The following is a 54,571-nucleotide window of genomic DNA, read 5'->3' as shown; positions in this document are numbered from 1 at the left end:
TTTTTTACGTTTTAGACGGTTTAAGAAATTTTTGTAAAATCTTTTTTAAATTTAAAGTAAATTTTAGGTTTCTCCAATATACTTGGTCTTGGAAAAAGGAGTTGCACCTGCAAAACAGCAGGTAAGGAGGCGAAGGACATGGGAACACCCACGACGTTTAAACGAAAGGAAGTAAAATATCTTCTTACGTATCAACAAAGAGCCATGCTGGAGGATTTAATGGAGACGCATATGTCCCCTGACAGCTTTGGAAAATCTACGATTATGAATATTTACTATGATACGGATAATAAGGAATTAATCCGTCATTCTATGGAAAAACCAGTTTACAAGGAAAAACTGAGAGTGCGCAGTTATGGTACAGCCACGCCGGAATCTACAGTTTTTGTGGAGCTGAAGAAAAAATACAAAGGGATTGTTTATAAAAGAAGGGTATCTATGAGCCAGCAGGATGCAAAGCTTTGGCTGGAGCAGAATGAATTGCCGCCAAAGGATACGCAAATTATTCGGGAAATTGATTATTTTACCCATACTCATCCATTAAAGCCATCGGTAATGCTTTCTTACCAAAGAGAGGCGTTTTTTGGGAAAGAGGATTCTGAATTTAGAATGACCTTTGATGACGCCATTTTATGGCGTGATTATGATATTTGTCTATGCAAGGGTGCCTATGGAAAGGGGCTTTTACCCAATGGAATGCAGCTTTTGGAAGTGAAAGCAGCAATGGGAATGCCTATGTGGCTAACAAGATTTTTTAGTGAAAATAATATTTTTAAGACCAGCTATTCAAAATATGGGAATGCATATACTGCTATGATCCAAAAAGAGCTGGAAGGAAGGAGCAGGTACAGTGCCTAATTTTATAACAAGTAATGTTTTAAGTTCAACATCTACAGAGACAGGAATTACAATACTGCCTTTTATCCTTTGTATTGCCACAGCGTTGGTGATCGGGTTTTTGCTTTCTCTGACATATAAAAAACAAAGTAAAAGTTCACCGGGATTTTTGGTTACTCTGGCTATTTTACCGGCGGTAGTTGGAATGGTAATTCTTATGGTAAATGGAAATATTGGTGCGGGCGTTGCGGTTGCGGGGGCTTTTAGTTTGGTTCGATTCCGTTCTGTCCCTGGAACGGCAAAGGAAATATGTGCAATTTTTATTGCCATGGCAGCAGGGCTTGCCGTTGGTATGGGATATTTGGTTTTGGCAGTTTTATTTACAGTTATTCTTAGTATAGCAGAAATGCTTTATGATACAAATAAGATGAAGCGCTTTTATGGAAATGCCCAAGAACGTCAGCTTCGTATCACTATTCCTGAAGACATGGATTATACTGATGTTTTTGATGATATTTTTGAAAAGTGCTTTAAAACTTTTGAACTTACAGAAGTGAAAACTACAAATATGGGCAGCTTATTTAAATTAACCTACCACGTAACTTTAAAGGAGGCAATTGCTGAAAAGAAAATGATGGATGAAATTCGTTGTCGAAACGGAAATCTGGAAATCAGTTTATCCAGACCATTAAATCGTAATGAATTATAATGAGGAGGTATGGTATGAAAGGGAAGAAGAGAACTGCTTTGGCTATAGTTACAATGGCTTGCTTACTTTGCAGCTGTAGTCAGGCCACAGCAAAGGGTGAAACAACGGATACAACAACAGCTACGGATACAACTTCACAAATTACTGCCCTAGATCCTACGGATTTATTCAGCGATAGGGATAAAAAGGCAACCTATGATGAAAGTGAGGCTGTTTCCATTCAGTTAAGTTCTACGAAAGCAACCAGTTCCAATAGCAGTAAAGTTAGTATCAGCGGTTCAACGGTAACCATTCAGGATGAAGGTGTTTATGTATTAAGCGGCAAGCTTACCGATGGGCAGATTATCATTGATGCAGAGGATACGGATAAAGTGCAGCTTGTTTTAAAGGGTGTAACCATCAACTGCGATACAAGTGCAGCCATTTATGTACGTCAGGCTGATAAAGTATTCGTAACATTGGCTGATAATACAACAAATACCCTTTCCAATAAAAATGAATTTGTTGCCATTGATGATAACAATATTGATGGTGTTATTTTTGCCAAGGATGATATTACATTCAACGGCGGTGGTACATTAACTATAAATGCAGCATATGGCAGCGGCGTTGTTGCCAAGGATGATCTTGTAGTAACAGATGGTACATATAAGGTAACTGCGGCAGAGCATGGCTTTGATGCAAAAGACAGTATTTGTATTGCAGATGGTACTTTCCGGGTAAATGCAGGAAAGAATGGTTTCCATAGTGAAAATAGCGATGATACAACAAAGGGCTTTGTATACATCGGTGACGGTACTTATACCATAACAGCCCAAGGCGATGGCTTTGATGCCGCGGCTATATTGCAAGTGGATGACGGTACATTCCAAATCAAAACAGGTGATGGAAGTGATGCTACACTTACAGAAGAGGATGCAAGTGCAAAGGGCATTAAAGCCGGCGGCAACTTACTGCTTACAAAGGGTACCTTTACGTTAGACTGTGCAGACGATGCATTTCATAGTAATTTGAATTTGACAGTCAAGGACGGTACCTATACCATTGCCACAGGAGATGATGGTTTTCACGCCGATGCAGCGGCTGTAATTGAAGATGGTACAATTAATATTACAAAATGCTATGAAGGTATCGAAGGAGAAACGGTCCTTGTTTCTTCAGGAACTGTGAATATTGTTTCTTCCGATGATGGTATTAATGCGGCAGAAAGTGGCGAAGATACAGATGATGCCGGAATGGATGGACAGCAAAATCCAATGGCAGACGGCGAAAGACCTGCCTTTGATGGCGAAAATACACCGCCAACTGATGAGGAAAGACCTGCATTTGATTCCACAAGTACCCCACCAGAAAAACCATCTGCTGATGTAACCACCAGTGCAACCACAACAGGCACAGCATCACAAGGCAATGATGGCGAGATGCCGGCAGGTCATATGGGTAATGGCGGTGGTTTCGGCGCAAATGAAAACTGTAATATTACCATTAGCGGTGGAACATTAACCCTTGATACAAAAGGTGACAGTATTGATTCTAACGGCAGTATCAATATTACCGGTGGAGTAATCTATATTACAGGGCCTGAAAACAATGGAAACTCTTGTGTAGACAGCGATGGCGATGCGATCATTACCGGTGGAACATTAGTTGCCTGTGGTTCCAGCAGTATGTTCCATGGTTTTAGTACAGATTCTACACAGGGCTGGGCACTGATTAATTTGACAGAAGCACAGAGCGGCAATGTTACACTGAAGAATGAAAGTACAACAATTCTCAGCTATACACCAACAAGGGAATACACGGCGGTTTTGGTTTCCGGTGATAAATTAAAGGATGGTTCTTCTTATACCTTAACCATGGGTGACGAAACACAAACCTTTACGATGGATGGATTAAGCTATACCTATGGCACAGCAAGCGATGATAATATGGGTGGCAGAGGACAAATGAATGGAACCAGACCAGATAGGACAATGACACAAAACAGTACAGAAACAACGACACAAACCTCTTAATGAAGAAAAATTGAATTTCCTTCCCCTTGGTACAGCAGTGCTTTGTAGGCTGCCATGGATTATGAGCCAAGGTGGAGGGGGATTTCATTAATCTTAGGTGAAAAAATATTTTATAAAACACAAAATAGAAAAAATTTCCAATAAACGTTAGAAAAATTTAAGCTATATTTAAGTTTTGCATGTTATTATGAAAAAGGAAAGTATTTGACCCCTATTCAATATTTTACTCTTATTCAAAATATTGATTGAAAAAAGACCTATTGCTAAGGCAATTAGGTCTTTTTTTAAAAAACAAATCACAATTGCATCAAATATGTTACAATATATAAAAGAATTATTTTATTAACTGGAGGTGAGAAACCATGCGAATTTTATTGGCTGAGGATGAAAAAGAGCTTTCCAATGCTTTGGTTACCATATTGCAAAGAAATGGCTTCTCAGTGGATGCCGTTTATAATGGTGGGGATGCTTTAGACTATTTAGAAGCAGATAATTATGATGGCGTAATTTTGGATATTATGATGCCTAAGGTGGATGGGCTGACCGTATTAAAAAAACTTCGGGAGAAAAAAAATACCATTCCAGTATTAATGTTGACAGCCAAGTCTGAGGTGGATGATCGGGTTTTAGGTTTGGATAGCGGAGCCAATGATTATTTAACAAAGCCCTTTGCAATGAAAGAGCTTATCGCCAGAATTCGTGCTATGACCAGGAAAACAGAAGTTGGCGGGGATAATCTTTTGGTGTTTGGCAATATCACACTGGATCGGAATACATTTATCCTTTCTACGGAAACAGCACAGCTTCGTTTAATGGGCAAAGAATTTCAGATGATGGAGCTCATGATGATTAATCCTAATCAATTGATTTCCGCCGAACGATTTTTGGAGCGTATCTGGGGCTATGATACCCAGGCGGAGCTTAGTGTGGTTTGGGTTTATATTTCATATCTACGCCGCCGTTTAACCAAGGTAGGGGCAAACGTGCAGATAAAGTCCGCCAGAAATTTGGGATATACACTGGAGGTAAAGACATGAGCGAAAAGTTAAGGCTTCGTTTTATAATAATCGCATCTTTAAGTGTCTTTATTGTCCTTTTCTCCTTTCTTGTGTGTATCAATGTTTGGAATTACAACAATATGACAGATAATGCGGACAAGACATTATTTGCCATTTCAGAGAATAACGGTGTTTTTCCCAAGATACATAAGGACAAGCCCAAAAATCAGCCAGTACCACAAAGTGAGCCTATAGCAGAGAATCAATCGGCTACTGATAACCAGTCTGGACCGTTAAACTCAGGGGACTTTTCTCCCGAGGACCCTTTTTCAACTCGATATTTTTCTGTAACGTTAAATGCAGAAGGTTTGCAAGACGCAGTAAATCTAAATAACATTGCAGCCGTTACCATAGAAGAAGCAGCGGAAATGACGAATTCTGTGATGGATAAAGGGAAAAACAAAGGTTTTTTGGGTTCCTATCGCTATCGTATTACAAAAACAGACAGTGGCACCATGATTGTTTTTTTGGACTGTACCAAGGATTTATTTTTTATGAATAATTTTTTGCTAAACAGTATTTATGTAGGCGGGGCAGGTTTTTTTGCGGTTTGTCTTCTGATTGTTATCTTTTCAAAAACTGCTGTACGCCCAATGGCGGAGAGCTATGAAAAGCAAAAAACTTTTATTACCAATGCGGGCCATGAATTGAAAACACCTCTCTCTATTATTGATGCAAATACCGAGGTCATTGAAATGGAAAATGGAGAAAGCCAGTGGACCCAAAGCATAAAGCATCAGGTAGAACGGCTCACCCGTTTGACCAATCAATTGACTACCCTTGCAAAAATGGAGGAAGGGCAGGAACAAATTTCTATGAGAAACCTGAATCTCTCAGATATTATTACAGAGGTTTGTGACGAAATGGAGGCATTTGCCCAAGGGAAAGGAAAGACCATTCAAGCTGCAATATCTCCCAATGTGTCAATAAATGGGAATGAGGATCAGTTACGTCAATTGATTTATATCCTTTTGGATAATGCGGTGAAGCATTCAAAAGAGGGTTCACCTATTGAGGTGTCATTAAGTAGTAGTGGGAAGTTAACTTTAAGGAATAAGGCTTATTTAGAGAGCACAGGAAATATGAATATTCTGCTGGAGCGGTTTTACCGTACCGATGCTTCCAGAAGTAGGCAGACGGGAGGATATGGCTTAGGTCTTTCCATTGCAAATGCGATTGTAGAACAACACAAAGGAAAGATCTCTATTGTGGCTTTAAATGAGGATACCTTGGAAATAACCGTTACACTGCGATAAATTAAAAAAGCCCCTTTGGTTGTGATTCACAACATAAGGGTGCTTTTTTATTTCCTAAAAAACTTTGAAGTTTCGTCATGGCATATCCAACTACGGAATATCATTTGGGAAAAACATATGATTTTTCAATTTTGAGGGATGTTTATTGGGTTCCCAAAGCTTTGAAATCTATGCCATCCTCCCGCATATTTTCCAATAATTGTGCATGAAAGAAGCAGCAACCATAACAGGGATAAAGAAGCATATGGCTATCCATGATTAAAATAAGGCTATCCTCCGTAACAGAAGAGGGGTTAGCTTTTGTGGGTATGGGGGCAAAGGTGCCTTTTTGTAGGTTGGATATTGCTCCGTTGATTAAGCACACAGCCTTTTTTTGTTCTTTCCAAAAAAAATCTCCCTTTTTCAGAGTAAGAAATTCTCCGCAAAAGCAATCCATCATGGTTTGCAGTCCTTGAGGAGATATCTTTCGAAAAACGGGGAGTGCTTGTAATAATTCTAAATGCGTATTCATCTTTTGTACCTCCGTATAGATATGGGTGGATTTTAGCATGAACCAAAGTTTGCGTCAAGCAAGGAATCCTTGACAATTATTAAACAACATCATAAAATCAAATCAAGTCAGTGTTTCGCTAAAAAGGAGGAGTTATATGATTCCCAATAAAATAGAGGGGCTACCCTTTTTTTCAAATCTTACAAAGGAAGAAAAAGATTTACTGCAAAACAATATAAAAATTCTGGAATTTCAAGAGGGTGATTTGATTTATTCCCCTGCAAAAGGATCTTTGGGAATGGTTCAGGTATTAAAGGGGGCAGTACGGGCTTATTTAATTTCCGAAGAGGGAAAAAAAGCTACCATTTTTCGCCTGCATGAGGGCGAATTTTGTATGTTAACCATGTCCTGCGCCATGTCACAGATTACCTTTGATGTAGAGGTGGAGGCTTGTGAGGATTGTCGTTTGTTGCTTTTACCCACAGAATTATTTTCCAGTGTGGAGCAGGAAAATATTTATGTGAAAAATTTTTCGCTGGAATTAATGATGGAGCGGATGTCATCTTTAGTGGAAGCGGTACAACAAATGATGTTTTTGAATTTGGAGCAGCGCTTGGCATCCTATCTTTTGGATGAAAGCAGTCAGCGCAAAAATGATACCTTATATTTAACGCAAGAACAGATTGCGGAGAATATTGGCAGTGCCAGGGAGGCAGTCAGCCGTACCTTAAAGCGGATGAAGGAGAAGAAACTGATTTCCGTAGGCCGTGGCTGCATTCACTTGTTGGATAAAAAAGAGCTCTATGCATTGCTTTAAAAAAGGCACCATTGATGTCAATGATACCCAAGAAAGAGTAAAAATTATTCTTTATATTTTGCCTTACATACAAGCTGTGTCATGGTACCCATGGGGCAATAGACACACCAGGTACGGGGACGGAATAATACCATGGTGACCAGTCCCAGCAAAGTTGAAGTAAGCATAAGGCTGTAAAAGCCAAAAGCAAATTGTTTGACCCAGTGGGCCACAGGTGCCGAAGAAGAAGCAAAGTGCCAAGGCAGGGAAAAACTCCAAAGCAGGGTAACAACTTCTTTTAGACTATTTGTGCCTGCAAAAACCAAATAGGTGGAAAATGTCATATTAAAAAACATGGTCAAAAAGAAGGCTAAAAAGCCATAACGAAACCATTTACTGGAAATCCATTTCGGAATGGGTAAGTTTTTTGAGAACTTCTTTCCTAAAAGGGTAAGAAGCTGTCCTCTGCCGCAATAACGGTTGCAATAGCCTTTTTTTCCACCCGTCAAGGACATCACCAAAGGGATTAAAAAACATAATAGCCCAAGCCAAGCAAATAATATATTAAAAAATCCTAGGATAATATAAAGTGTAGAGACAATCCAGAGGTAGTCGTACCAATTTTTTTTCTTAGCCAATGGAATCAACCTCCTTTATAGAAATAATATCAGCGGGACAGGCTTTCTTGCATAGACCGCAGCCAATACAACGGTCTTGATCCACCTTGGCATATATGCCATTATAGATTTCAATGGCATTTTTAGGGCAAGCTGTTTCACAGCACCCGCAGGATACACAGGCGTTTCTTGATAATGTTGCAATTTTTTTCATTTCAGACCCCCTCATCCATATAGAGCGCTTTTTTCGGACAAACCCGAGCGCATTTTCCGCATCCGATGCAAAGATCTTCATGAATTTTCGGCGCAGAAAATTTATTTTCCTGGGTTAAGGCACCTACAGGGCAAACCCATACGGAGGGACAGCGATGGTTTTGGGGACATTTATTTAAATTTATTTTTACTAATTTTTTCATTGTGTTCATCCTTTCGAATTTTAGAGAAAGTTTTATAATTTTATGGTATGATGATAGCATAAGACTTTTGCTATGTTCCGTAACTTTGTTACGCAATGCAAATAAGGACAGGAGGATTTATCATGAACGAAGAAAACAAGGAATTAACACTGGTGGAACAGGCGGAGCAAAACAGCAGCAATTATTTTCGCCAAGGTTTGAATTGTACGGAATGTATTATGTGTACTTTTTTAGATATTTACAATAAAGACATGCCCAAAGAATGTATGGCGCTGGCAACGGGCTTTGGTTCTGGCATGGGAGAAACAAAAAATACCTGTGGTGCAATTACAGGTGCGGTTATGGCATTGAGCAGTGCCATTGGCAGAAAAGACCCTTTTGCAAAAGAAACAGTCAGAGAAAGAATTTTCGAGTTAAAAGGGGTTTATTCCCTGGTAGGGGAAATGATTCAAGAAATTGAGGATCACTATGGAACCTTAATTTGCAAAGAACTTTCCTCTCCCTTGGGTGAGTTTGAAGGAAAGGCAAGAAAGAAAAACTGCATGGAAATTATTGGGTATTGCGGTGGTTTGGCCATGAAATATGCCTTAAAGGCAGAAGAAATGGCAAAGGAAAACGATGCAGTAGCAAAGGAAAACTAAAAAAAGGTGGTTTAACAATGAAAAAGAGTATCTTGGCAGCGGTAGCGGGCACTTTGCTGTTTGCAACGGTGGCATTTGCTTATCCGCCCATACAAGTATATGTAGATGGTCAGGCAGTTTCCTTTGATCAGGCGCCTGTTATTGTAAACGATCGTACGCTGGTGCCCATGCGGGCAATTTTTCAAGCCTTGGGCAGTGAGGTTTCTTGGTCTGAACCCACAAAAACCATTACTTCAACAAAAGATGGAGATACCCTTGTATTAACCATTGGAGAAACGGGCCTTTATAAAAACGGACAGCTTATTTATACCATGCCTGTGCCTGCCTGTATCATGAGCGACAGAACAATGGTACCTATCCGCGCCATTGCGGAGGCTTTTGATGCTGAGGTGGATTGGGATCCTGTTGGTTATGTAATTACCATTTTTTCTCCGGAAGAGGGAGAAGAGAATGGCTATGAAACTACGGTAGAGGCGGAAGATGGTACCACAGTGTTATCTTTCAAAATGGATTTTCCAAGAAGCAGCAGTAATGCCGCAGATAAAATCCAGAAAATACTGGAGGATGAAGCCAAAGAATCTGCAAAGGATTTTATAGATGATTACGGCGAAAAAGCCAAAAAAGAGTATGAACAGAAAAAAGACGGGGGTAATTCCTTTACACCTTATTCTTATATTGGTTCCTATGAAATGACAAGGGATAACAGCGAGATGGTGTCCTTTTATGGGACAAGTACACAAGATATCGGGAAAAGTGATAATATAAAAAATTGTTTTTCTCACACTTTTAATGCCAGAAGCGGGGCGGAAATAGAACTTTTTAACTTGATTGCAGATAGCGAAGAAGAGATGCAAGAATTTTGGAACACTTCTTTTGGCACACTCATTGATGAAAAGCCAGAAAGTTTTTATGCAGATGCAAAAAAACGCTTAGAGAAATGTATGGATGAAGTTGGATATTATTTAACGGAGGATGGGATTGGGTTCTATTTACCGCCGGAGACCATTGCACCCAATGAAACGGGAGTTGTTTCGTTTACTATGAAATTTGAGCTATAAGGGGATACCCCTTAAGTATAGACCGCTGATGAAATGAAATCAGTGGTCTATTTTTATGAAAAATATGAATATAAAAGGTTTTATTTGCCTTATAACATGTAAAAAACCCGCCTGTATTTGGCGGGTTTGTCATTGTCTTGGACAGGATATAATCCTGTCCTATTTAAGGGGAAGAAGTAGAAAGAATGTTATTGTATGGGGGAAAATAACATTCTCGATAGTCATTATTACCTTTTTTGGAAAGAAGTATACAAAAATAAAAAAATAAAGGACAAATAATAATTATTATTATTTAGGAAAAACTATTGATTTATTTTTGAACGTATGCTATACTCAAAAAAAATAAAGAATAAGGATAACAATTTTGGTTATAATCAGAAATAGGAGGAATGTAAAATGTTGCAGATTAAATCGGATAAATTTCAAAAAGAAGTAATTGAGAGCGGTGTACCTGTTTTGGTTGATTTTTCAGCTACTTGGTGTGGACCTTGTAAAATGATGGGCCCTGTTTTGGAACAGCTTTCCGCTGAGTATGAAGGAAAGGCAAAAGTATTTAAAGTTGATATTGATGAATCCATGGATTTAGCACAGAAATATCAAATTATGAGTGTACCGAATATGTTAATTTTCAAGGATGGAAAGCCTGTGGATGCTGTGATTGGTGTAACTCCTCCTACAGTTCTGAAGCAGAAGCTTGATAAAATCATTGGATAAACGCCAGCAATATATCTCCTCATAGGTATTTGTTTTTGAACACCCCGGGAAAATTTACCCGGGGTGTTTTGTATTTATAAGAATACAAAATGGTAGAAAAAAAAAGACTAAAGTAGTATATAGTATACACAAACAAGAATAAAAATAAAATTTTGTATGTATTTAAATACATTTTAGTATAAAACATTGGTGTTTTTGTCAGTAGAAAAATATTTTTGTATAAAAATATATACAATTCAGAGGAAATATGCAAAAAAATGATGCATTGACACTTATACAATAAAATGGTATCGTTTCTCTATTCCATTTTAAGAAAAATAAAGTGAGGTAATTTCCTATGAATTGTGTTGCGTTTTATACAACTCAATATGGTTTTGTGTTGATTATTAGCGCTATCCTCCTGGTCCTCCTAGTGATTATTTTGGACATTGAGAAGAATAGTGCTGATTGTCATGTGATAAGTACCTCTGAAATATAAGAAACAAGAGAGAATTAGGCTCTTAGTTAGAAGAGGAAAAGGACTTATGGCGATCGCCGTAAGTCCTTTTGTTTTTTAAAAATGGATGATTTATTACAAACAAACTGATGAAAACAGTGAAAGAGGAGATGGTTATGATGGATTTTGTAATGGCACTTAGCCCCTTAGTATTGATTTTAGTAGGAATCATTGTCTTAAAAAAGCCTGCGATGAAGGTCGCACCTATTGGGTTATTGTATATTATTATTTTGGCTTTTACATATTTTAGCCCCGGAGATGTAGTCTTTAAGGATACCGTTACCATGATAGACGGCTTATTATGGAAAGGCATTAAAGAAGGTTCAAAAATCGTTATGTTGGTTTTTTCTTCTTTCCTGCTGTTAAATCTGATGCAAAGATCAGGGGCTATGAAGCAAGTACAAAATACATTGGCCGGTGTCACCGATGACCGTAGAGCCCAGTTGATTATTGTTGGGCTTATGGTACCTATTTTTTTGGAGGGCGCTGCGGGTGCAGGTTCTCCGGCTGCCATAGCGGCTCCGTTTTTGGTGGGATTGGGATTTGATCCCATTGTTGCCATAGTGGTTGCTCTTTTGGGAGATGCAACGCCTTGTTCTTGGGGCGGTGCGGGGCTTACTACCATTACAGGCGGCCAATATTTGGTTGACCAAGGCGTAAGTACGGCGGCTTTAAATTCAGCTATGGTCGGCAGAATTCATATGTTTGGTGTGTTTGTAATTCCATTTTTGATTGTAATGATTGCTTTTGGTAGAAAAGGGTTTAAGGGAATTGTTCCTTATTTGCTGTTTTCGGGAATCAGTACAGGTTTGATTATGTTTGCACTTTCAAACTTTGTAGGGCCTGAAATCACCAGCCTTGGCACGGGGTTATTGTCCATTGTGTGTTCCATTATTTTTTTGAAAGCGGTAAAAATCAAAACACCTGAAGAATTTAGATATAAAAGTGATAGTAAATTAACCGAGAAAGAATCAGAAGGTCGTCGTTTTTCTTCTTTCCATGCATTATCACCCTATTTGGTGTTGGTTATTGCCCTTCCCGTTGTTCGTTATACAGTACCTTTTTCTATCCTGATTACCTTTGGATATATTGTTTGGGTAGACGTCGTTGTTTTTCTCTGTGCTTGCATAGGATGTGTTATTTTGGGTGTTAGTCTGGAAGGTTTCCTGGATACCATGGGGCAAACGTTAAAGCGTGTTATTCCTGTTTTGGTTACCATGGGTTCTTTATTGACGGTTTCCTATATTATGCAGAATAGTCAGACGGGTATGATTCAAATTATTGCTTCCACCATTGCAGATACTGCCGGACAATTTTATCCTGCGGCTGCGGTTGCCATTGGTGCAGCGGGTTCTTTTATTACCGGAACAGGCCTTGGCTCAAATATTATGTTTGCACCAATGCATTTGAATGCTACAAATATGTTGGGTCTGAACCCCATTACTGTTTTTGCAGGGCAGAATGCGGGGGCATCCTTAGGGAACTTAATTTGCCCCAACAATGTTGTTGCGGCGTGTGCAACCGTTGGTGTCATTGGCAAAGAAGGCGAGGTATTAAAACGTACCTTGGCGGCATTTGCGGTAATATTGACGATTTATATGGTACTAAGTATGGTTTATACCCATATGATTTTCTCAGGTTTTGGCTTATAATGATTTCTATGGAATAGCATTAAATATAATTTCTTACTAGGAGGTTTTTTAAATGAAGACAAGAAGTGTTGGTATTATCGGCGTTGGTCATGTTGGTGCACATTGTGCCTATAGCTTAGCGGTACAGGGCATTGTTGATGAATTGGTTTTAGTAGATACAAATGAACAAAAAGCAATCAGTGAGTGTCAGGATTTAAGAGATAGTGTGGCATATTTGCCCCATAGAGTAGAAGTTCGTACAGGCGGCTATGCAGATGTAAAGGATTGCGACATAGTTGTAATTAGCGTTGGCGTAATCACAAAGAGCAATAACCGTTTGGATGAATTGAATGTATCCATTGGTATGGTAAATAGCTTTGTAAAGCAAGTGGTGGACGCAGGCTTTAATGGTATTTTTGTTAACATTACAAATCCTTGTGATATCATTGCAAGACAGGTGCATAAGCTTTCCGGTTTTGACAAATCCCGTGTATTGGGTACAGGAACAGGCTTGGATAGTTCTCGTTTTAAAGCTGTTTTAGCACGAGAAATGGGCATTGACCATAAATCCTTAGTGGCTTATACCATGGGTGAGCATGGAGATTCTCAGATGGCTCCATGGTCTCATGTTACAGTAAATGGTAAGCCCCTTGCTGAGCTTGTTGCAAAAGATAAGAAGTATGAAGTAGATCAAGCGGCAGTTTTGACGGAAGCAATCAGAGGCGGCTGGGTAACCTTTGCGGGCAAAGGCTGTACAGAATATGGCATTGCTTCTACCCTTGCACGTCTGGTTCATACGATTTTTCACGATGAAAAGGCTGTTATGCCCTGTAGCACACAGCTCAACGGGGAATATGGTCAGAATGATATCTTTATCAGCACACCTTGTGTCATTGGCAAGAATGGAGTTGAGGAAGTGTATGAAATGAACCTTACTGAGGAAGAACTCAAAGATTTCCATCATTCATGTGATGTAATCCGTACAAATATCGGTTATATCAATGAGGAAGCATAAAAGATTTTATTGCTCTGTTAATCCCTGCAAAAGAAGATGGTTACATCTAAATCTCAGATGAAGCACTTTTTTTGCAGTGGTATATTCCATCAACTGTATTTAGCCAAAAATTTTCTTTGTAAGAATTCTGTTGGAAAATCTTCTTGTTTGTTTTGCAATAATAAATGATAATTCGTTATTTTAAAGACTTTTGCCACGATTGCAAGCTATGTTGATGCAATAAAAGGGAGATTTCCTACCTTTATGGTACCTCCCTCTACAAAATTTTCCTTTTGTTGCTTTTGACTGTAGCTTATCAAAAAGGGTGAGATGTCTTATGGAAATTCGGATATAGTACAAAAGAAGAAGAGAAGGGCAAAATTCAAATTGAAAGACCTCCCGCTTTTGATTTGATTATGGTAGCTGAATCGTGTCGATAAAAATAAATACGGTACTGAGAAATGCCAGTGCGCTGTAATATTGGAGATTCGACACAATTTGTCCCTTCTTTATTGTAAGGTATTGTATTGTGGTTTTATTCGGAATCATAAAGTACTGCTTAAAAAACGCTGAAACAAGACAAAAAGAAATTCACAAATAAAAAGAGTTCAACATTGAATATCAGAAAGAGAAGAACTGTGGGGAAATAAAGTTGATTTGGAGAATAAGCCTTTTTTAAGGGCAGAGATAAGGGTTGTATATCGAGAAGTTGATATATGCCCTTATTTTGTTATTTTCTTTTAGAAATAAAAAAAGCTGCATCAGCAAGTATTGCTGGTACAGCTTTTTTTAAAGTTATCTGGAAACCATAAGTTTTTTTAATGCAGTATTCAGATCATCCAGCGTTAAACGGTACATGTCAAAATCCTTATGAATGATATCATAGGTTTTTGTCCACCAGCCGCCCCAAGTCGGTCGCTCCGAGGGGTTTAACCAAACAATATGGGGGTATTTTTCTTTAAAACGCTTTAGCCATTCTAATCCTGTAATTTCATCCCTTACTCCGTAGGAGTAATAACTGGGATCCAACAGTTCTGAGGGCTCCATTTGGGCATCGCCAACAATGATAACCTTGTATTCACTGCTGAGGTTATTTAAAATCCAATCCGTAGTAATTATGGAGCGGGGGCGTAAATCTGCCTCTTTATAGATTTTAGAGTAAATACAATTGTGGAAATAGAATACTTGCAAATCTTTGAAATGATTGGATTTGCTTACGGCTTGGAACAGAGAGCTGCAAAGCCGACTGTAATATTCCATAGAACCGCCGCTGTCCATAAGCAACAAAAGCTTTACCATATTTTTTCTGGGTTTTTCGTAAACCACCTTTAAATTGCCTGCGTTGTCACAGGTTTCACGGATGGTTTCGTCAATATCAAATTCTGTTCTTGCTTCCTCTGTACGAGAGGAAAACTGGCGGAGTTTACGAAATGCCATTTGAAATTGACGGGTATCCAAGGTGTTATCCTCACGGAAGTCCCGAAATTTTCGTTCTCCTGCAACCTGAAAAGCACGACGTTTTCCGCCTTGACCGCCAACACGGATTCCACGGGGGCTGAAGCCACTGTTACCAAACACGGAAACACCACCTGTGCCAACCCAGTAACTGCCGCCGTTATGCTCATCTTTTTGTTCTTCCAGCCGTTCTAAGAACATTTTCTGAATTTCTGACTGGGATAAGCGCTCATTTTGCATGGCACGTTCCATATCAAACTCTGTGCCGGGTAAATCTTTCGGGTTTTCAAGCCAGTCCAAAAGCTCTTGGGGCAATTCATCGGTGGCAAATTCCATATCCTTAAAAAATTCAAGGAAGGCACCATCAAATTTATCAAAATCCGCCTCGCTTTTCACAAGAACGCTGCGGCAAAGATAGTAAAAGCCCGTAAAGCTGGAGGCATGAAGCCCCATGTCCAATGCTTCAATCAGGGACATCCATTCGTTTAAAGAAACGTTAAGTCCTCTGGCGCGAAGCAGATAGAAAAATGAAGTAAACATATAGGATCACCTGCTTTTACTTTAAATATCTTCTCATGGTATCAATATCTTCATTTTTTTTCAGCAAAACTCCGGCAAAAGGCACCTTTGCTTTGATTCTATCGGGGTCAATTCCGCCAAGAACCAGGGCTTGAATCCAATCAATTACCTCAGAGGTGCTGGGTTTTTTCTGAATATTATACAAATCCCTAATCCAATAAAAAGTTTCCAAAACTTGATCCAACAAGTTTTCCTCAACATCTTTGTGATGAACATGGATGATTTCCTTCATTTGTTGCTCATCAGGGAATTCGATATAATGGAAAATGCAGCGGCGTAAGAAGGCATCAGGGAGCTCTTTTTCCGCATTCGAGGTAATAATAACGATGGGACGCTGCTTTGCTTTCACGGTTTGTTTTGTTTCGGGAATATAAAATTCCATTTTATCCAGTTCCCAAAGTAAGTCATTGGGGAATTCCAAATCAGCCTTATCAATTTCATCGATGAGCAGAATCACTTGTTCATCAGCAGAAAAAGCTTCACCTAATTTTCCCAGTTTTACATATTTTTCAATATCATCTACGCCTTCGTTGCCAAACTGGCTGTCATACAGACGCTGTACCACATCATAAACATAAAGCCCGTCCTGTGCTTTTGTTGTGGATTTAATGTTCCAAATAATTAGTTTTTTTCCTAATGCAGCTGAAATTGCTTCCGCAAGCATTGTTTTGCCGGTACCCGGTTCACCCTTAATAAGCAAGGGTTTTTGAAGGGCAATGGCAATATTAACGGAACGCATTAACTCTTCGCTTGCTACATAATCCTTGCTGCCTTGAAATGTTGTATTCATTATGATATCCACCCTTCATTCGTATGCAAATTAAGTATAACAACTTTATTTTATGAGAAACAGTATACACTTGTCAATAAAAATACCGCTTTTCCTGAAAGAAAAGCGGTATTTTAGGTATTTTTGGGGTTTATTTCAGTTCAAAGCCTGCTAATTTTGCCAGTTCTAAGATCGTTGCTTTAGAAACTTTTTTGCCTTTATAGTCGACTAATTCTTCCATGCTTCCGGAAAAAATATCGGCAGGCTCGTATTTCTTTAGAACGATGGAATCCTCTTCCACAAAGATTTCTAAAGAGTCCTTAATTTCGATTCCCATATTTCTGCGCAATTCAATTGGCAATACGACTCTGCCCAACTCATCAACTTTACGAACGATTCCTGTAGATTTCATCTGTTTCACCTCTGGATTGTATTTTCTATCGTAGCCCTCGAAAAATTTATAACTTAAAAAAGAGTTTATCACGAAATTCGACAAAATACAACAAAAAATTATTGGTAACAAAAGGAATTTATTACCTTTTATTATTTTAAAATATGAGCATGTCAAACAAAATCAAAAAATAAGTGTGAAAAATTGTCTATTTCTCATTTTATCATGCAGAAATAAGGGTTGTCTAGGGTTTCCTTATGCAAATTGATGACTTTTTGTTTGCAAAAGCGAAAAGATGAATTTATCAAAGGCTCCAAGCATGAATACATGGGGTACAAGCATAAACTAAAAAATAGAAACCGAAGGAGGCGGAAAACATTGCTGGATGCGATATGGGGTTTTTTTATTATAGGAGGAATTTTAACCGGGGCGGCCTTAGGGCGCATGGATATGGTTACAGCAGCAGTAATAAGTGGGGGAAAAAGCGCCGTAGAATTAGCAATCACTATGGGCGGGGTTGTTGCCATGTGGTCAGGGGTATTAAAAATAGCGGAAAAAGGGGGAATGATTGATGCTTTATCGGAGAAGTTAACACCCGCTATGAATTTTTTATTCCCCAATGTACCAAGGTATCATAAAGCCAGACAATACATAGCCACTAATTTTGTGGCAAACTTCTTGGGTTTGGGTTGGGCGGCTACACCTGCCGGGCTGATGGCAATGAAGGAATTGCAAAAGCTAAATAAAGAAAAGGAATGTGCCACCGGGGCCATGTGTATGTTTCTGACCATTAATATGTCATCCTTACAGCTGGTAACGGTGAATATTTTGGCATATCGTACGGAATTTGGATCTTCAGCACCGGCAGAAATTGTAGGGGTAGGAATTGCGGCTACTTTTATTACTACCCTTATTGGAATTGTCATGGCAAAAATAATGGATAAAGTTGGGTGAGAAAATGCGAGCATTATTAATAATTTCTGATTTTATCATTCCTGTTACAGTTTTATTTATCGTATGTTTTGGATGCCTAAAAAAGGTAAAGCTATATGAAACTTTTTTAGAGGGAGCCAAAGAGGGCTTAAAGACGGTGGTTGATATTTTACCCACCTTGATCGGTTTAATTGTTGCGGTGGAAGTTTTTCGAGCCGGTGGACTTTTGGATATTATGACAAATTTCATTCGGCCTTTAGTAGAACAGGTAGGGTTTCCTGCGGAATTGGCACCCCTTAGCCTGATACGTCTGGTTTCTTCCTCTGCTGCCACGGGACTCTTGCTGGATATTTTTAGAAATTTCGGCCCCGATTCTTTTTTAGGCAGAGTTTCCTCGGTTATGATGAGCTGTACGGAAACGGTGTTTTATACCATGAGTCTTTATTTCCTTTCCGTTGGAGTAAGAAAAACGCGATATACATTACCTTGTGCTTTGATTGCTAATTTTGCCGGGGTAATTGCGGCAGTTGCCTTGGTAGAAATGGTCTTTGGAAAATGAAATTGAAAAATGAGAAGGCTTATTATATAATAAAGGGTAAAAGGACGCAAAAAAATGTGGAAATCACTAAAAATTTTTAGAAATTAAAATGCGTTTTTTTAATGGAAATCCATTTTATTTATGATAGGAATGAAGTCTTAATAAGCCTTTGAGAGGAATGAGACCATGAAAAAAATGATTTTGCTGCTGCTTGGTGTGTGTTTATTTTGCATGGCGGGCTGCAGCGCAGAAGGAACGGATGATAGCATAAGCTTATCTGCAGGAGAACAGGAAGCATATATGGCACAAATTGATGGTGTGATGGATGAATTTTATTGGAACTATGATAAGGACAGTCTAACGTTTCGCAGTGCTGAAATCCCTCAGGATGATGATGAGAATGCACGTTTATTCAGTGCTTCTGAGGATGCGGGATATTCGTTGAAATCTGCTTCGGGCAGTCAGAGTATCACTGCAACGGCAGAACTGCTGCATTACAACGGAGATGCTGCAGGGGAAGTGAATTTTGTTTTTTTAAATGATAAGCTTTCAGGGGTATATTATATTGGCGGTTATGATGATAAAGCCTATAGTTTACGGGAGAGGAACCCTTTTTTGGCAAATGGAAATTTTAAGGCTTATGAGAATTGGACGGGCATAAATACCCAGTATCGTCAAATAAGCGAGCGTTTGCCTGTGGACGGTTTTGTGGCAGAAGATGGAAAGGGTGTTGCTGCATCCATTCAAAACGGCAAAATTGTATTATATCATCTTTCTGGCAGTGTGATTAGCAAGATGCGTACTTTAACACCCCAAAGGGGATTGGAGGCAGTTTCCGCTGTTTATGTGGAAAATGGCGAGGATGATTTGTTGGCGGTGCTATTGGCAGATAAGACGGATTCTGATGAAGAGGATGCCGAAGTGAAGCGGTCTGAAAAGGTTGTTTTTTATGACTCCGGATTTCAGCCCCGGGAAGAAATTTCACTGGAGAGCGAAGATTGTACAGCGTTAGGCTCTGAAGCGGGAAAACTTTTTTTGTTTGCAGATCAGGCTATGGAAACCTATGAATGGGGCGAAGATGGCTGGCAAAGAATCAAACGGCAATCCTTGCGCCATAGAGTGACCCAGTGCCATATTGCGGATTTGGATGGAAATGGAAAAATGGAATATCTTTTAACTGATGGCATGGACTTATATCTATATCATAATTTGGAAACAGGATTATTAAAACTTTGGAGTACCCATTTGGGTGTGGAAAGCTTGTATGGCGCCTTATATAGCGGCGATTTAAACGGAGATGGCGTAAAAGAGGTTTATATTTGTGATGCTACAGGAACCGCCATTCGGTATATCTTAACGGAACGGGGACTTCGTTCCTCAAATGAAGACATTCAATATGGACAAGCGATTTATCCCAGCGATTGGAATGGCGACGGGATTGATGATTATTGGAATATCACAGAAGGGGAAGATGGAGAAAGCAGTTTATTTCTTTCAAAGCCTGCCTCTTAAGATTGGAAAGGAAGCAAAATGACAGATTCTGAAAAATATATGCAAGAAGCATTAAAAGAAGCAAAAAAGGCATTTGATGCAGGGGAAGTGCCCATCGGTGCGGTAATGGTACAAAATGGTGAAATCATTGCCAGAGGGTATAATTTACGAAATACTGCAAAAAATCCTTTGCGCCATGCGGAAATTGATGTGATCAATGAAGCGGCGGCAGTTGTTGGGGATTGGCGGTTAGAGGATTGTACTCTTTTTGTTACTGTTGAGCCATGTCCTATGTGTGCCGGAGCTATTGTACAAGCTAGAATACCAAAGGTAGTTTTTGGCACAAGAAACAGCAAAGCCGGATGTGCCGGATCTATCTTGAATATCTTAAATGAGCCGAAATTTAACCATCAGGTGGTTGTGGAAGAAGGCATATTGCAGGAAGATTGTAGTGCATTAATGCGGTTATTTTTTAGAAGGTTTCGGAAAAACAGTGGGCCTATGTTGACAGAGGAATAAAAAACGGTTATACTGATAAGGCTATTTTAGCATCATTGCAGAAGTGTTTCTTTTGAACATAAATTGCAATGTATAAATAACGGTAATATTTCCGTGCTAGCCGGGGAGGTAGCGGTGCCCTGTACTCACAATCCGCTATAGTGAGGGTGATGTCTGTTCTCGGTACAGCGCTTGACAGCCTGCCCGTGGAAAGTGGCGTTGATGCTTTGGTCTTACGCAATAGGAGCCTGTGAATCGTGTCAGGGTCGGAAGGCAGCAGCACTAAGCAGTCTACTTCTGTGTGTTGTAAGGGTGCTGGAGAGGAGTCGTGGAACACGGTAACGTGTCGGGCGTTGTAACAAAAACAGATGCACGGATTTCTATAATAATTCTAAATGATATTGGACTTTGTCCAAAGAATATGAAAAGGCAGAAATTGGTTTTTACTGATAACTGCCTTTTTTATTGGATGAGATTTGTATGTTTGGCTTTTTGGATAGATTTATTTTTAAGATTGCTGTGTACCAAAAATTCATAAGGAGATTCCGTTATGGTTTGTCCGAGGTCAGCAAGGAAATGAATTGCTTCTTCACTGGAGTCAAAGGACTTTTTCTTTCTGATTAAATAAAAGGTTGCTTCCTCCCATTGTGTTAATGAATATACATCGGCGGGAATGGAGGAAATTGCGTGGCTAATGACAATAAAGGGTGTATTATAGAATAAATTTGAAATATAGTTGTTTTTTGTTAGGGTTGTTAAATACTCTAAAAGATCTTCATTGTAATTCTCCCATTGACTTCTCATAGAATATGCTCCTTTTGAAAATAGAATTGTTATTTTCCGTTGCAGCATTGCGTATCATTCTAAAGCACAGTTGTGAAAACACATTTCCCGCTATTTGTATCAGTAAAAGAATAAATCTGGAAAACAATCGTAAAATGTAGTTTAAACACAACTCTTTTATTTTTATTATAGCATTTGTGAAAAAAATTACATCAAAAGTAATTCTACAAAAAAATACATTTTAGGACTTTTGTTAAATAAATACGTAGTATAGTGGCAGTGTACAGGGATTAGGTAAGCTTTCCATTTTTTCTGCCATATGGTATACTGACGTGAGAATAAAAAAGGAGGGAGACCATGTCCTATACGGCATTATACAGAAAATACAGGCCCAATACCTTTGCCGGAGTGATTGGACAAGAGCATATTGTAAAAACCCTGAAAAATCAGATAAAAACAGGGAGGGTTTCCCATGCCTATTTGTTTTGCGGCACAAGAGGAACGGGAAAAACCTCTACTGCAAAAATATTTGCTCGGGTCATAAATTGTCTTTCTCCCACAGAAGATGGAGAACCTTGCAATGAATGTGCCCTTTGTAAGGAAATTTTACAGGGCAGAAGTATGAATGTTATAGAAATCGATGCAGCATCAAATAACAGCGTGGATAATATAAGAGAAATTCGAGAGGAAGTAAAGTATCCACCGACTGAGGGGTATTATAAGGTCTATATTATTGACGAGGTGCATATGCTGTCCAACAGTGCGTTTAATGCATTGTTAAAAACCTTAGAGGAGCCCCCGGCCCATGTTATTTTTATTTTGGCTACAACGGACCCTCAAAAGGTGCCTGCTACCATTCTTTCTCGATGTCAGCGCTTTGATTTTCGTAGAATTACCACAGATGATATTGCTGAAACCCTTAGGGGCTATTTGGCGGAGGAAGGGCAGGAGATTACACTGGAAGCTGTTCGATACGTTGCACAGCTTGGTGATGGCTCTATGCGTGATTCTTTAAGTATTTTGGATCAGTGTCTGGCTTTTTACAGCGGCGAAAAGGTAACGTTGGAAATGGTTTTGGACGTTATGGGTGCTGTGGATCAAACGGTACTTTTTGAGATGACAAAGGCATTGGGTAAAAAGGATAGCCATCGTGTGATGGAGCTGGTAGAGGAGATGATGCATTCTGGCAGAGATATCAAGCAGTTTGTATCGGAATATTTACAGCACCTTCGTAATTTTTTGATGGTTACTACCATTGGCGATGCTACAGGAATATTGGATATTTCTGGGGAGAACTTGGAACGCCTGAAAGGGTGCAGTGCATTTTTATCTCCTCAAGAAGCCATCTTTTTGATTGAGCGTTTTTCTTTTTTGCAAAGTGATATGCGTTACAGTGCTAACGAGAGAATTTTATTGGAGGTTGAGCTCTTGCGCCTATGTGCCCCATGGACGCAAATGGATGTAACTGCCTTGGCTGCAAGAATTGCAGGCTTGGAACGGCAAGTTGCCCAGGGGGTAACGGTGCAGACACAGGTGGTGGGAGATAAGGCACAGAAGAAGGAACCGCCAAAACCTAAGAAAAAACCACCTGCCCTTCCGGAGGATCGAAAGAAGCTGAAAGAAGAATGGCCGCTGTTGCGTAGTGAGGTTGGCGACGTGATTCTGAAAAGTCAATTGATGCAGGTTGAAATTGGCTTTAAAGACGATGAGTGTGTCTATTTAATTTGTGCCTATGCGGCACTAACGGATATGCTGCATAAAAATATGGAGCAAATTGAGACTTTGCTGGAAAAGGCAGTGGGTAAGGCTTTTCAACTGCGAACAATTACGAAAGAAGAATACGACCAGTGGTATGAGTCAGCCTATGGTAAGGCGGAGGATGTGGCAGAAGATGCAGAATTTGAAAGTCTCATCGGCAGTTATTTCCCGGAGGCGGATTTTGAGGAGTAAAAAGCTTGCGTGAAGCAGGTGTTTTATTATAAAATAGTATAAATTAATGTATATAACTTAGGAGGAATACAATATGGCAAAAGGCGGTTTTCCCGGTATGGGCGGCATGAATATGAATAATTTAATGAAGCAGGCACAGAAAATGCAAAAGCAAATGCAGGAAAAGCAGGAGGAGCTGGCAGATAGAACACTGGAAATGACCAGTGGCGGCGGTGCAGTTAAGGTGGTTATCACAGGAAAGAAAGAAATCAAAGAATTAAAATTAAACCCTGATGTGGTAGACCCCGATGATGTAGAAATGCTGGAAGATTTAATTATTTCTGCCGTAAACGAAGCAATTCGTCAGGTAGAAGAAATGTATAATAACGAAATGGGCAGAATGACCGGCGGTATGGGCATGGGCTTCTGATAAAAGAGGGATATTATGAATTATTACGGAAATCCCGTTACACGATTGATTGAGGAATTGGCGGCTTTACCGGGCATTGGCGGGAAATCAGCCCAAAGGCTTGCATTTCACATTATCCATATGCCAAGGGATGAAGTTGCTACGCTATCCCAAGCAATTTTGGAAGCACGGGATAAGGTTCGTTATTGTTCTGTTTGCTGTAATTTGACGGAGGAAGAAATTTGTCCCGTTTGTGCAAATTTAAAGAGAGACCACAGTGTGATTATGGTGGTGGAGGATCCAAGGGATATGGCGGCATACGAGCGAACCAAAGAGTTCCATGGAGTATATCATGTATTACATGGTGCCATTTCTCCCATGTTGGGGGTGACTCCCCAGGATATTCGCTTAAAAGAATTGGTGAGCCGTATGGATGACACCGTAAAGGAGGTCATTCTTGCCACAAACCCCAATGTAGAGGGGGAGGCTACGGCTATGTATATCAGTAAGCTTTTGAAGCCTTTTGGAGTAAAGGTGACAAGAATTGCAAATGGTGTACCTGTAGGCGGAGATTTGGAATATGTTGATGAAATAACCCTTTCCCGTGCTTTAGAAGGCAGAAGGGAATTGTAGATAAAAATTAGAATGGAAAATGTAAAGGGGAGACCTTTTCATTTCTTAGAGGGGCAGACATTGTCTGCCCCTCTTTATCGGTCAAGGTGGCAATGGCAAAGATATGCCATCTGTCCGTAGGACAGCTTTGCGAAGCAAAGTGATGACCACTCACTGCCCAAGATAGGGCAGACGGCGAAGTCGGCTTTTGCGAAGCAAAAGTGATGACCAGAAACCCTTGTGGGAGTTTGAGGGCAAAGCCCTCAAGGTCTTTTCTTTTTTTTCTTGAAGTTGTTAAAAGCAGAAATTTTTTTCTGCTTTTTTTGCCGCCTCGGAATAATCTCAAAAAAAGAATATGGCAGGGCTAAAATCAGGATTGAGCCAGCACCGATTGCTCCCGCCAGCTTTAATCCCAATAATATATTGGTATAGGTTTCTAAAACTGTGCCATTTAGGGCTGAAGCCATGGTATTGTATATGGCGGTACCAGGGACTAAAGGCATAATGCCGGGAATATGATAGACGGTGGAAGGGGCTTGCCTATGGTAAGAAGCAAACCTGGAAAATGCGGTGACAAATACAGTGGAAATCAGCGTTGCCATGGTGGGGGTTAGGTACAGTGCCAACGATGCGTATAAAAACCAGCTGATGCCCCCGGAAATGCCGCAGAAAATCAATTCTTTTTTTGGTGCATCAAATAAAATGGAAAATGCGATGCAGGCGCAAAAAGACATAAAAGATTCAAATAATATAATAATAAAAGTCATTTTCGATTTCCTCCTTACATTCCAAAAATTGTAATTCCAAAGCCTACACCGCCGGCAATGGAAAAGGCAATCAGTAAAGCCTCTACCATTTTTGTGGTGCCGCTGATTAAGTGCCCTTCCATAATATCACGAATGCTGTTGGTCATGGTCATACCCGGCAGCAGGGGCATAATACTACCAATAATAATCATATCAGCACCTGCTGTCGGAACGAGTCTTTGGAAAATTACAGAACCGGATCCTGCAATAAATCCACCAATCAGACAGGTGAAAAAATAGGGTAGTTTTGATTTTCTGCTGTATTTTAAAACGACACCGATCATCAGACCGAAAATAAAGGCTGCTATGGCATCACTCCAAGAGCCATGCAAAACCAGGGTAAAGCCACTACAGGCAATACCGGAGCAGAGAATACGGGATATGGAAGAATTGGCGGTGGTATGTCTGATTTCTTCCAGACGTTTTGACCCCTCCTCCAAGGAAATTTGCCCCGAAACAAAAGCTCTGGAAATCTCGTTTACGGCGCAGATCTTTCCAAAGTTTACCGAGCGGTTATATATACCACGGGTCAAGGTTAGAGAACCCGATTTTTCGCTGGGAATGCTGACAATCAAAAACGTACTCATTGCCATAGCTTCTACATTGCTGGAATGGCTGACTGATAGAATGCGATGCATGGTGTCTTGAACTCGATGTGTTTCGGCACCGCTGGTGAGCATAATCTCACCTGCATCTAAAGCAAATTTTAAAAGAATGTTATCATCCATTTATCAATACCCCCTTGAAAAGGATTTTTTTGTAAAGTGTGTAACCTACAGTTTAAATTCTTTTTCAAAAAATGCAAGGAAAATTTTCGTAAGATTGTTTATTTAAACCCATAATTTTGTTTACAAGGTGAATGATTTATACTATAATGAAATCAATACAACTTAATAAAAAGGCTGGGGGTGCTTTGATTTATCAAAGCTGAGAGGAATTCGTTTTCCAACCCTTTGAACTTGATGTGGTTAGCACCAACGGAGGGAAGCAATTTTAATTTGAAAGCATAAGGTCTTTCCCTATTTGGGGAAAGGCTTTTTTTTAGCGGATTCTTCAAGTTGTCAAGGACAGGATTAACCCAGTTATTTCATTTTATACTGTACGTCTTGTCCCAGTTGGAGCAATTACTTTTATTTTAAAGAACTTAAAATAATTTTGCAATGCTTACAGGGCGATTAATATGCCTTTTGATTCTGCAAATCCCTGCCTATAAGAAATGAAAGAAAGGTGGAAAAAAATGAGTTTAACAGATCGGTTGTATGAAGAAGTAAAGGATATTTGGGAGGGCTATTTGAATCAGCCCTTTGTGAAGGAATTGGGAGAGGGCACCTTAAGGGAGGACAGCTTTCGTTTTTACATGGTACAAGACTACCGCTATTTATTACAGTATGCAAAGGTGTTTGCTTTGGGTATTCTAAAGGCGGAAGATGAGGTTTTAATGCGGCGTTTTGCTTGCATGGTGCATGATACGCTGGATGGAGAGATGGATGTACATAAAATTTATATGAAGCGTTTGGGAATCACCAATCAGGAAATTGCTACTACAAAAACAGCTCTGGCAAATCAATCCTATACTTCGTATATGCTGGATGTTGCCTACAAAGGCGATGTTTTGGATGTATTGGTGGCGGTATTATCTTGTGCTTGGAGCTATCAAATGATTGGGCAAAATCTTGAAAAGATTCCCGGAGCCTTGGAGCATCCCCTCTACGGGGAATGGGTGGCAGGCTATGCCTCTGCGGAATACATCAGGAGTGTTGACGAAATTATGGATGCGGTAAATGAACTTGGTGTGGATATTTCCGTGAAAAAGGAAGATTATTTAAAAGAGGTATTCTTAAATTGCTGCCGATATGAAAAAGATTTTTGGGAGATGGCCTACCATATGGATATGGGGGACTAAAAAGGAGTGTGGCGTAATGCTACGATTTGAAGGAGTATCCTTCCGTTACCCTGGGGACGTGCAGGGGATGATGGAGGATTTGTCTTTTCAGGTGGAAGATGGGGAGCTGGTGGCCATTATCGGTGCCAGTGGCTGCGGAAAAAGTACAATTTTTCGCCTGATTAACGGTTTGGAGCGGCCTGATAGAGGAAAAATTTTGGTGGACGAAAAGCCCATTGAAACTATAAAAAATTATAGTGCCTTTATGCCCCAAAAGGACTTGCTTTTTCCGTGGCGCAGTATTGAGAAAAATGTCTGTCTCCCCATGGAGCTGGCAAAGATACCCCTTGGGGAGCAAGGAAAGCGGGCATCTCAGGTGTTAGAGCAGGTTGGTCTATCTGATTATGCCCAAAAATACCCTAAGGATTTATCGGGGGGGATGAAGCAAAGGGCGGCTTTTGCCAGAACATTGCTTTCCGGCGCAGATATGCTTTTATTAGATGAACCCTTCAGTGCCTTGGACTATCTCACAAGGGTAGATATGCAGGAATGGCTGTTACAGCAGTGGGTGCATTATCACAAAACCATATTGTTTATTACTCATGATGTGGAGGAGGCCATTTTTCTGGCAAAAAAGATTTATATTATTCAGGATGCAAGACCATTTACCCAAATGGAGTCCATTGAAGTACCCTTAGGCTATCCCAGAAATCGTGGAGATTTGAAACAGGGGGAAATTGTTGAATTAAAGGAAAGTTTGATTGGAAAGCTTAGAAGGAGTGTGAGTCTATGAAAAAAAACTTGCCTTCTGCTATATTGGTGCTGATTTTATTGATGATTTGGCAAGGGGTTGCCATGGGCATTGATGCGGCATATATACTGCCCTCTCCTACGGGTATTTTGGTGCGGCTTTGGGAATTGAGGGTGCCCTTGTTTACGGTACATCTTCCCGCAACCATGGGTGTAACTGCCCTTGGGCTTTTCATTTCCGTAGGCTTGGGATTATTATTAGCCATTTCCATGGATTGGAATCCAAAGTTGGAAAAGGCACTATATCCCATCATCGTAGCCTCCCAGACAATTCCCACCACTGCCATTGCACCTTTATTTATCCTTTGGTTTGGATATTCTATTTGGAGCAAGGTTTTGGTAACCATTTTGATGACATTTTTCCCCATTGCCATTACGGTATTTGATGGATTTAAGTCTACAAAACGGGAAATGGAGGAGTTACTGTTTACCTATGGTGCTACCTCGAAAGATGTTTTTTTAAAGTTAAAATTGCCCACGGCATTGCCTCATTTTTTTTCAGCCATAAAAATGGCCATTCCCCTCAGCGTAATTGGTGCGGCCATTGCAGAGTGGCTGGGGGCACAAAAGGGCTTGGGCTATTTCAGCAAAAGAATGATGACCCAGCTGGATGGTGCCGGGGTGTTTGCGCCGGTGGTATTGCTCTCCATTGTTGCAATGCTGACAGTTTGGGTAATTACTATTATAGAAAATAAAACAATTAAATGGAGAAAGGAATTATGAAAATGAAAAAAAGATTATTTGCGTTTTTAATGACGGCAGTGATGGCAGTGGGCGTTTCCGGCTGTGGCGGCAGCAACGACAGTACAACAACGGATACAGCTGAGGATGGTACGAAGCTTGAGGACTTTTCCATTGTCTTGGACTGGTATCCCAATGCCATTCACAGCTTTTTGTACACAGGAATCGAAAAAGGGTATTTTGCAGAGGAAGGCTTAAATTTGATTATTCATTTCCCTTCCAATCCCAATGACGGGATTTCCCTTCCTGCTGCTGGCAAGGCGGATTTAGGCATCTATTATTTGCAGGATGCAATTTTAACAGCCACAGAGGAAAACGTACCCATTGTTTCCGTTGGTGCATTGACACAAAGCTCTTTAAACGTTGTTGTTGCTTTAAAAGACAGCGGGATTGACGGTGCAGATGATTTGAAAGGTAAGAAAATAGGCTATTCCGGAACGGTGCTTTCCGAAGAACAGATAAAATCCATGTTAGAGAATGTTGGTCTTTCCGCAGATGATTGCCAATTTATTGATGTTGGCTTTGACCTAATGACTGCATTAACCACAGGTCAGGTGGATGCAACAATCGGAAATATGGTAAACCATGAGGTGCCACAGCTTGAAGAAAATGGTTTTGAAATCAACTACTTCTACCCTACTGATTTTGGTGTTCCTCAGCAGTATGAGCTGGTACTTTTAGCGGGGAAGGATGCAGTGGAGAATAATCCCGAGAAGATTCAGAAGTTTTTGCGGGCATGCCAGAAAAGTTTTGCAGATATGAAGGGGAACCCTGAAGAAAGCCTGCAAATTTTGTTAGATAACCAAAATGAAGAAAACTTCCCCTTGTCTAAGACTGTGGAAGAAAAAAGTATGGAAACGCTTTTGCCGGTAATGGAAACTGCGGATGCACCTTTCTTGCATCAAGAAGTCAGTGTATGGCAGGAGAATGCGGATTGGCTCTATGAAAGAGGGATTCTTTCCGAAAAGACGGACGTTACTCCGTTGGTTGTAAATTTGGTTGATTAATTTGATGCCGCCTGTGGGTAAACTTTACGAAATGACTCTTTTCGTAAAAGCGCCTATGGGCGGTTTTTTAGAGAAATATAAATTATTCAATAGAAAGTGTTTATTTGTATTGGGAATGGATATGCTTATTTTGGTAAAAAATTGATATTTTTTTTGATTACCAGTATAATACAATATAAAAGCGTAGGTAGCTTAATCAAAATGATTTGGAAATTTGATATCATAATAGGAATAGGATGTGATGGGATGAAGGCGTTGGTTACAGGGGCATCCGGCGGCATCGGAAGAGATATTGCCCTCATTTTAAGCCGTATGGGATATGATTTGATTTTGGTAAGTCGGGACGCAAACAAGCTGGAATTGGTGAAACGGCATTTAAAAACAGAGGTTCAAATTATTTCGGCAGATTTATCCGTGAAAGAAGAGTGCATTGCCCTTTATGAGGCAGTAAGAGAGCAAGATATTGATATATTGGTGAACAATGCAGGCTTTGGTGCCTTTGGGCATTTTTGGGAGGTACCTCTGGAGCGGGAGTTAAATATGCTGAATTTGAATGTACGGGCGGTACACATTCTCACGAAGCTGTTTTTGGAGGAGTTTCGAAAGAAAGATAAAGGGTATATTTTAAACGTAGCTTCCTCGGCAGGTTTTTTGCCAGGGCCACTGATGGCAACATATTATGCAACAAAAAATTATGTGCTGCGGCTTTCAGAAGCAATTTATGAGGAGTTGCGCAGGGATGGCAGTAATGTGCATATTTCTGTCCTTTGTCCAGGCCCTGTGGACACAGGGTTTAACGATAGGGCGGGAGTAAGGTTTGCCCTTCCCGGTATGCGCTCCATTGAAGTGGCGAAGTACGCCATTGATGGCATGTTTGCAAAGAAAGTAGTTATAATACCGGGGGTAGCCATGAAGCTGGCTCGTTTTGGGGAAAAATTTTTGAGGGAAGAAACTTTGTTGAAAGCGGCATACTACTTTCAGCATAAAAAGAAGGGTTGAAGGCTATGAAGGATAGGGACTTGATAGCCGGAGGAAACCGATCCTGGAATCGGGTGTTTATTGAGACGCTGAAAGGCTATTTTGCCAATGAAATAGGAAAAACAGCTGCATCTCTAACCTATTATTTGATTTTTGCCATTTTTCCTTTTTTGATTTTTATTAGCTCCCTTTTAGGTTTTTTAAATTTGCCCATGATCACAGTGGAGGGAGATGCATCTGTATTGTTACCTGCGGATGTGGTTACCCTCATTAATTTGACCATTGCCCATATGACAGAAACCAGCAGTGGTGCATGGCTTACTTTTGGTTTGGTTTTTACCGTTTGGTTTCCTCTGCGTGCAGTGAGTAGCTTGGTAGCAGCAATTAATAGGATCTATGGTGATGAAAAAATGCAGAAACATACCATGCGCATCGTATTCCTTACCATTTTGATTATTTTGTTTATACCTGTATTGTTGATGATTTTGCTTATTAGTCAAGAGGTACTGGAGTTTATGAGTATTTTTGTACCTATGGCAGAAAAATTTATTGATTTATGGACGAGAATACGTTTTTTACCCATTGCTTTGGGGGTACTTTGTTTAATTTGTGGTGTTTATTTTCTTTCGCCCAATACTCGCCCACCAAAACGATATGTTTTTCCCGGTGCATTTTTATCTACAGCGGCATGGGTGCTCTTTTCGGCTGGGTTTGCCCATTATGTTGATCATGTTGGAAAGTATTCAGTGATTTATGGTTCTATCAGTGCCATTATTGCCTTTCTAGTTTGGTTAAATGCCAGTGTAGTTGCTATGCTTATGGGTGCGGTTTTTAATCAGGCACTGCGAAACGAGTATCAAGAAAAAGAGTTCTGATTGGATTTTTCCCATCAGGGCTTTTTTTGTGCTTGAATTGTCAAGTCAAGTGCAAAAAAATAGGAAGAGATTTATGCTATTGCTTGTAAAGCGTCTTTTTTTCAATCTAAAAATCATGAATGATCTTGTTTTTTTTATGAATGAATAAAAATACAAACGCATTTTTCTAAGATGAGTATTGGTTACTGTTTTTACAGATGAAAAATAACTGCAAAAACGGCGATTGGTTACCATAATATTCTATAAATTCATTATTATAGAAAATGTAGTTTGAATTTTAAATAAATCATAATTTAGACATTATATGAAAATATTTCCATATAATAAACGTTAAAAATGGAAATATTTTATATCAAAACCATATATTTGAATTCAATATTACAATTTCAATAGTAATATTTCACTAATATTACATTTGCATTACAGATTAACATAATGTATTGTAAATTCCTTGGATGCTTCGTATAATGAGCAGGCAAAGTAAATAACGCTTTTAGGTGCTTCAAAGCAATGTTCTGGGAGATGATTGGCGAGACAAAGTTTTTTTATTCAATGGGTGATAAGGAAGCGGCGTAGCAAAGATTGTCTAACAGAGGGTTTCGGCGAAACATTTTAAAAGGTGTTGAAATGCATTCGTTTTATAATTATGCAACGAAAAACGAACAACGAACAAAAGTACATAGTATCTAAGGAGGAATGTAACGATGAAGAAAGTAGTTTCTTTCGTAATGGCTGCGGCTATGGTTACTTCTCTTGTTCCTGCAACTGCGTTTGCAGCAGGAGATGTTACCGCTACAGCTAAAGTAGTCGACGCTTTGGAAAAAGGCGAAGGTTTTGACGGCGTGATCGCTGCTGTCGATGCACCTGAATTGCAGTTAAAAGTCACAAATGCTGATTATCAGGTAACAGGTGGTGCTACACCTACAGCTGATGTAACAGTATCTTTGGACAATGCAGAGTTCACAGCAGCAGATGCAGCAGCATTTGAAGCGTTGGTTGATGCACCTGTAGGAATTACAGTAACAGCAACAGATTTTTCAGAAGATGAAGTAACTTATACTTTAGAAGGTGCACTTGCAGAAGACGATATTGTAGCAATTGACCTGGCTTCCGAAATGACAAGTGTTAATGTTGGTAAAACTGCAACCGTATCTGTAGATTCCGATATGGTAACAGCGGATGACTTGGTTTATGCTTCTGTATTAGACAACGGCATCGAAGTTTCCGTTAAGAAAACAGTGAACGTAGCAGTAGACGAAGTAGCTGAGCTTGACAGCAAAGGTTTGAAAATTGAACCCACAGTAGATGATTCCTATGCAGTTGGTACAGAATTCACATTGAAGCTTTCCAAAGGTTTCGAATTCACAAACACAACTGTAGCTGGTATTGCTGACTGGGCAATTGATGACAATGAAGCTACATTTACAGCACCTTCCGCTGATGAATTTACTTTGACAGGTATCAAAGTAGAAGCTACAACAGCAAATGTTGGCGATGTTGCAACAATCAAAGTAACAGCGAAAAACGTTGGTACAGCTTCCGTAGAAGTAGCAAAAGTTGTTGATTACAAAGTAACTCTTTCCGTTGATGAAGACGAAGATATCCCCGTAATTTACAGCGGTACAGACGTAAACAACACAGGCTTGACAGATGATTCCGATCATATGACTTTGGAAGTAACAGCAGAAGAATCCTTCCCCGGCGCTTGGTCCATGAGACAGGGCTTCGACTTCACATTGCCTGAAGGCGTATACGTTACAGATGTAGACGTTATCGAAGCAGAAAACTTCGTTCAGAATGGTGCAGCAGTTGGCACAGCTGAATGGGAAACAGCTTTTGATGCAGCTTACAACAAAGGCGATTACACAGGCTTTGAATTTGCAAAGAGAACATTTGACGATGTAAACACAACATTGGAAACTGATCCTGCAAGTGTTACATTCCAGTTAGAGTTGGTAGCTGATCCTACTTTCGAAGGCGACGTAGTATTGGGCTTTGAAGGCGCTTTGGTTGACAGCCAGGAAGTAACTGTAGCAAAATTTGTAAAACCTTACACAGTTAAGGCAGAACAGAACGACGTAGTAATCGACTACAGAAACACAGAAGTAAAAACACCTATCACTATCACAGAAGCTGAAGCTGGTTTGTGGGATACAGACTCTGTATTCACATTCACAGTAGACAGAGGCGACATGATTCAGTTTGAAGATGACGCAACTTTCGAAGCAAATGAAGATTCCGATATGGAATTGAAAGATGAAAAAACAGAAGACGGTGAGCTTGCATTTACTGTAAAGAGCGAATCTGATGAAGCAGCAACCGTAGAAATTAAAGATATCGAATTGTTCATGCAGAGAAACGTACCTGCAGGCGCTTATGACTTGAACTTGGAAACAACTATGGACATTGCTTACAATGCACAGGCTATCTATGCAGCAGACGGCGACGACCAGATTGTTGAAGATGTTTGCGATTACAGCAGCACAGTAAAAGAAGCATTCATCAACGTTGTAACAAGCGGTAGAGATCAGGACAACCTGTTCACAACAAAAGTAGTAGTACCCATTGGTGAATCTTACTTAGTTGCAGGTGAAGAAAAAGTTGAATTGGATGTACCTGCTTACATCTGTGAAGCTGGCTACACAATGCTTCCTGTAAGAGCGGTATCCAAGGCTCTTGGCGTAAACACAAACAACGTATTGTGGAACGCAGAAAACAAAACAATCACAATTCTGTACGGTCAGAGAATTATTTCCATGACAGTTGGACAGAAAACAATCTATGTAAACGGTTCTGCAATCCCTGCATCCGCAGCACCTGAAATCACAAGCAGCAGAGCTTTCCTTCCTATGAGAGATTTGGCAGTAGCTTTGGGCGTAACTGATATCACATGGGATGCAGCTACAAGAACAGCAACATTAAACGGCAGCAACTAATTAAAAGCAAGAGAAAGTGCAAGACCTTGGGGCGCCGCCCCAAACCCTGCAAGGGTTTCAACCCTTGACCCTTTATGGGGGCAGACATTAGTCTGCCCCTTTTTTTATTGTAACGAAACGAAAGCAACGGAAGGGTTTGGGATATAACGAGTTTCAAGACCTTTGGGTCGAGGGAACTTATCTGTTTAACCTCATTAGCGGACTGCCCTATGAAAATAAAACCTCGACCAGACACCGCAGGTGTAAAGAGAGGTGGAATATAGGGCAGTATTAGCGGTCTTTTCGCAGGGGGAAAAGAAATAACCTCATTCCAACATGAAAAAAGCTTGAACGAAGTGAGATTTTTTCATAGGGTGTCGACTTTGTCGACACCCACAAACCCCTTATTTTACAGGAATTCTTATATATTACAGGGGTAGTATTACAATATTTCACCTATATTACAGTTATGTTACATTTTACCAATACCTATTGCCATTTGAAAAAACCGTGCGTATAATAACCTTGCATAGTAAATGGTAAAGCTTTCCTATTGAGGGAACGGAACAGGACGGGCGGCAAGGCAACGGGACGGCGTTTAACTCTCGTAAATGGGTGTGAGGGGAGAACAACGAAACGGAGCGTTGGCAAACGAAACGGGAAGGGATGTTGATAGCAAAGCGGAACGATTGAACTGCGTTCGTTGTATAATTATAAAACGAAACACAAAACAAATACTTAATTTTAAGAAGGAGGAATTTAACGATGAAGAAGTTTATTTCTTTCGTTATGGCTGGCGCTATGGTAGCTTCCCTTGTACCTGCAACTGCATTTGCAAAAGGCGATGTTTCAGCAACAGCTAAAATCGTTGACGCCAAAGACATGGAAAAAGGCGAAAAACTTGTTTTTGAAGACAACGATGGTCCAGAATTACAAATCAAAATTGACTCAGCTGATTACACAAGTGATGCTACACCTAGCTTGGAGTTTGATCTTGATTTAGACAATGCAGAGTTTGTTGGCTATGATGAAGATAAAACCGATGCAGAAAATGAAGCGGCTTTGCGCGCTTTGGTAGGATTAGTAAAGGATGAAGATTCTAATCTGCGTGCTGGTGTATACCATCCTGGTACTTCTACAACTGAATATGTAGAAACAACTGAAGCTGATGCTGAAGGTTTCGCAAAGAAAGTCGATGGTGAAATTGATCAGGACACATTTGTGTCTGACTTCTCAGCAGTAGTTTTAGCAGGCGATGATTTAAAAGAGGCATTGATTTCAGCAGGTTATGCTGCAAATGCTAGTGGTGATTACACCATTGATATACTTAGTCTGCCAAAGACTGTTACTGTTAGTGGATATGGTGACATTACCTTTGAAGCTACAGCAGATCAGGCATTGTATACAACATCTGAAATTGCAGAAGGTATTACAGTAAAATCTAAGGCAGCTGTAATTGCAGATGCTTTAGCTGGAGATTATGTTTATGTAAAGGAAGATGAAGTTGGTTCTGGCTCTGACATCGATACTGAACATGGCGAAATTGGCTTAGAAGTTAAAGATGTTACTGAAAACAGTGTTACATTTAAATTCTATGGTCAATTTGATGAAGACGATAAAATCGTTATCGATCTTGATACAAAGTTGACAAAAACTTCTGAAGGCACAAAGGCTTCCGTTTCCGTTGATTCTAAGGCTGTTACTGTTGACGATTTAGTTTTTGCTTCTATCCTTGGCGATGGAATTAAAGTTTCTATCAAGAAGACAGTTGATATTGCTGAAGATGAAAAACAAACTCTGTACAGCAACGGTTTGAAAATCGAATCCGCAGTTGGCGATTTTGTAAAGAATCAAGAATTTGAATTGAAACTGTCTAATGGTTTTGAATTCAGTGAAGTAAAAGATACTACAGAGTATACTTTTGGTACTATTGATGACAACGAAGTAACAGTAAAATATATTGGTGCTGGCACTGATGAATTTACAATCGATGGCGATGATATCGAAATCGAAGCTACATCCGCTAAATCTGGTTCTGTTGCTACTTTGACAGTTAAAGCATTAAAAGATAGTGATGTTGCTGGTACTTTCAGTGATACAGAAAAAGTAGAAGTAGCTAAAGTTTGCGATTACAAAGTAGACCTTACTGTTGATGAAGATGAAGATCTTCCTGTAATCTACAGCGGTACTAACGTTGATAACAAAGGTTTGACAGATGATTCCGATCACTGGTCTTTGGAAGTAACAGCTGAAGAAACTTTCCCTGGCGCTTGGTCCATGAGAAAAGGTTTCAACTTCAACTTGCCTGAAGGCGTTTATGTAACAGATGTTGATGTTACAGATACAGAAAACTTTGTTCAGGGTTCCGCTGATGAAGCTGTCGATGCTGATGATTGGCAGGATGCATTCTTCACAGCATACCAGGATGGCGATCACACGAATTTCGAATTCGAAAAGAGAGTATTCAATGATGTAAACACAGAATTGGAAGAAGATCCTGCAACTGTAACATTCAAACTGCAGTTGGTAGCTGATCCTACTTTCGAAGGCGATGTTGTATTGAAATTCGAAGGCGATTTAGTTGACGAACAGGAAGTAACAATCGCTAAATTTACAAAACCTTACACAGTTAAGGCAGAACAGAACGATGTAATTATCGATTACAGAAACACAGAAGTTAAGACTCCTATCGTTATCACAGAAGCAGAAGCTGGCTTGTGGGAAAAAGATGTTGATGATTTGTTCAAATTGAACATTGAAGATGATCTTCTTGAGTTCGAAGATGATGCTACATTTACAGTAGACAGCGATTCCGATATGAAGTTGAAAGATGAAGACACTGACAAGGGTACATTGGTATTCACAGTAGATGATGAATCTGATGACAAAGCTGCAACAGTAACAATCTCCGATATGGCATTGTTTATGCAGAGAAACATCCCTGCAGGTGCTTATGATTTGGAAATCTCCACAGTTATGAGCGATGCATATGACAGACAGGTTCTTTACGCACCTGATGCAGATACATTGACAAATAAAGGTAATGCAGATGATTGGGATTTAGGCGATGACCGTCCTAAGACTGGTGATGTTAAGGAAGACAGCTACATTGATGACGTTTGCGATTACAGCGATGTTGTTAAAGAAGCATTCATCAACGTAGTAACAGCTGGTGTTGATAAGAACAACATGTTCACAACAAAGGTTGTAGTACCTGTTGGCGAATCTTACTTGGTTGCTGGCGAAGCAAAAGTTGAATTGGATGCACCTGCATACATCAGCGCAGCTGGTTACACAATGCTTCCTGTAAGAGCAGTATCCAAGGCTCTTGGCGTAGACACAAACAACGTATTGTGGAACGCTGAAACAAGAACAGTAACAATTATGTACGCACAGAGAATCATCTCCATGACAGTTGGTCAGAAGACAGTTTATGTAAATGGTTCTTCTATCCCTACATCCGCAGCTCCTGAAATCACAAACGGCAGAACATACTTGCCTTTGAGAGATTTAGGTACAGCTTTGGGCGTAACAAACGTATCTTGGGATGCTTCAACAAAGACAGCTACATTGAACTAATCAATGCTAACTGAAAAATAAGCTTGAGGGTTTTGCCTTCAAGTACCCAGAAGGGGCAGACATCGTCTGCCCCTTTTTTATCTATTTGGCAAAGAGACAGGTTTTTTGCATGAAAGAGAAGTCCGAATCTTTGGTGAAAATTAGATGGGTAAAATATTACCATAGACGTTTCAACGATATTGAAAACTCGTGGTAGCAAATGAAGTTAAAAATTGATTCTATTATTCTTTTTATCACATCATTGAAAAAAATAATAAAATCCTATAAGAAATGATTAAGAAATCCTTAATCTACTGGAATTTTCTTAAAAGTATGGTATAATTAGTTTTATTATAAAATCAAACGTAATACTGAGGAGGAAATACCATGAAGAAAATAATAGGGGGTACGAAAGGTGCGGTTGCTTTAGCACTTACGGTGACTCTTTTTGGCACAACTGCATATGCAGCAGAAACACCCTCCACAACAGAGACGGTAGAGGCTCAATTGGAACAAGCAACGCCTGTTTTAACCTATGAGGAAGCTTTGGAAAAAGCAAAAAAACATAGTGTGGATTTAATTGATTTACAGAAAACCAATGATTATTTACAAGAGTCAAAGGAAGATTTATGGGATGCGGTTGGTTCTTTTTCAATTCCAACCTATGACTATCAAAAATGGGTAAATGATGCGGTTTATAGTTATACTTCCGGTATATATAATACAGATAGCGGTATGACAAAAAATAAGTACACAACACAAATTACAAATTTAATGTTAGAAGCAACTTTAAAAAGCACGTTTTCCTCTATTGTTGAAAATGAAGCGGATCTCGAATTGTTGAAAAAAAATTGTGAAATACAAAAAACTTTATATGAACAGGGTCAAACCAAGCTTTCTTTGGGTATGCTTAGCCAGTACAAACTAGATCAATTGAAAGCGGACTATGATGAAAGTAAAGTAAATGTTTATCAGCTTGAAAAGACTTTGGAACAAAAGTATGCCAACTTAAATGATTTAATGGGTGAATCCGTAGATAAAGTTTATGAAGTGGAATATAATGTGGAATTTGAACCTTATGAATTATCAGGTACCATTGAAGCATATATCAATGCAGCGATGAATAGTGATTATTCTATTTTGCTAAAAGAACAAGCTGCTGAGGATGCGAAGTTTAAACAAAACTATGTAGCCGAATCTATTAATAATTCCACCAATAAAAGCAATAAGCTTTCCTATGGCACTGCCCAGAGGGCCTTAAAAGCGGCAAAGGAAGATAAGGATATTGCCATCCGTAATGCGTATGTACAGCTACAACAGTCAGAAGCAAATTACAAACAGGCAGAATCTGATTTAGCTCAGGCACAGGCTGATTTAAAAACGGCAGAAGTAAACTATCAGGTAGGCAATGTTACAGAGCTTAAATTGGAACAGGCACAATTAGCGGTAACGAAAAATGAGATTGCCCTTCAGAAATTGGCAGATGCTTATGATATGCAGGTGTTTGCTTTTAAAAATACCAGTTTGATTGGCAGCGTATCTTCCGGTTCTTCTAGTTCTTCCAGTTCTTCCAGTTCTTCCAGTGAAGAATAAATAAAAATGAAATAACGAAACGTCCATAAATAAATGTGGGCGTTTTTTTATTGCAAAAAATTGTTTGAAGAGCGGAATAAAGGAATTTTAAAGACATGTCATCCTTAGGTATAGTTTTATCCTTTTATGGAAAAATAAGCAAAAGGAAAGGCGGTGGACTATATGCAGATTTCAAAAAATCTGTCAGAAAATATAATTGCCATAAAAGAGGCTTTTCGCGATTGTGGTGACGTAATCATGCGAGAGTTTGTTGTGGGAAGTGGCAAATCAAGACTATTTATGATTTATACGGATAATATCGTTGATGGCAATACAATAAGCGATTTTATTATGACAAACTTAATGAGCCATCACAAAGAATGCAATGAAAGTGGCATATTAGAGGATTTAATGGAGGATATTATCGCCATAGGCGAAGTAAGCAAAATTACAGAGCTTGAGCAGATATATGATGCGGTTTTATTGGGTGATACGGCGCTTCTAATGGATGGGAATGCATTTGCATTGCAAGCATCCACAAAGGGGTTTCCTTCTCGTGGAGTAAGTCAAACCCAAACAGAAGTGGTAGTACAAGGGCCAAAGGACGCTTTTTTGGAGGTTATGGCCACGAATATTGTCTTAATTCGTCGACGCATTCGAGATACCAATCTTAAGTTGAAGCGAAAGAAAAGCGGTACCAGAAGTAAAACCGATGTTGCTTTGATGTATATAGAGGACTTAGTGAGACCGGAAACTTTAAAAATGATTGAAAAACAGCTGGATAACATAAATTTGGATGGTGTTTTGGACAGCGGATATTTGGAACAGCTTTTGGAAAAACGCTGGACATCACCGTTTCCACAATTACAAATGACAGAACGGCCGGATAAAGCCGCCTCGGCTTTGCTGGAAGGCAGGATTGTGCTGGTGATTGACAATACTCCTGTCGTTATAATGCTGCCGGTAACGCTCAACGTATTTTTCCAGGCGGCAGAGGATTATTATGACCGATGGGAAATAATGAGCTTTATTCGTGCCATACGCTATGTGGCTGCGGTTGTAGCTATTGCCCTGCCTGGACTTTATATTGCTTTATCCGTATATCATCCGGAATTAATACCGACGGCCCTGGCCATAAAAATTGCATCCACAAGGCAAAATATTCCTTTTTCTGTGGTGGGTGAAGTAATTATCATGGAGCTGGCTTTTGAGTTGCTGCGGGAAGCAGGAATACGGTTACCGTCTCCGGTAAGTTCTACCATAGGTATTGTAGGAGGAATTATTATTGGATCAGCAGCGGTTGAAGCTGGAATCGTTAGCCCTGCGGTTGTCATTGTTTCTGCACTTACGGGAATTTGTTCCTTTGTCATTCCAAATATATCTTTGGTTTCAGGTTTAAGGCTCAGTAAATATTTAGCTGTTTTTTTATCAGCAATATTCGGTCTATTTGGCCTTTGGATTGCATTGCTATTCGTTCTGGCCCATTTATGCAGCCTTACTTCTTATGGAATTCCTTTTATGTACCCGTTTTGTTCTGCATCCGTAAACGATGATGTAGACTGGGAGGATACCGTTTTTCGCCTTCCCCTGCGTAAGATGAAACGGCGTCCAATCTTTACAAAACCATCAGCAAGAGGAAGAAAGGGAGGAAATTAAATATGTTTGCCGAAAATCATAAGATTTCAGTACGCCAGCTGGAATCCATGCTTTTGCTGTATTATTTCAGTACAGCAGTTTTATTTTTGCCAAGTGAAGCGGCAAATTCCGCAGGGAATAGCTGTTGGATTGTAACGATATTATGGGGTGTTGCTTCCTCGCTTTTAGCCGTCTTTTTAGTATATTTAGGGGGAAGACATCCGTCCTATACGGCGGTAGAGTGGTATGAATATTCTTTTGGCAGGGGACTAGGCACGGTTTTAGCCTTTGGATTGGCAGGTAAGCTTGTATTTGACGGTGCTATGGAGCTTCGTTTGTTTTGCGATATTATTTCATCGTCTATGCTGCCCAGAACACCACTGTGGCTGTTAATTTTGCTTACGCTGATATTATGCAGCATCACTGCTGCCCATGGCGCAGAGTGTAGTGCAAGAGCTGCAGAAGTACTTTTCTTTGTCGTGTTTGTACCTCTTATATTGGTGTTAATCTTTGTGGCGATTTCAGCGGAATATCATCGTGTTTTGCCCATAGAGATGCCTAATTTGCATGAACTAAAGGAGGGTGTGCCTTTCTTTGGACAATTGTTTCAAGGTCTAGGCATATTTCTTTTTATGTTTCCTTATTTGAAAAAAAGGCAACATTTGGGCAGACGTATTTGGCTTACATGCTTGCTGGCAACTGCTGCCCTTGGTATTTTAGTATTTTTATCATTGGCTGTTTATGGCGCGGATGTATTATCGGAAAAAATGCTGCCTACGCTACAAATGATGGAAAGAGTTAGTTTTTCCGGTATTTTTTTGGGAAGACAGGATTTGTTTCTACTTTGGTTTTGGATGGTTACAACCTTTCTTTTTGTAGCAATTCTAATCTTTTTTGGAGGAGATCTTTGTACCAGAGTTTTCAAAAGCAAGAAACAACAGCGCAATCGATGGCTTATTTTATGGTGCCCGTTAATCTTTATTGTGGCTTTGTTACCGAAAGATATGGCGACAGTTTATTGGGTAAGACTACGCGTTGCACCATGGCTGAATGGGGTATTTTTCATTCTTCTGCCATTAATTACGCTTTGCATAGATGGAATCAAAGGGAGGGGCAAGCATGAATAATTGGAAATGGATCATAGTAATGGTACTGCCCCTTTTTATTACAACAGGATGTTGGGACAAAAGGGACCCTGAGGATAGGGAATATATGATAACAATGGGCGTTGACAAGGGCAAAGATGGATACCTCATTTCTTTTGCACCGGCAAAGATAGATGAAAAGGATCCGGAAAAAATGGAATGTGAGGGTAGGACCTTGGCCGATGCCATAGCTTGTAATGATAGCCAAAATTCCCGCAAAACAGAACTGGGACAATTAAAGATGATTGTTTTGGGAAAAAGTATTTTGGAGGATCAGCGTGAGCTGCAATCCCTTCTGGAAGAGCTGAAGCGTAGTCAGGAAATATCCAAAAAGGTGACGGTTTTGGGGACGGAAGCAACGGCAGGAGAGTGTATAGAGGCAATGCTGGAGGAGGATGACGGTACAGGGCTCTATTTATGGGAGTTTTATAAAAATACGGCAAAAGAGGTTGGCGTTACAAAGGGATTGGATATGGATACCTTTTTTACGGAATTGAAGGAGCAGAAAGGTTCCTGCATTTTACCACGAATTGAACCGGTGGAGAAGGGGCTGTATTTAGGAGGCGGTGTTGCTTTAGCCAATGTGAAATTGGCAGCTTTCTTGGATGATAAACAAGAGCAAGGATATTTATTTTTGCTGGGAGAGGCCGAGGGCGCAATATTGGAGGCACAGGAGGGTGAAAAAGAAATCCCGTTACGAATTGTACGCAGTCAAGCGAATTATGATTTTATCACCCAGGATGATGGAAAGATAATTTGTCGTATTCGTTTGCGATTACATGGTGATCTTGTGGGTAATACCAATACAGATGCTTTTACAGAAGCGGGATCTAAAAAATTGGAGGAACTTTTTTCTAAAATCGTAATAACAGAAGTCGAAAACACAATGAAAATAGCAAAGGAACAAGAAACAGCAGAATTTCTTGGTTTGGCAGAACGGTTGAGACGTAAAAACCCGGATTTTTCAGGAGATTTTTGGAACGAAGTAGAAATTTCAATTGAACCTGATTTAAAAATTCGTGATACAGGAAGAATTCGATGATTAAAATTTGAAAAAAAAGGAAATCCTCCCTTTAACAAAGAAAAAAAGGGTGAGGGTATGAGTAGATTAGGTCAATTTCAGAATATGTTGAAAGAACTTTGGAAAAAAGAAAAATGGTATTGGTGTGCAGCTGTTGTAATTGGAGTTGCTTTTAGTGCAGCGTTTGGTGCCCATTGGACCAAGGGATATTCGCAAATGATTCAGGGGGGAATTTCTGCAAAGGTTGTGCGCTTTCATGTACTGGCTAACAGCGATTCTCAGGAGGATCAGGACCTGAAGTTAAAAGTTAGGGACAAGGTTTTACAAGAGTATGGAGAATTAATTTCTGCTTGTAAGAGTAAGGAAGAAACCTTAGCGGCTTTAGATCAGGTGAAAAAGGAGATCTGTGAAACGGCACAAAGGGAAGTCATTGCCCAGGGGTACGATTATTCGGTAAGGGTTTCTCTGGCACGGGAGGAGTTTCCTTTTAAACGTTATGATGATTTAATTTTTCCGGCTGGAATATACGACGCATTGCGTATCGAAATAGGAGAGGCCGAGGGGCATAATTGGTGGTGTGTATTATATCCTCAAATGTGTTATGTAGATGCCTCTTGGGGATTTACCACAGAAGAGAGCTACCATAGGTTGGAAAATACACTAACGGATGAAGAATTTTTGGTTGTTACTGCAATGGAGCAGGATAAAATTACGCCGAAAGTAAAGTTTAAGGTTGTTGAATGGTGGCAGGAGCGAAATTAGGATGACCAGAGACGCAAAAAAAGTTTTTTTCTTTGCAAAATATTGTGTAGAAAAGAAGAAATATTTATAAGGCATTGGCAGGAAGAGATTAAAAAAAGCGGATATACTGATTTAAAAATCGAGTATATCCGCTATATTTTTCATGTTTTATAATACAAATTTTAACTAAAGGTAATAACAAATTTCCCCATAATGATATAGATAACAAGGATATGCAATATTGCGGTTATGGTAAAAACAAAAATAAAATCTATATGGCGTGTTTTATGCCGCTTCAATATCTGTCCAAGCAAACCGCCTAAACCACCGCCTAAAATAGCCATTAGATAAAAATTTTTTTCGGGAATTCGTCTTTTATGATTGATTGCAGCTTTCTTATCAAAGGCCATAGTACCATAATTAATTAGATTAATCAAAAGGTAATAGCCCATAAGAATTGCAAAAGCGATACCATTAAAATGCATTTGCGTCATAAAACTACCTCACCACATTTCTCCAGTCTAAATCTCCTCTATCCAATGCAAGCAGAAGCGCTTCGGCAGTAGCCAAATTTGTGGCAAGGGGAATATTATGCATATCGCAAAGGCGGAATATAGAGGTAACCTCAGATTCATAATCTTGGGGTGATACGGGATCTCTCAAAAAGATCATCAAATCAATATCGTTATTCACGATTTGCGCCCCCATCTGTTGTTGCCCGCCTAAACGGCTGGAGAGATATTTATGAACAACCAAATTTGCAGCCTCCTCAATGAGACGACCGGTAGTGCTTGTTGCATAAATATCGTGTTTACATAGAATATGTCTGTAAGCAATGCATAAGTTTTCCATCAATTTCTTTTTATTATCATGGGCGATTAAACCGATATTCATAACAATCCTCCCTCAAACAATGATTTTGTTTCTTTTTTTCTTATGTTTAATACAAGGCCAATAGCAACCATATTGGTCCACATGGAACTACCGCCGTAACTGACAAATGGCAGGGACATGCCCGTATTTGGCAAGATTCCCAAGGCAACGCCGGCGTTTACAAAGGTTTGAAAGGCAAACATACCGGCGATTCCTGTAACTACTAACTGACTAAAAATATTTCTGGATGATATTGCTATTACTATACAACGAAATACGATAAAAAGCAAGACTCCCAAAACAAATAAACAACCAATAAAACCAAATTCTTCGCCGATTACGGAGAAGATAAAATCGTTATGGGGTTCCGGAAGGTAACTTAATTGGTTCAATGTACCACTAAAAAGTCCTTGTCCTGTTAGCTGCCCCGAACCTATGGCACTAATGGATTTTTCTGTTTGGTAATAAAGGCTGGCATCCCTTTTTGGATCCACAAATGAGAGAACACGATTAAACTGATGGGTTTCTAATATCTTATCCATAATTAAAGGGTTTTCTCTTGCCACATCCCATAGGACGAAAACAATAAAAGGTACCGTAATAATGAATACATTTCGTATAAATGTATAGCTTAGCCCAGATACGAAAAGCTGGATACAAAAAATTGCAATCAATACCATGCTGGCGGAAAGGGCAGGTTGCTTTTGTATCAAGACAATAGGAACCATAACATATACGCCAAGGAAGGCAAGAAAAGGTAAACTATTTACTTTATTGTAATGCAATTTTATAATTTGTGCCATACAAAAAATCATAATTATTTTGGAAAATTCTGATGGTTGTATGGTTAATGGGCCAATGGCAATCCAACGCACAGCGCCCTTGGCACCTGTGCCGATTAAAAGTACGGCAAGCAGCATTGCAAGGTTGATGAAGTAAATAGGAATATGAAACTGAGAAAAGTACTCATAATCTATATTTGCCGCAATCAACATCAGAATTATGCCTACAATAAAAAAAGCACTTTGTTTTACCACAAAGGTGGTGCTTTCCCCAAGGTTAACATGGGTTGCACTGGCAATTGCAACAAGTCCGAATAAAGTAAGGATTGCAACGGCACCCAAAAGCATTAAATCAAAATTTTGTATATATTTTTTCCACTCCATAGGTCAAATTCCTCCGCCCGGGATTCTAATTACCCGTATTGCTAAAACAAGGAAAGCCGAGAGGGTGACAAAATTGGCACTCTGTTCTCGGCTCGTTTTTGTATTTTTAATCTTGTACTTTACGCATGCTTTTAATGGGAATATTTGCATATAATACAGGAACTGTTCCGTTATTTTCTTCGGACTGTGTTTGTGTAATTTGGATATCCAGTTCTTCTTCGTCTATTTCCATATAGTTGGAAATAACTTTAATAATGTCTGTTTTCAACATTTCAAGAACCTGGGAGGAACAATTTACTCTATCATGAACCAAAACAAGTTTTAATCTGTCTTTTGCTAAACTTCCGGAAGCCGGAGTATTTTTCTTTTTAAAGAAGCTAAAGAAATCCATCGGGACACATCCTTTCGTCTGGGTTGTGAAATTTAATGACGGAAAAGGCCTTTTAGCTTTTCAAAAAAGCTTACGGGCTCTTCTTCAAAGGACATAATTGGTACTTCTTGTCCCATAATACGCTGCACAATATTTCTATAGGCCTGTCCTGCCCGAGATTCCTGATTGTTTACGGCAGGTTCCCCCTTGTTTGTTGCAATTACAATTGCTTCGTCATCGGGTACAACACCCAGTATATCAACGGCTAAAATTTCTGTAACGTCTTCGATATTCATCATATCGCCTCTTTGTACCAAATCGATACGCAGACGATTGAGAATCAGCATAGGGTTGTTTAAGCCGTTTGCCTCCAGAAGACCAATAATACGATCTGCATCACGTACGGCGGAGACCTCAGGGGTTGTTACAACAACAGCTCTGTCGGCGCCGGCAATTGCATTTTTAAAACCCTGTTCAATACCTGCTGGGCAGTCAATTAAGATAAAATCGAAACCTTCCTCCTTTAAGCTATCACAAAGCTTTTGCATCTGTTCGGGAGAAACGGCATCCTTATCTCTTGTTTGGGCTGCGGGCAAAAGAAAAAGCCCGTCATAACGCTTGTCCTTAATCAATGCTTGTTTTAAACGACAGTTGCCTTCAACAACATCAACAAGGTCATAAACAATTCTATTTTCCAAGCCCATAACAACGTCAAGGTTGCGCAGACCAATATCGGCATCTACTAATGCAACTTTTTTACCTAATACCGCTAAACCGCAGCCAAGGTTAGCGCTTGTAGTTGTTTTTCCTACACCGCCTTTTCCACTGGTGATTACGATTACTTCACTCATTTATGTTCCTCCTAATCCAGAAGTCAATTTTTCTCTTTCCCTAAGATAAATCATGTAGGGTGCTTCGTATATACTACTATATTAACAAAAACCAGCAAGATTTGCATCCATTTTTTTTAGTTAAAACAGAAAAATAATACTATATTACGACAATGCCATGACGAAAATTTGCCCTTTTTGTACAAAAGCGTATTCTGGTGGCTTTGGACCTCGTTTATTTTCTTCCGGGAAGCGGGTAATTATGTCACCAATTCTCAATTGAACGGGTGCCATATAAACAGCCGCAATAAAAGCATCAGTCATTCCTTGACATCCTGCATGAGCCATACCTTTTAGCTGACCCAGAACAATGATATTTCCTGTTGCCTTAAGTTCCGCACCGGGGTTTACATCGCCAATCACTACAACACTGCCATCAAATTCAATTTTTTGCCCATTTCGCAGAGAGCCTTTATGAAATTTTGTAAGGTTATGGGGAGCCATTTCTTTTTCCAATAAATTTGTCAATTGAAGCAACTCATTATTTTCTGTTTTAAGGAAAGTGATTTCCATGGTGGTATGCTCAGTGATAATACGGAGCAATTCCTGCTCTTCTTCATCAGAAAATGTATGACCTTTAAATGCCAAAGAAGTTTTTACATTATCGAAAAATTTCCCTGCTTCCTGTACTTTCTTTTCCAATTGTTCGCAAAGAACATTAAAAGGTGCATCTTCTTCAAAAAGTACGGTAACACCGTCCTTTGTTCCTTTGAAAATAACATAGTTTTCTAAATTCATAATACCCTCCTGTATCATTGTGTCAAGACAGTTTGTAAATTGGTATTTTCAGGTGTGTAATCCAACCCAAGATATTCGGTAATGATAGCCTTTGCAACTTCCGGTGCGGGGGTACCGCTGCCTTCACCAAAAGGAATCATAACAGTAATTGCAATTTGAGGATCTTTATAAGGTGCAAAACAAACAAGCCATGTATGAGAGCTTCTGCTTTTATCCTCCTCGGCAGTACCTGATTTTGCGGCAACCATTACGGGGAAATTCGCAAAGGAATTGCGCAGGGTACCACGAGGGCCTGATGTAACCTGATACATACCTTGATATACTTTTTGCAGGTTTGCTTCTTGAAATTCTGTTACATTTTCGATGGTTTCATCCGCACGATAATATAGGGAGCCATCGGGATTTTGCAAATGACTAACCATATGCAAGCGGTATAATGTTCCTCCGTTTGCAAGAGTTGAGACATATTTTGTTATTTGTGCAGGTGTATAACTATTTACCGATTGTCCGATGGCAGCACGAATGGTATCACCGTCTGTCCAGCGGGTTTGGCTCGTTGTTGCATCGGGATTAAAGGTTTTTACAGTACGTTCCTTATAGTAAGGGGAAGCCATTGTCGGTGCGTATTCATCCAATTCTAAGCCTGTCAAAGTATTTAGGCCAAAGGCAGCCATATATTCATTTAAAGTAGTAATGCCTTGTTCCGTGGTACCATCTTTGGCATTACCCATGCGATAGGCCACTTCATAGAAAAAGTAGTTACAGGATACCTCTAATGCGGCCGCTACATCCAAAATGCCATGGCTTCCTCCATTATTACTGTAAAGCCAACAGCGAGCATAAGGCTTGCCTGCGTCTTTGAAAATCCCCATGTCTCGAATATAAGTATTTGTTGTAATAGCGCCCGTTTCTAAACCGGCCAGTGCCGTAACCATTTTAAACGTGGAACCTGGCGCCTTTTTCTGTTTTAAAGGTCGATTTACCAAGGGTGTATTTCCATCTTGCAAAAGGCCGTTATAATAACTATTATTAAAGTTATTCACAAGTTCATTATTATCATAGGAGGGATAAGAAACACTGGCTAACACCTCACCCGTTCCTACTTTTGTAACAAACACAGAGCCTGTGCAAGGATCTAAGGCTGTGGCTGCAGGGCTGAATTCACCACTGTTTAGCTTATTTAACACCATTGTCAAGGGAGAGACAATTCCGTTTTGCACGCTTGCCTTCTCTTCCTCGGTGGCAGTCAAAGTACCTTGTTCCATGCTTACCAAAAGTGCTTCTCTTGTGGTAAAGGAGCCCCGTGACAAACTATCAAGCAGATAAGATTGTACCCTTGAAACAGCATCCTCGTCATCCTTTGAAAAATCCGGATTTGCTGCTAAAAAGCGGTCATAAATCTGTTTTTGAACGCCTTCCGTCGATTTCATAATTTTGGATGCAGAAATATGATTTGCTTTAATCATAGCGGTGAACATATCTATAATAGACACAGATTTTTTGCCCGAAAAAGTTAGATTTCTGATAATGGCTTTGCGAAGTTCGGCTTCCAGGGTATCATAAGCAACTTTTTGCAGCTTACTGTCTAGTGTCAGAAAAATATCTTTTCCTGAAATCGGTTCCGTTGAATCAATTACACTCATACGGCGACCCTGGTTATCTACCTCTATGGAGACCTTGCCATCCGTGCCATTGAGCTGACGCTCGTAAAGCTTTTCCATGCCCGTTTGTCCCACAATATCTGTTTGGGAATAAATAGGGTTTCCTTCTGAATCCATATCATCTTTATATAATGCATAATCGGCTTCGGTCATTTGGCGAATATAACCAAGAATATGAGAGAAATATTGGCCTTGGGGATATTCTCTCAGGGAAACAGTATCCACAAGAACATTAGGAAAGATATCTTGATTTTCTTCAACATAAGCCAATGTTTTTTCACTGATATCTGTAGCAACCGTAACGGATTTATATTGCTGATACCGTTGCAAATACAGGGAATAACGAATCCCCACGGCGTTTCTTAACACATCTGTTGGCAAACCCTCTGGAAGGCCGAAATAATCCCTTAAATAATCCAATGTTTGCAGGGAGTCATAGCTGAGTTCGTCGTCTTCCATACCAACACTTGATTTCCAGCTTTCCTCTCTGGTTTTGCTTTCATTAAACTGCAAGGTATAAGGGTATGTTCTTGCCAAGGGAAGTTCATCCGACAGTGTTTCGCCGTATTCTACTAATTTTTGAACCAAGGTTAACGCCATTATGTTTTTATCACTTAAAGAAATTGAATAAGAAACATAAGCTCTTTTTTGTGCCTGTGTATAAGAGGCGGGCGCATGATATTTTTCAAATAAGTAATTGAGACTTTCTGCGGGGGAAGCTCCCAGCATTTCATTGGGAAAATCCAAGGATTCTTTCCAGTCTTTCTCTGCTTTTTTTTGTTCCTTTCCGGAACCTTCAAAAGAAAAAGTGTATGGAGCGGAGGCGGATATTGGCAGGGTATCCATGGGGGTTGCCCCTTGTTCCCATAAAAATTCTGTTAATTGTAAAAGAAGGCTCTCCTTGTAATTCGTTAAATCAAGGGTAATGCTATCGTCAATTTGGACAGAATATGCTACGGTATTGGTTGCCAATGGAATGCCGTTACGATCATAAATATTGCCGCGAGGGGCAGGGACGTTAACGGTTTTGGAAACACTGGCAGTAATAGATTCATCATAGTCTTCGCCATGAATAATTTGCAAGGAAAACAGACGCAATATCAAAATGAAGAAAAGCAAAAAAATTCCGCAAAGCATTACGAAAATTCGGCTTTTACATAATTCAAAAAAATGGTCGAAATAATATCTCATCGGTTCCTCCTATTGGAAACAGACGGTATGTCAAAATTTTTATGGTTATCGTAATAGTATCCCAAAAAGCATTTTTTCAGTGAAATGCTTTCATTGATCAAGTTGAAATTTTAAAACAAACGGTATTTATACTTTTCTTTCAGCTCTAACCATTCGTTTACACCAAATAATATTCGGTATATAGGCACTGTAACGATTGCTGTATACACGATGGTAGGAAGTAAAATTTTTATTATAAAAAAAAGAATATTTCCGTTTTTACGCAATATCAATTCTGAAACAAATTGGAAAGTTTCATAGGTCCCTGCTGCCATTGTACAAAATATAATGGGAAGGAGGTAATTTTCTCGATAAAAATTTTTTTGACTCTTTCCTGTAAAAAAACAAATTATAAAAAACAACAGCCCGTAATACCCCGTTGTGGTGCCGAAAAAAATATCAAATAACAAGCCCGAGCAGATACCTATAATACAGCCTTCTTTACTGCCACGCAAAAGGGCATAAGAAACCACGATAATTAAAGCTGTATTAGGGAAAACACCTTGAATTGCAAGGTGCTGAAATAGGGTTGTTTGCAATATGAAATTAATCAACACAATAACGGTGGCAATGATGATTCTCAAGGGGCTTCCTCCAGTGTATTTTTATCAATAACCAAAAGGGTATCCAAATGTTTCAAATCAACAAAAGGCTCAATAACAGCATATTTTGTTAGACCATTGGTATCAGTTTCTATTTTTACAACTTTCCCGATGGAAAGACCTTCGGGATAAACGTCAGAAAGGAAAGAGGTTACAATTTCATCACCTACCGCAATCTGGGCTTCGCCATCGATGTATTCCATTTTGCACAGGCCATCATTCATAAGGGTATAATCTCCCTTTACAACGCCTAAATCTCCTGTGCGCAGGCTCATTGCGGGCACGGCGCTTCTGCTATCCAGGATGGACTGGGCTTTAGAGTAATTGTTACCGCTTTCAAGAATTTTTCCTACAACGCCTCCTGATGCAATTAAAATCATATTTGCAGACACATTATCTCCGGTTCCTTTATTAATTGTGAAGGTATTGTACCAAACGCCAGGATTTTTGGCGATAATCTTTGTTCCTGTGCTTTTGTATTCAGGGTATTTTTGAGAAATTTTCAGTAAAGAAGATAGGGTTTCATTTTCTTTTTCATATTCCTCAAGACGTTTATTTTCATCCTGTAACTTCGCAACTTCTTCCTTGAGTTTTGCATTTTCCTCTAAAAGGGTAGACTTATCCTTGGCAGATGCGGCGGTATTTTCCACCCAGCTTCCGATACCCGTTGTTAAATCTTGAAAGGGCGTAACAACAAAGCCTATGACACTTTCCAGTGCAGAGGCATTTAAATTTTTTCCACCCGCAAATAATGCAATGGCGGTAATAGCGATTGCAATCACAGCAATAATTTTCTTTTTATGTTCTTCCCAAAATTGAATCAAAGTATAACGCTCCTTCAAGGTTAAAGATATACCCTAATATTTTTAAAGTTAAAAGAGTGCCTTTCTGGGAGAGATCAGCACGGATTTTAATGTATCAATGTGCTCCAAAACAAGGCCGGTTCCCATGGCAACGCAGTTTAAGGGCTCGTTTGCCACATGTACGGGCATACCTGTTTCTGAATAAATCAATTTATCTAGGCCTCTGAGTAAAGCACCGCCACCGGTAAGGGTTATCCCAAATTCCATAATATCAGCAGCCAGTTCAGGAGGTGTTGCTTCCAAGGTTTGCTTAATTGTTTCAATAATTGAGTTCACAGGTTCAGAGAGTGCTTCTCGAATTTGGATGGAGGTAACGGCAATGGTTTTGGGCAACCCATTGATTAAATCTCGTCCTCGTATTTCCATGGACTCTTCTTGTTCCAAAGAAAAGGTTGAACCAATGGTAATTTTGATTTCTTCGGCTGTACGATCACCAATGGCAAGGTTAAATTCTTTTTTAATAAAGTTTACGATGGCATTATCCAAGGCATCACCTGCAACCCGGAGGGATGTGCTGGTTACGATACCCCCAAGGGAGATAACGGCAACTTCACTGGTACCGCCGCCAATATCAACAACCATGCTACCCGAAGGCTCAGCAATGGGGAGGCCTGCGCCAATGGATGCAGCCATTGGTTCTTCGATCAGGTAAGTATCTTTATCCTTTGAACCGGCAGCAATAGCAGCCTCTAAAACGGCTCTTTTCTCTACTTCTGTGACGCCGGAGGGTACACAAATAACAATGCGAGGCTTTGGACCAAACATAGATCGAACATAGGCTTTATTGATAAAATAACGCAACATTGCCTGTGTTACATCAAAATCGGCAATGACACCATCTTTCATGGGACGAATTGCCACAATGTTGCCTGGAGTACGACCGATCATTTCCTTTGCCTCATTTCCAACGGCAAGAACCTCTTTGGTTTGTGTATTTATGGCTACAACGGAAGGCTCGTTTACGATGATACCTTTTTCTTTCATATACACCAATGTGTTAGCGGTACCAAGGTCGATACCCATGTCTTTCGAAAACATTTTTATGCCCCTTTCTTTATAGGAAAACTCTGTGTAATATACAGATTTTAATTGCTTATATTAGCAATGTTTCTATAAAAGCCTTATATTTTATCATACATCTTTTTAACATTCTTTTCAATAAGAAACGGATTCCTTTTTCTAAAAGCATCGTTTTTATATTTGGAAAAACGACAAAAAAAAGCCGCCAAGCGGCTATGAGGATTACAGTTTGCGATACATCAAAAGTGCAATGACAATGCCGATAATTCCCGCAATGGTAAATCGGATAGTGAACGCAAATTGTAAGGTAAGTACGCCAATATCCAATACAAGTGGGGAAGAAAGACCAAACTTATTGCCATAGGCTAGCCAACTTAAAGCTGGAACATCGGAAAAGAGACTTCCAATAAAACCGCCTAAAACAACACCGGCTAAAAGAAATAAAATCAAAACCCATACATTTCGTGTTTGTCCCTTCAAAATTGCCGGCCTCCTTCATAGCGCTGTACTGATAAAACATATTGAGAGCGGCATAGAAAAAGTATTCCGCCGCTCAATCCAAACTATTATACCATATTTATAAATTGGGGTAAAGGGAACAAAAAATAAAATCTATTAAAAGAGGGTGGCACAAACTTATTGTTTATGACACCCTTATTCATTCTGTAATCATTTGCTTTTTTGAAAAGATTCTCGTATGTTTTCTAAGAGTTCTTTTGCTTGGCGACGCTCATTGTCAAATCCTTCTTTAAGCCAATCTATAAAGGTGTCAGGAATTTTCCTCCCTAATCTTGGGCGGATTAAGTATTTATCTATAAGATATCCTAAAAACATAATCAGTCCCCAAAATAAAATCATACAGTATCTCTCCCTTTAATTTACTTAATGATTTACAATAGACTGAACACCGTATAAAGTGCCGCCTGAGTGGTATTCTTTAAATTTGGAATCCTTGTAATATTGTGTTCTTATTTTAAAATAATATTTCATAGTACTAGAATTTAAATCTGGGTTTCCGTTCGTCCATGTAGTTTTTTTCACATACAAACAACTTGCTTCTGGATTAAAAGCATTTAGCCAATCATAGATTTCATCTATTCCCTTGTAAGTAAATGCACCACAACATGCCCCAGCGCCTGGACCGAATAAGCCAGTGCAAACAATGAAAGCGACTCCTGTTAAAGATACTTGTGTTATTTTTTGCCCTAAACGCACTGTAGTTTTTTCTGTTCTTTTATTTGAACGGTAAGGACCCGGTGCAAAAGGCGTATCTTCATCAAAGTCCCAATATTCATAATAAGATCTTGGAGTAATGGCTGATAGCCGTGTTTCTTGGGAAGTCGTTGAAATCGTTACC

54 protein-coding genes, 1 other RNA gene and 1 riboswitch are annotated in these 54,571 nt (G+C 39.6%); of the genes, 32 read left to right on the top strand and 23 right to left on the bottom strand.

Going from position 1 to position 54,571, the window contains the following annotated elements; translation table 11 throughout:
* Positions 1 to 138 precede the first annotated feature (138 nt).
* From P9Q65_RS07505 to P9Q65_RS07485, 5 genes are all read left to right on the top strand, one after another.
* Positions 139 to 858: a polyphosphate polymerase domain-containing protein gene (locus P9Q65_RS07505; protein WP_304508763.1), complete on the top strand. Its 720-nt coding sequence runs from the start codon at positions 139 to 141 to the stop codon at positions 856 to 858.
* Positions 851 to 1,546 carry a DUF4956 domain-containing protein gene (locus P9Q65_RS07500; protein WP_304508762.1) on the top strand — a complete coding sequence of 232 codons (696 nt, stop codon included), beginning with the start codon at positions 851 to 853 and terminating at the stop codon, positions 1,544 to 1,546. The genes P9Q65_RS07505 and P9Q65_RS07500 overlap by 8 nt, the downstream gene beginning before the upstream one ends.
* Before the next feature lie 14 nt (positions 1,547 to 1,560).
* Positions 1,561 to 3,561: a carbohydrate-binding domain-containing protein gene (locus P9Q65_RS07495; protein ID WP_304508761.1), complete on the top strand. Its 2,001-nt coding sequence runs from the start codon at positions 1,561 to 1,563 to the stop codon at positions 3,559 to 3,561.
* 362 nt (positions 3,562 to 3,923) lie between these two features.
* On the top strand, positions 3,924 to 4,598 hold the full coding sequence (locus P9Q65_RS07490) for a response regulator transcription factor (protein ID WP_304508760.1): 675 nt from the start codon (positions 3,924 to 3,926) through the stop codon (positions 4,596 to 4,598).
* The gene (locus P9Q65_RS07485) at positions 4,595 to 5,875 is read left to right on the top strand and encodes a sensor histidine kinase (RefSeq protein ID WP_304508759.1); all 1,281 of its coding nucleotides are present in this window, start codon (positions 4,595 to 4,597) and stop codon (positions 5,873 to 5,875) included. Before P9Q65_RS07490 ends, P9Q65_RS07485 begins: the two co-directional genes overlap by 4 nt.
* Before the next feature lie 142 nt (positions 5,876 to 6,017).
* Here P9Q65_RS07485 and P9Q65_RS07480 read toward each other — a convergent pair whose 3' ends face one another.
* On the bottom strand, positions 6,018 to 6,386 hold the full coding sequence (locus P9Q65_RS07480) for a hypothetical protein (protein WP_304508758.1): 369 nt from the start codon (positions 6,384 to 6,386) through the stop codon (positions 6,018 to 6,020).
* A 136-nt stretch (positions 6,387 to 6,522) separates the two neighbouring features.
* Between P9Q65_RS07480 and P9Q65_RS07475 the strand changes: the two genes are divergently transcribed.
* The gene (locus tag P9Q65_RS07475) at positions 6,523 to 7,182 is read left to right on the top strand and encodes a Crp/Fnr family transcriptional regulator (RefSeq protein WP_304508757.1); all 660 of its coding nucleotides are present in this window, start codon (positions 6,523 to 6,525) and stop codon (positions 7,180 to 7,182) included.
* 44 nt (positions 7,183 to 7,226) lie between these two features.
* Here P9Q65_RS07475 and P9Q65_RS07470 read toward each other — a convergent pair whose 3' ends face one another.
* The 3 genes from P9Q65_RS07470 to P9Q65_RS07460 are packed head-to-tail and all read right to left on the bottom strand — an operon-like array spanning position 7,227 to position 8,194.
* On the bottom strand, positions 7,227 to 7,799 hold the full coding sequence (locus tag P9Q65_RS07470; RefSeq protein WP_304508756.1) for a 4Fe-4S binding protein: 573 nt from the start codon (positions 7,797 to 7,799) through the stop codon (positions 7,227 to 7,229).
* A complete protein-coding gene (locus tag P9Q65_RS07465) occupies positions 7,792 to 7,992 on the bottom strand; it encodes a 4Fe-4S binding protein (protein ID WP_304508755.1) in 201 nt (66 codons plus the stop codon). The genes P9Q65_RS07470 and P9Q65_RS07465 overlap by 8 nt, the downstream gene beginning before the upstream one ends.
* A gap of 1 nt (position 7,993) precedes the next feature.
* On the bottom strand, positions 7,994 to 8,194 hold the full coding sequence (locus P9Q65_RS07460; protein WP_304508754.1) for an ATP-binding protein: 201 nt from the start codon (positions 8,192 to 8,194) through the stop codon (positions 7,994 to 7,996).
* A gap of 122 nt (positions 8,195 to 8,316) precedes the next feature.
* Between P9Q65_RS07460 and P9Q65_RS07455 the strand changes: the two genes are divergently transcribed.
* The 5 genes from P9Q65_RS07455 to P9Q65_RS07435 all read left to right on the top strand — a co-directional run bounded on the left by P9Q65_RS07455 (position 8,317) and on the right by P9Q65_RS07435 (position 13,749).
* Positions 8,317 to 8,835, top strand: a complete 519-nt coding sequence (locus P9Q65_RS07455) for a C-GCAxxG-C-C family protein (protein WP_304508753.1) — start codon at positions 8,317 to 8,319, stop codon at positions 8,833 to 8,835.
* 17 nt (positions 8,836 to 8,852) lie between these two features.
* Positions 8,853 to 9,893 (top strand): stalk domain-containing protein, encoded by a 1,041-nt coding sequence (locus tag P9Q65_RS07450; protein ID WP_304508752.1) that lies wholly within the window; start codon positions 8,853 to 8,855, stop codon positions 9,891 to 9,893.
* Between the two features lie 396 nt (positions 9,894 to 10,289).
* A complete protein-coding gene (gene trxA / locus P9Q65_RS07445; protein ID WP_304508751.1) occupies positions 10,290 to 10,607 on the top strand; it encodes a thioredoxin in 318 nt (105 codons plus the stop codon).
* Positions 10,608 to 11,219: 612 nt separating this feature from the next.
* Positions 11,220 to 12,755, top strand: coding sequence for an L-lactate permease (locus tag P9Q65_RS07440; protein WP_304508749.1), 1,536 nt, complete (start codon positions 11,220 to 11,222; stop codon positions 12,753 to 12,755).
* 52 nt (positions 12,756 to 12,807) lie between these two features.
* Positions 12,808 to 13,749 (top strand): L-lactate dehydrogenase, encoded by a 942-nt coding sequence (locus tag P9Q65_RS07435; RefSeq protein WP_304508748.1) that lies wholly within the window; start codon positions 12,808 to 12,810, stop codon positions 13,747 to 13,749.
* A 774-nt stretch (positions 13,750 to 14,523) separates the two neighbouring features.
* On the opposite strand, the gene P9Q65_RS07430 is transcribed toward P9Q65_RS07435, so the two are convergent.
* The 3 genes from P9Q65_RS07430 to P9Q65_RS07420 form a co-directional block, all read right to left on the bottom strand.
* Positions 14,524 to 15,723, bottom strand: a complete 1,200-nt coding sequence (locus P9Q65_RS07430) for a vWA domain-containing protein (RefSeq protein ID WP_304508746.1) — start codon at positions 15,721 to 15,723, stop codon at positions 14,524 to 14,526.
* 16 nt (positions 15,724 to 15,739) lie between these two features.
* On the bottom strand, positions 15,740 to 16,552 hold the full coding sequence (locus tag P9Q65_RS07425) for an AAA family ATPase (RefSeq protein ID WP_304508745.1): 813 nt from the start codon (positions 16,550 to 16,552) through the stop codon (positions 15,740 to 15,742).
* Between the two features lie 130 nt (positions 16,553 to 16,682).
* Entirely contained in the window at positions 16,683 to 16,943 is a 261-nt protein-coding gene (locus P9Q65_RS07420; RefSeq protein ID WP_304508743.1) for an AbrB/MazE/SpoVT family DNA-binding domain-containing protein, read from the bottom strand.
* 357 nt (positions 16,944 to 17,300) lie between these two features.
* Here P9Q65_RS07420 and P9Q65_RS07415 point away from each other — a divergent pair, with 357 nt between their 5' ends.
* The 5 genes from P9Q65_RS07415 to ffs all read left to right on the top strand — a co-directional run bounded on the left by P9Q65_RS07415 (position 17,301) and on the right by ffs (position 20,758).
* Complete coding sequence (locus P9Q65_RS07415) at positions 17,301 to 17,876, top strand: nucleoside recognition domain-containing protein (RefSeq protein ID WP_304508742.1); 576 nt, start codon at positions 17,301 to 17,303, stop codon at positions 17,874 to 17,876.
* Between the two features lie 4 nt (positions 17,877 to 17,880).
* Positions 17,881 to 18,414, top strand: a complete 534-nt coding sequence (locus P9Q65_RS07410) for a spore maturation protein (protein ID WP_304508740.1) — start codon at positions 17,881 to 17,883, stop codon at positions 18,412 to 18,414.
* 165 nt (positions 18,415 to 18,579) lie between these two features.
* Positions 18,580 to 19,905, top strand: a complete 1,326-nt coding sequence (locus P9Q65_RS07405; RefSeq protein WP_304508739.1) for an FG-GAP repeat domain-containing protein — start codon at positions 18,580 to 18,582, stop codon at positions 19,903 to 19,905.
* Positions 19,906 to 19,923: 18 nt separating this feature from the next.
* Complete coding sequence (tadA, locus tag P9Q65_RS07400; RefSeq protein WP_304508738.1) at positions 19,924 to 20,403, top strand: tRNA adenosine(34) deaminase TadA; 480 nt, start codon at positions 19,924 to 19,926, stop codon at positions 20,401 to 20,403.
* Positions 20,404 to 20,494: 91 nt separating this feature from the next.
* An RNA gene (gene ffs / locus P9Q65_RS07395) (signal recognition particle sRNA large type) lies at positions 20,495 to 20,758 on the top strand.
* 86 nt (positions 20,759 to 20,844) lie between these two features.
* Here the strand turns inward: ffs and P9Q65_RS07390 are convergent.
* Positions 20,845 to 21,186 carry a hypothetical protein gene (locus tag P9Q65_RS07390; protein WP_304508737.1) on the bottom strand — a complete coding sequence of 114 codons (342 nt, stop codon included), beginning with the start codon at positions 21,184 to 21,186 and terminating at the stop codon, positions 20,845 to 20,847.
* A 336-nt stretch (positions 21,187 to 21,522) separates the two neighbouring features.
* On the opposite strand from P9Q65_RS07390, the gene dnaX reads away from it, so the two are divergent.
* The 3 genes from dnaX (at position 21,523) to recR (ending at position 24,136) form a co-directional block, all read left to right on the top strand.
* Positions 21,523 to 23,115, top strand: coding sequence for a DNA polymerase III subunit gamma/tau (dnaX, locus tag P9Q65_RS07385; protein ID WP_304508736.1), 1,593 nt, complete (start codon positions 21,523 to 21,525; stop codon positions 23,113 to 23,115).
* A gap of 73 nt (positions 23,116 to 23,188) precedes the next feature.
* Positions 23,189 to 23,524, top strand: coding sequence for a YbaB/EbfC family nucleoid-associated protein (locus P9Q65_RS07380; RefSeq protein ID WP_304508735.1), 336 nt, complete (start codon positions 23,189 to 23,191; stop codon positions 23,522 to 23,524).
* Positions 23,525 to 23,539: 15 nt separating this feature from the next.
* On the top strand, positions 23,540 to 24,136 hold the full coding sequence (recR, locus tag P9Q65_RS07375; protein ID WP_304508734.1) for a recombination mediator RecR: 597 nt from the start codon (positions 23,540 to 23,542) through the stop codon (positions 24,134 to 24,136).
* Between the two features lie 242 nt (positions 24,137 to 24,378).
* On the opposite strand, the gene P9Q65_RS07370 is transcribed toward recR, so the two are convergent.
* A complete protein-coding gene (locus tag P9Q65_RS07370) occupies positions 24,379 to 24,882 on the bottom strand; it encodes a threonine/serine exporter family protein (RefSeq protein ID WP_304508733.1) in 504 nt (167 codons plus the stop codon).
* 14 nt (positions 24,883 to 24,896) lie between these two features.
* Positions 24,897 to 25,649 carry a threonine/serine ThrE exporter family protein gene (locus tag P9Q65_RS07365; protein WP_304508732.1) on the bottom strand — a complete coding sequence of 251 codons (753 nt, stop codon included), beginning with the start codon at positions 25,647 to 25,649 and terminating at the stop codon, positions 24,897 to 24,899.
* 166 nt (positions 25,650 to 25,815) lie between these two features.
* Positions 25,816 to 25,924: riboswitch (TPP riboswitch) on the top strand.
* Positions 25,925 to 26,158: 234 nt separating this feature from the next.
* Here P9Q65_RS07365 and tenA point away from each other — a divergent pair.
* The 13 genes from tenA to spoIIR all read left to right on the top strand — a co-directional run bounded on the left by tenA (position 26,159) and on the right by spoIIR (position 43,822).
* The gene (gene tenA, locus P9Q65_RS07360; RefSeq protein WP_304508731.1) at positions 26,159 to 26,824 is read left to right on the top strand and encodes a thiaminase II; all 666 of its coding nucleotides are present in this window, start codon (positions 26,159 to 26,161) and stop codon (positions 26,822 to 26,824) included.
* 16 nt (positions 26,825 to 26,840) lie between these two features.
* Complete coding sequence (locus P9Q65_RS07355; RefSeq protein WP_304508730.1) at positions 26,841 to 27,596, top strand: ABC transporter ATP-binding protein; 756 nt, start codon at positions 26,841 to 26,843, stop codon at positions 27,594 to 27,596.
* The gene (locus tag P9Q65_RS07350) at positions 27,593 to 28,336 is read left to right on the top strand and encodes an ABC transporter permease (protein ID WP_304508729.1); all 744 of its coding nucleotides are present in this window, start codon (positions 27,593 to 27,595) and stop codon (positions 28,334 to 28,336) included. Before P9Q65_RS07355 ends, P9Q65_RS07350 begins: the two co-directional genes overlap by 4 nt.
* Positions 28,333 to 29,361 carry an ABC transporter substrate-binding protein gene (locus P9Q65_RS07345; RefSeq protein WP_330695283.1) on the top strand — a complete coding sequence of 343 codons (1,029 nt, stop codon included), beginning with the start codon at positions 28,333 to 28,335 and terminating at the stop codon, positions 29,359 to 29,361. Before P9Q65_RS07350 ends, P9Q65_RS07345 begins: the two co-directional genes overlap by 4 nt.
* A gap of 246 nt (positions 29,362 to 29,607) precedes the next feature.
* Positions 29,608 to 30,360, top strand: coding sequence for an SDR family NAD(P)-dependent oxidoreductase (locus P9Q65_RS07340; protein ID WP_304508728.1), 753 nt, complete (start codon positions 29,608 to 29,610; stop codon positions 30,358 to 30,360).
* 5 nt (positions 30,361 to 30,365) lie between these two features.
* A complete protein-coding gene (locus P9Q65_RS07335) occupies positions 30,366 to 31,214 on the top strand; it encodes a YihY/virulence factor BrkB family protein (RefSeq protein WP_304508727.1) in 849 nt (282 codons plus the stop codon).
* 704 nt (positions 31,215 to 31,918) lie between these two features.
* Positions 31,919 to 34,150: a copper amine oxidase N-terminal domain-containing protein gene (locus tag P9Q65_RS07330; RefSeq protein WP_304508726.1), complete on the top strand. Its 2,232-nt coding sequence runs from the start codon at positions 31,919 to 31,921 to the stop codon at positions 34,148 to 34,150.
* A gap of 768 nt (positions 34,151 to 34,918) precedes the next feature.
* Positions 34,919 to 37,708: a copper amine oxidase N-terminal domain-containing protein gene (locus tag P9Q65_RS07325; RefSeq protein WP_304508725.1), complete on the top strand. Its 2,790-nt coding sequence runs from the start codon at positions 34,919 to 34,921 to the stop codon at positions 37,706 to 37,708.
* A gap of 366 nt (positions 37,709 to 38,074) precedes the next feature.
* Complete coding sequence (locus P9Q65_RS07320; RefSeq protein ID WP_304508724.1) at positions 38,075 to 39,280, top strand: TolC family protein; 1,206 nt, start codon at positions 38,075 to 38,077, stop codon at positions 39,278 to 39,280.
* A gap of 162 nt (positions 39,281 to 39,442) precedes the next feature.
* Positions 39,443 to 40,915, top strand: a complete 1,473-nt coding sequence (locus P9Q65_RS07315) for a spore germination protein (protein WP_304508723.1) — start codon at positions 39,443 to 39,445, stop codon at positions 40,913 to 40,915.
* A gap of 2 nt (positions 40,916 to 40,917) precedes the next feature.
* The gene (locus P9Q65_RS07310; RefSeq protein WP_304508722.1) at positions 40,918 to 42,021 is read left to right on the top strand and encodes a GerAB/ArcD/ProY family transporter; all 1,104 of its coding nucleotides are present in this window, start codon (positions 40,918 to 40,920) and stop codon (positions 42,019 to 42,021) included.
* Positions 42,014 to 43,081, top strand: coding sequence for a Ger(x)C family spore germination protein (locus tag P9Q65_RS07305; protein ID WP_304508721.1), 1,068 nt, complete (start codon positions 42,014 to 42,016; stop codon positions 43,079 to 43,081). Before P9Q65_RS07310 ends, P9Q65_RS07305 begins: the two co-directional genes overlap by 8 nt.
* A 57-nt stretch (positions 43,082 to 43,138) precedes the next feature.
* The gene (gene spoIIR, locus P9Q65_RS07300; RefSeq protein ID WP_304508720.1) at positions 43,139 to 43,822 is read left to right on the top strand and encodes a stage II sporulation protein R; all 684 of its coding nucleotides are present in this window, start codon (positions 43,139 to 43,141) and stop codon (positions 43,820 to 43,822) included.
* Positions 43,823 to 43,983: 161 nt separating this feature from the next.
* On the opposite strand, the gene P9Q65_RS07295 is transcribed toward spoIIR, so the two are convergent.
* The 13 genes from P9Q65_RS07295 to P9Q65_RS07235 all read right to left on the bottom strand — a co-directional run.
* Positions 43,984 to 44,295, bottom strand: coding sequence for a DUF1294 domain-containing protein (locus tag P9Q65_RS07295; RefSeq protein ID WP_304508719.1), 312 nt, complete (start codon positions 44,293 to 44,295; stop codon positions 43,984 to 43,986).
* Positions 44,296 to 44,299: 4 nt separating this feature from the next.
* Positions 44,300 to 44,695 (bottom strand): methylglyoxal synthase, encoded by a 396-nt coding sequence (locus tag P9Q65_RS07290; protein ID WP_304508718.1) that lies wholly within the window; start codon positions 44,693 to 44,695, stop codon positions 44,300 to 44,302.
* Positions 44,692 to 45,840 (bottom strand): FtsW/RodA/SpoVE family cell cycle protein, encoded by a 1,149-nt coding sequence (locus P9Q65_RS07285; protein WP_304508717.1) that lies wholly within the window; start codon positions 45,838 to 45,840, stop codon positions 44,692 to 44,694. Before P9Q65_RS07285 ends, P9Q65_RS07290 begins: the two co-directional genes overlap by 4 nt.
* Positions 45,841 to 45,946: 106 nt before the next feature.
* On the bottom strand, positions 45,947 to 46,231 hold the full coding sequence (gene minE / locus P9Q65_RS07280) for a cell division topological specificity factor MinE (protein WP_304508716.1): 285 nt from the start codon (positions 46,229 to 46,231) through the stop codon (positions 45,947 to 45,949).
* A 32-nt stretch (positions 46,232 to 46,263) separates the two neighbouring features.
* Entirely contained in the window at positions 46,264 to 47,061 is a 798-nt protein-coding gene (gene minD / locus P9Q65_RS07275; protein ID WP_304508715.1) for a septum site-determining protein MinD, read from the bottom strand.
* A gap of 144 nt (positions 47,062 to 47,205) precedes the next feature.
* Complete coding sequence (minC, locus tag P9Q65_RS07270) at positions 47,206 to 47,838, bottom strand: septum site-determining protein MinC (RefSeq protein ID WP_304508714.1); 633 nt, start codon at positions 47,836 to 47,838, stop codon at positions 47,206 to 47,208.
* A gap of 14 nt (positions 47,839 to 47,852) precedes the next feature.
* A complete protein-coding gene (locus P9Q65_RS07265; RefSeq protein ID WP_304508713.1) occupies positions 47,853 to 50,690 on the bottom strand; it encodes a penicillin-binding transpeptidase domain-containing protein in 2,838 nt (945 codons plus the stop codon).
* 110 nt (positions 50,691 to 50,800) lie between these two features.
* On the bottom strand, positions 50,801 to 51,313 hold the full coding sequence (mreD, locus tag P9Q65_RS07260; RefSeq protein WP_304508712.1) for a rod shape-determining protein MreD: 513 nt from the start codon (positions 51,311 to 51,313) through the stop codon (positions 50,801 to 50,803).
* Positions 51,310 to 52,155 carry a rod shape-determining protein MreC gene (gene mreC, locus P9Q65_RS07255; protein WP_304508710.1) on the bottom strand — a complete coding sequence of 282 codons (846 nt, stop codon included), beginning with the start codon at positions 52,153 to 52,155 and terminating at the stop codon, positions 51,310 to 51,312. Before mreC ends, mreD begins: the two co-directional genes overlap by 4 nt.
* Positions 52,156 to 52,203: 48 nt before the next feature.
* Positions 52,204 to 53,232 carry a rod shape-determining protein gene (locus P9Q65_RS07250; RefSeq protein WP_330695281.1) on the bottom strand — a complete coding sequence of 343 codons (1,029 nt, stop codon included), beginning with the start codon at positions 53,230 to 53,232 and terminating at the stop codon, positions 52,204 to 52,206.
* 204 nt (positions 53,233 to 53,436) lie between these two features.
* Complete coding sequence (locus tag P9Q65_RS07245) at positions 53,437 to 53,694, bottom strand: DUF4321 domain-containing protein (RefSeq protein WP_304508709.1); 258 nt, start codon at positions 53,692 to 53,694, stop codon at positions 53,437 to 53,439.
* 189 nt (positions 53,695 to 53,883) lie between these two features.
* On the bottom strand, positions 53,884 to 54,072 hold the full coding sequence (locus P9Q65_RS07240; protein ID WP_304508708.1) for a hypothetical protein: 189 nt from the start codon (positions 54,070 to 54,072) through the stop codon (positions 53,884 to 53,886).
* Positions 54,073 to 54,096: 24 nt separating this feature from the next.
* Positions 54,097 to 54,571, bottom strand: a 475-nt coding sequence (locus P9Q65_RS07235) for a hypothetical protein (protein ID WP_304508707.1), incomplete at its 5' end; no start/stop codon positions are given.

This window comes from Anaerotignum sp. (assembly GCF_030625865.1).
Taxonomy (GTDB): domain Bacteria; phylum Bacillota; class Clostridia; order Lachnospirales; family Anaerotignaceae; genus Chakrabartyella.
The sequence above is the reverse complement of the archived record's forward strand: the minus strand, read 5'-3'. Positions and strand labels throughout refer to the sequence as shown.

Coding starts and splice junctions, on each gene's coding strand:
- P9Q65_RS07505 (WP_304508763.1), top strand. CDS start 139: ATGGGAACACCCACGACGTTTAAACGAAAGGAAGTAAAATATCTTCTT.
- P9Q65_RS07495 (WP_304508761.1), top strand. CDS start 1,561: ATGAAAGGGAAGAAGAGAACTGCTTTGGCTATAGTTACAATGGCTTGC.
- P9Q65_RS07490 (WP_304508760.1), top strand. CDS start 3,924: ATGCGAATTTTATTGGCTGAGGATGAAAAAGAGCTTTCCAATGCTTTG.
- P9Q65_RS07485 (WP_304508759.1), top strand. CDS start 4,595: ATGAGCGAAAAGTTAAGGCTTCGTTTTATAATAATCGCATCTTTAAGT.
- P9Q65_RS07480 (WP_304508758.1), bottom strand. CDS start 6,386: ATGAATACGCATTTAGAATTATTACAAGCACTCCCCGTTTTTCGAAAG.
- P9Q65_RS07475 (WP_304508757.1), top strand. CDS start 6,523: ATGATTCCCAATAAAATAGAGGGGCTACCCTTTTTTTCAAATCTTACA.
- P9Q65_RS07465 (WP_304508755.1), bottom strand. CDS start 7,992: ATGAAAAAAATTGCAACATTATCAAGAAACGCCTGTGTATCCTGCGGG.
- P9Q65_RS07460 (WP_304508754.1), bottom strand. CDS start 8,194: ATGAAAAAATTAGTAAAAATAAATTTAAATAAATGTCCCCAAAACCAT.
- P9Q65_RS07455 (WP_304508753.1), top strand. CDS start 8,317: ATGAACGAAGAAAACAAGGAATTAACACTGGTGGAACAGGCGGAGCAA.
- P9Q65_RS07450 (WP_304508752.1), top strand. CDS start 8,853: ATGAAAAAGAGTATCTTGGCAGCGGTAGCGGGCACTTTGCTGTTTGCA.
- trxA (WP_304508751.1), top strand. CDS start 10,290: ATGTTGCAGATTAAATCGGATAAATTTCAAAAAGAAGTAATTGAGAGC.
- P9Q65_RS07440 (WP_304508749.1), top strand. CDS start 11,220: ATGATGGATTTTGTAATGGCACTTAGCCCCTTAGTATTGATTTTAGTA.
- P9Q65_RS07435 (WP_304508748.1), top strand. CDS start 12,808: ATGAAGACAAGAAGTGTTGGTATTATCGGCGTTGGTCATGTTGGTGCA.
- P9Q65_RS07430 (WP_304508746.1), bottom strand. CDS start 15,723: ATGTTTACTTCATTTTTCTATCTGCTTCGCGCCAGAGGACTTAACGTT.
- P9Q65_RS07425 (WP_304508745.1), bottom strand. CDS start 16,552: ATGAATACAACATTTCAAGGCAGCAAGGATTATGTAGCAAGCGAAGAG.
- P9Q65_RS07420 (WP_304508743.1), bottom strand. CDS start 16,943: ATGAAATCTACAGGAATCGTTCGTAAAGTTGATGAGTTGGGCAGAGTC.
- P9Q65_RS07410 (WP_304508740.1), top strand. CDS start 17,881: ATGCGAGCATTATTAATAATTTCTGATTTTATCATTCCTGTTACAGTT.
- P9Q65_RS07405 (WP_304508739.1), top strand. CDS start 18,580: ATGAAAAAAATGATTTTGCTGCTGCTTGGTGTGTGTTTATTTTGCATG.
- tadA (WP_304508738.1), top strand. CDS start 19,924: ATGACAGATTCTGAAAAATATATGCAAGAAGCATTAAAAGAAGCAAAA.
- P9Q65_RS07390 (WP_304508737.1), bottom strand. CDS start 21,186: ATGAGAAGTCAATGGGAGAATTACAATGAAGATCTTTTAGAGTATTTA.
- dnaX (WP_304508736.1), top strand. CDS start 21,523: ATGTCCTATACGGCATTATACAGAAAATACAGGCCCAATACCTTTGCC.
- P9Q65_RS07380 (WP_304508735.1), top strand. CDS start 23,189: ATGGCAAAAGGCGGTTTTCCCGGTATGGGCGGCATGAATATGAATAAT.
- recR (WP_304508734.1), top strand. CDS start 23,540: ATGAATTATTACGGAAATCCCGTTACACGATTGATTGAGGAATTGGCG.
- P9Q65_RS07370 (WP_304508733.1), bottom strand. CDS start 24,882: ATGACTTTTATTATTATATTATTTGAATCTTTTATGTCTTTTTGCGCC.
- P9Q65_RS07365 (WP_304508732.1), bottom strand. CDS start 25,649: ATGGATGATAACATTCTTTTAAAATTTGCTTTAGATGCAGGTGAGATT.
- tenA (WP_304508731.1), top strand. CDS start 26,159: ATGAGTTTAACAGATCGGTTGTATGAAGAAGTAAAGGATATTTGGGAG.
- P9Q65_RS07355 (WP_304508730.1), top strand. CDS start 26,841: ATGCTACGATTTGAAGGAGTATCCTTCCGTTACCCTGGGGACGTGCAG.
- P9Q65_RS07350 (WP_304508729.1), top strand. CDS start 27,593: ATGAAAAAAAACTTGCCTTCTGCTATATTGGTGCTGATTTTATTGATG.
- P9Q65_RS07345 (WP_330695283.1), top strand. CDS start 28,333: ATGAAAATGAAAAAAAGATTATTTGCGTTTTTAATGACGGCAGTGATG.
- P9Q65_RS07340 (WP_304508728.1), top strand. CDS start 29,608: ATGAAGGCGTTGGTTACAGGGGCATCCGGCGGCATCGGAAGAGATATT.
- P9Q65_RS07335 (WP_304508727.1), top strand. CDS start 30,366: ATGAAGGATAGGGACTTGATAGCCGGAGGAAACCGATCCTGGAATCGG.
- P9Q65_RS07330 (WP_304508726.1), top strand. CDS start 31,919: ATGAAGAAAGTAGTTTCTTTCGTAATGGCTGCGGCTATGGTTACTTCT.
- P9Q65_RS07325 (WP_304508725.1), top strand. CDS start 34,919: ATGGCTGGCGCTATGGTAGCTTCCCTTGTACCTGCAACTGCATTTGCA.
- P9Q65_RS07320 (WP_304508724.1), top strand. CDS start 38,075: ATGAAGAAAATAATAGGGGGTACGAAAGGTGCGGTTGCTTTAGCACTT.
- P9Q65_RS07315 (WP_304508723.1), top strand. CDS start 39,443: ATGCAGATTTCAAAAAATCTGTCAGAAAATATAATTGCCATAAAAGAG.
- P9Q65_RS07310 (WP_304508722.1), top strand. CDS start 40,918: ATGTTTGCCGAAAATCATAAGATTTCAGTACGCCAGCTGGAATCCATG.
- P9Q65_RS07305 (WP_304508721.1), top strand. CDS start 42,014: ATGAATAATTGGAAATGGATCATAGTAATGGTACTGCCCCTTTTTATT.
- spoIIR (WP_304508720.1), top strand. CDS start 43,139: ATGAGTAGATTAGGTCAATTTCAGAATATGTTGAAAGAACTTTGGAAA.
- P9Q65_RS07295 (WP_304508719.1), bottom strand. CDS start 44,295: ATGACGCAAATGCATTTTAATGGTATCGCTTTTGCAATTCTTATGGGC.
- P9Q65_RS07290 (WP_304508718.1), bottom strand. CDS start 44,695: ATGAATATCGGTTTAATCGCCCATGATAATAAAAAGAAATTGATGGAA.
- P9Q65_RS07285 (WP_304508717.1), bottom strand. CDS start 45,840: ATGGAGTGGAAAAAATATATACAAAATTTTGATTTAATGCTTTTGGGT.
- minE (WP_304508716.1), bottom strand. CDS start 46,231: ATGGATTTCTTTAGCTTCTTTAAAAAGAAAAATACTCCGGCTTCCGGA.
- minD (WP_304508715.1), bottom strand. CDS start 47,061: ATGAGTGAAGTAATCGTAATCACCAGTGGAAAAGGCGGTGTAGGAAAA.
- minC (WP_304508714.1), bottom strand. CDS start 47,838: ATGAATTTAGAAAACTATGTTATTTTCAAAGGAACAAAGGACGGTGTT.
- P9Q65_RS07265 (WP_304508713.1), bottom strand. CDS start 50,690: ATGAGATATTATTTCGACCATTTTTTTGAATTATGTAAAAGCCGAATT.
- P9Q65_RS07250 (WP_330695281.1), bottom strand. CDS start 53,232: ATGTTTTCGAAAGACATGGGTATCGACCTTGGTACCGCTAACACATTG.
- P9Q65_RS07240 (WP_304508708.1), bottom strand. CDS start 54,072: ATGATTTTATTTTGGGGACTGATTATGTTTTTAGGATATCTTATAGAT.